The 43,350-nt window shown below is 48.8% G+C and carries 48 protein-coding genes and 1 riboswitch; of the genes, 11 read left to right on the forward strand and 37 right to left on the reverse strand.

From position 1 onward, the window contains the following. The 16 genes from PMI05_RS00560 to PMI05_RS30610 form a co-directional block, all read right to left on the reverse strand. Positions 1 to 1,065: cobalt-precorrin 5A hydrolase (locus PMI05_RS00560; protein ID WP_007715901.1), on the reverse strand; the 1,065-nt coding region annotated here is incomplete at its 3' end. Beyond that, positions 1,065 to 1,844: a precorrin-4 C(11)-methyltransferase gene (gene cobM / locus PMI05_RS00565; RefSeq protein WP_007715902.1), complete on the reverse strand. Its 780-nt coding sequence runs from the start codon at positions 1,842 to 1,844 to the stop codon at positions 1,065 to 1,067. The genes cobM and PMI05_RS00560, both read right to left, overlap by 1 nt. Then, positions 1,844 to 2,554: a precorrin-2 C(20)-methyltransferase gene (gene cobI, locus PMI05_RS00570; protein WP_007715903.1), complete on the reverse strand. Its 711-nt coding sequence runs from the start codon at positions 2,552 to 2,554 to the stop codon at positions 1,844 to 1,846. Before cobI ends, cobM begins: the two co-directional genes overlap by 1 nt. Beyond that, a complete protein-coding gene (locus PMI05_RS00575; protein WP_007715904.1) occupies positions 2,551 to 3,780 on the reverse strand; it encodes a bifunctional cobalt-precorrin-7 (C(5))-methyltransferase/cobalt-precorrin-6B (C(15))-methyltransferase in 1,230 nt (409 codons plus the stop codon). Before PMI05_RS00575 ends, cobI begins: the two co-directional genes overlap by 4 nt. Beyond that, positions 3,743 to 4,879, reverse strand: a complete 1,137-nt coding sequence (locus PMI05_RS00580; RefSeq protein WP_007715905.1) for a cobalt-precorrin-5B (C(1))-methyltransferase — start codon at positions 4,877 to 4,879, stop codon at positions 3,743 to 3,745. Before PMI05_RS00580 ends, PMI05_RS00575 begins: the two co-directional genes overlap by 38 nt. A gap of 4 nt (positions 4,880 to 4,883) precedes the next feature. Beyond that, positions 4,884 to 5,534 (reverse strand): precorrin-8X methylmutase, encoded by a 651-nt coding sequence (locus PMI05_RS00585; RefSeq protein WP_007715906.1) that lies wholly within the window; start codon positions 5,532 to 5,534, stop codon positions 4,884 to 4,886. Between the two features lie 2 nt (positions 5,535 to 5,536). Further along, positions 5,537 to 6,310, reverse strand: a complete 774-nt coding sequence (gene cobK / locus PMI05_RS00590) for a precorrin-6A reductase (RefSeq protein WP_007715907.1) — start codon at positions 6,308 to 6,310, stop codon at positions 5,537 to 5,539. A gap of 12 nt (positions 6,311 to 6,322) precedes the next feature. Beyond that, a complete protein-coding gene (locus tag PMI05_RS00595; protein ID WP_007715908.1) occupies positions 6,323 to 7,264 on the reverse strand; it encodes a sirohydrochlorin chelatase in 942 nt (313 codons plus the stop codon). 36 nt (positions 7,265 to 7,300) lie between these two features. Then, a complete protein-coding gene (gene cobJ / locus PMI05_RS00600; protein ID WP_007715909.1) occupies positions 7,301 to 9,058 on the reverse strand; it encodes a precorrin-3B C(17)-methyltransferase in 1,758 nt (585 codons plus the stop codon). Positions 9,059 to 9,085: 27 nt separating this feature from the next. After that, positions 9,086 to 10,036 (reverse strand): adenosylcobinamide-phosphate synthase CbiB, encoded by a 951-nt coding sequence (gene cbiB / locus PMI05_RS00605; RefSeq protein WP_007715910.1) that lies wholly within the window; start codon positions 10,034 to 10,036, stop codon positions 9,086 to 9,088. Continuing rightward, positions 10,033 to 10,665 (reverse strand): histidine phosphatase family protein, encoded by a 633-nt coding sequence (locus tag PMI05_RS00610; protein ID WP_007715912.1) that lies wholly within the window; start codon positions 10,663 to 10,665, stop codon positions 10,033 to 10,035. The genes cbiB and PMI05_RS00610 overlap by 4 nt, the downstream gene beginning before the upstream one ends. Further along, a complete protein-coding gene (gene cobS, locus PMI05_RS00615) occupies positions 10,662 to 11,402 on the reverse strand; it encodes an adenosylcobinamide-GDP ribazoletransferase (RefSeq protein WP_007715913.1) in 741 nt (246 codons plus the stop codon). Before cobS ends, PMI05_RS00610 begins: the two co-directional genes overlap by 4 nt. Next, positions 11,399 to 11,938, reverse strand: a complete 540-nt coding sequence (gene cobU, locus PMI05_RS00620; protein WP_007715915.1) for a bifunctional adenosylcobinamide kinase/adenosylcobinamide-phosphate guanylyltransferase — start codon at positions 11,936 to 11,938, stop codon at positions 11,399 to 11,401. The genes cobS and cobU overlap by 4 nt, the downstream gene beginning before the upstream one ends. Further along, a complete protein-coding gene (gene cobD, locus PMI05_RS00625) occupies positions 11,935 to 13,050 on the reverse strand; it encodes a threonine-phosphate decarboxylase CobD (RefSeq protein ID WP_007715917.1) in 1,116 nt (371 codons plus the stop codon). Before cobD ends, cobU begins: the two co-directional genes overlap by 4 nt. Next, on the reverse strand, positions 13,047 to 13,595 hold the full coding sequence (gene cobO, locus PMI05_RS00630; protein ID WP_007715919.1) for a cob(I)yrinic acid a,c-diamide adenosyltransferase: 549 nt from the start codon (positions 13,593 to 13,595) through the stop codon (positions 13,047 to 13,049). The genes cobD and cobO overlap by 4 nt, the downstream gene beginning before the upstream one ends. 10 nt (positions 13,596 to 13,605) lie before the next feature. Further along, positions 13,606 to 13,803, reverse strand: coding sequence for a hypothetical protein (locus PMI05_RS30610; protein WP_007715922.1), 198 nt, complete (start codon positions 13,801 to 13,803; stop codon positions 13,606 to 13,608). After that, positions 13,760 to 13,976, reverse strand: a riboswitch (cobalamin riboswitch). (Overlaps the previous gene by 44 nt.) Before the next feature lie 183 nt (positions 13,977 to 14,159). Between PMI05_RS30610 and PMI05_RS00640 the strand changes: the two genes are divergently transcribed. Next, a complete protein-coding gene (locus PMI05_RS00640) occupies positions 14,160 to 14,852 on the forward strand; it encodes a M15 family metallopeptidase (protein WP_007715924.1) in 693 nt (230 codons plus the stop codon). 71 nt (positions 14,853 to 14,923) lie between these two features. Here the strand turns inward: PMI05_RS00640 and PMI05_RS00645 are convergent, their stop codons facing one another. Continuing rightward, on the reverse strand, positions 14,924 to 17,011 hold the full coding sequence (locus tag PMI05_RS00645) for a TerD family protein (protein ID WP_007715929.1): 2,088 nt from the start codon (positions 17,009 to 17,011) through the stop codon (positions 14,924 to 14,926). Between the two features lie 281 nt (positions 17,012 to 17,292). On the opposite strand from PMI05_RS00645, the gene PMI05_RS00650 reads away from it, so the two are divergent. Beyond that, positions 17,293 to 18,177: a hypothetical protein gene (locus tag PMI05_RS00650; protein WP_007715931.1), complete on the forward strand. Its 885-nt coding sequence runs from the start codon at positions 17,293 to 17,295 to the stop codon at positions 18,175 to 18,177. Between the two features lie 77 nt (positions 18,178 to 18,254). Next, positions 18,255 to 18,785, forward strand: coding sequence for a peroxiredoxin (locus tag PMI05_RS00655; RefSeq protein ID WP_007715932.1), 531 nt, complete (start codon positions 18,255 to 18,257; stop codon positions 18,783 to 18,785). Between the two features lie 180 nt (positions 18,786 to 18,965). Here the strand turns inward: PMI05_RS00655 and PMI05_RS00660 are convergent, their stop codons facing one another. Continuing rightward, positions 18,966 to 20,540 carry an FMN-binding glutamate synthase family protein gene (locus PMI05_RS00660; protein WP_007715933.1) on the reverse strand — a complete coding sequence of 525 codons (1,575 nt, stop codon included), beginning with the start codon at positions 20,538 to 20,540 and terminating at the stop codon, positions 18,966 to 18,968. A 73-nt stretch (positions 20,541 to 20,613) separates the two neighbouring features. Then, positions 20,614 to 20,925 carry a hypothetical protein gene (locus tag PMI05_RS00665; protein WP_007715935.1) on the reverse strand — a complete coding sequence of 104 codons (312 nt, stop codon included), beginning with the start codon at positions 20,923 to 20,925 and terminating at the stop codon, positions 20,614 to 20,616. 370 nt (positions 20,926 to 21,295) lie between these two features. Between PMI05_RS00665 and PMI05_RS00670 the strand changes: the two genes are divergently transcribed. From PMI05_RS00670 to PMI05_RS00685, 4 genes are read left to right on the forward strand one after another with little or no spacing between them, the layout of a single operon-like run. Then, positions 21,296 to 22,588, forward strand: a complete 1,293-nt coding sequence (locus tag PMI05_RS00670) for a NosD domain-containing protein (protein WP_039959918.1) — start codon at positions 21,296 to 21,298, stop codon at positions 22,586 to 22,588. After that, positions 22,585 to 23,166: a nitrous oxide reductase accessory protein NosL gene (locus tag PMI05_RS00675; RefSeq protein ID WP_007715937.1), complete on the forward strand. Its 582-nt coding sequence runs from the start codon at positions 22,585 to 22,587 to the stop codon at positions 23,164 to 23,166. The genes PMI05_RS00670 and PMI05_RS00675 overlap by 4 nt, the downstream gene beginning before the upstream one ends. A 17-nt stretch (positions 23,167 to 23,183) precedes the next feature. Then, positions 23,184 to 23,990 (forward strand): ABC transporter permease, encoded by an 807-nt coding sequence (locus PMI05_RS00680; protein ID WP_007715938.1) that lies wholly within the window; start codon positions 23,184 to 23,186, stop codon positions 23,988 to 23,990. Between the two features lie 4 nt (positions 23,991 to 23,994). Next, positions 23,995 to 24,720, forward strand: coding sequence for an ABC transporter ATP-binding protein (locus tag PMI05_RS00685; RefSeq protein ID WP_007715939.1), 726 nt, complete (start codon positions 23,995 to 23,997; stop codon positions 24,718 to 24,720). Between the two features lie 54 nt (positions 24,721 to 24,774). Here PMI05_RS00685 and PMI05_RS00690 read toward each other — a convergent pair whose 3' ends face one another. From PMI05_RS00690 to PMI05_RS00715, 6 genes are all read right to left on the reverse strand, one after another. Beyond that, positions 24,775 to 25,692: a response regulator gene (locus tag PMI05_RS00690; protein ID WP_007715940.1), complete on the reverse strand. Its 918-nt coding sequence runs from the start codon at positions 25,690 to 25,692 to the stop codon at positions 24,775 to 24,777. A gap of 3 nt (positions 25,693 to 25,695) precedes the next feature. Next, on the reverse strand, positions 25,696 to 26,964 hold the full coding sequence (locus PMI05_RS00695; protein ID WP_007715941.1) for a sensor histidine kinase: 1,269 nt from the start codon (positions 26,962 to 26,964) through the stop codon (positions 25,696 to 25,698). A 76-nt stretch (positions 26,965 to 27,040) separates the two neighbouring features. Next, a complete protein-coding gene (locus PMI05_RS00700; RefSeq protein WP_007715942.1) occupies positions 27,041 to 27,691 on the reverse strand; it encodes an amino acid ABC transporter permease in 651 nt (216 codons plus the stop codon). 15 nt (positions 27,692 to 27,706) lie between these two features. Further along, the gene (locus PMI05_RS00705; protein ID WP_007715946.1) at positions 27,707 to 28,360 is read right to left on the reverse strand and encodes an amino acid ABC transporter permease; all 654 of its coding nucleotides are present in this window, start codon (positions 28,358 to 28,360) and stop codon (positions 27,707 to 27,709) included. Positions 28,361 to 28,455: 95 nt separating this feature from the next. Next, positions 28,456 to 29,307, reverse strand: coding sequence for a transporter substrate-binding domain-containing protein (locus PMI05_RS00710; protein ID WP_007715948.1), 852 nt, complete (start codon positions 29,305 to 29,307; stop codon positions 28,456 to 28,458). Positions 29,308 to 29,340: 33 nt separating this feature from the next. Next, positions 29,341 to 30,069 carry an amino acid ABC transporter ATP-binding protein gene (locus PMI05_RS00715; protein WP_007715956.1) on the reverse strand — a complete coding sequence of 243 codons (729 nt, stop codon included), beginning with the start codon at positions 30,067 to 30,069 and terminating at the stop codon, positions 29,341 to 29,343. A 187-nt stretch (positions 30,070 to 30,256) separates the two neighbouring features. On the opposite strand from PMI05_RS00715, the gene PMI05_RS00720 reads away from it, so the two are divergent. Further along, a complete protein-coding gene (locus PMI05_RS00720) occupies positions 30,257 to 30,835 on the forward strand; it encodes a sigma-70 family RNA polymerase sigma factor (RefSeq protein ID WP_007715958.1) in 579 nt (192 codons plus the stop codon). Then, the gene (locus PMI05_RS00725; protein WP_007715965.1) at positions 30,825 to 31,811 is read left to right on the forward strand and encodes a hypothetical protein; all 987 of its coding nucleotides are present in this window, start codon (positions 30,825 to 30,827) and stop codon (positions 31,809 to 31,811) included. Before PMI05_RS00720 ends, PMI05_RS00725 begins: the two co-directional genes overlap by 11 nt. A gap of 78 nt (positions 31,812 to 31,889) precedes the next feature. On the opposite strand, the gene PMI05_RS00730 is transcribed toward PMI05_RS00725, so the two are convergent. Then, positions 31,890 to 32,408, reverse strand: coding sequence for a DUF2179 domain-containing protein (locus PMI05_RS00730; RefSeq protein ID WP_007715966.1), 519 nt, complete (start codon positions 32,406 to 32,408; stop codon positions 31,890 to 31,892). A 255-nt stretch (positions 32,409 to 32,663) separates the two neighbouring features. Between PMI05_RS00730 and PMI05_RS00735 the strand changes: the two genes are divergently transcribed. After that, positions 32,664 to 33,020: a DUF2512 family protein gene (locus PMI05_RS00735; RefSeq protein WP_007715967.1), complete on the forward strand. Its 357-nt coding sequence runs from the start codon at positions 32,664 to 32,666 to the stop codon at positions 33,018 to 33,020. 110 nt (positions 33,021 to 33,130) lie between these two features. Beyond that, entirely contained in the window at positions 33,131 to 33,649 is a 519-nt protein-coding gene (locus PMI05_RS00740; RefSeq protein WP_039959913.1) for a DUF3231 family protein, read from the forward strand. A 64-nt stretch (positions 33,650 to 33,713) separates the two neighbouring features. Here PMI05_RS00740 and PMI05_RS00745 read toward each other — a convergent pair whose 3' ends face one another. The 11 genes from PMI05_RS00745 to PMI05_RS00795 form a co-directional block, all read right to left on the reverse strand. Further along, the gene (locus PMI05_RS00745; protein WP_007715970.1) at positions 33,714 to 34,640 is read right to left on the reverse strand and encodes an ADP-ribosylglycohydrolase family protein; all 927 of its coding nucleotides are present in this window, start codon (positions 34,638 to 34,640) and stop codon (positions 33,714 to 33,716) included. A 36-nt stretch (positions 34,641 to 34,676) separates the two neighbouring features. Further along, positions 34,677 to 34,874: a hypothetical protein gene (locus PMI05_RS00750; protein WP_007715974.1), complete on the reverse strand. Its 198-nt coding sequence runs from the start codon at positions 34,872 to 34,874 to the stop codon at positions 34,677 to 34,679. Between the two features lie 96 nt (positions 34,875 to 34,970). Beyond that, entirely contained in the window at positions 34,971 to 35,261 is a 291-nt protein-coding gene (locus PMI05_RS00755) for a DUF3817 domain-containing protein (protein ID WP_007715976.1), read from the reverse strand. Between the two features lie 96 nt (positions 35,262 to 35,357). Further along, positions 35,358 to 35,885 (reverse strand): PadR family transcriptional regulator, encoded by a 528-nt coding sequence (locus PMI05_RS00760; RefSeq protein ID WP_007715978.1) that lies wholly within the window; start codon positions 35,883 to 35,885, stop codon positions 35,358 to 35,360. A 12-nt stretch (positions 35,886 to 35,897) separates the two neighbouring features. Further along, positions 35,898 to 37,415: an MDR family MFS transporter gene (locus PMI05_RS00765; RefSeq protein ID WP_007715980.1), complete on the reverse strand. Its 1,518-nt coding sequence runs from the start codon at positions 37,413 to 37,415 to the stop codon at positions 35,898 to 35,900. A 111-nt stretch (positions 37,416 to 37,526) separates the two neighbouring features. Further along, entirely contained in the window at positions 37,527 to 38,180 is a 654-nt protein-coding gene (locus PMI05_RS00770; RefSeq protein ID WP_007715982.1) for a hypothetical protein, read from the reverse strand. 155 nt (positions 38,181 to 38,335) lie between these two features. Next, the gene (bla, locus tag PMI05_RS00775; protein ID WP_238543226.1) at positions 38,336 to 39,004 is read right to left on the reverse strand and encodes a subclass B1 metallo-beta-lactamase; all 669 of its coding nucleotides are present in this window, start codon (positions 39,002 to 39,004) and stop codon (positions 38,336 to 38,338) included. A 16-nt stretch (positions 39,005 to 39,020) separates the two neighbouring features. Beyond that, the gene (locus tag PMI05_RS00780) at positions 39,021 to 39,704 is read right to left on the reverse strand and encodes an FHA domain-containing protein (RefSeq protein WP_007715986.1); all 684 of its coding nucleotides are present in this window, start codon (positions 39,702 to 39,704) and stop codon (positions 39,021 to 39,023) included. A 27-nt stretch (positions 39,705 to 39,731) separates the two neighbouring features. Then, positions 39,732 to 40,646, reverse strand: coding sequence for a BBI family class A beta-lactamase (blaBBI, locus tag PMI05_RS00785; RefSeq protein WP_007715988.1), 915 nt, complete (start codon positions 40,644 to 40,646; stop codon positions 39,732 to 39,734). Between the two features lie 235 nt (positions 40,647 to 40,881). Continuing rightward, the gene (gene blaI, locus PMI05_RS00790) at positions 40,882 to 41,280 is read right to left on the reverse strand and encodes a penicillinase repressor BlaI (RefSeq protein WP_007715990.1); all 399 of its coding nucleotides are present in this window, start codon (positions 41,278 to 41,280) and stop codon (positions 40,882 to 40,884) included. Between the two features lie 42 nt (positions 41,281 to 41,322). Next, complete coding sequence (locus PMI05_RS00795) at positions 41,323 to 43,092, reverse strand: BlaR1 family beta-lactam sensor/signal transducer (protein ID WP_007715992.1); 1,770 nt, start codon at positions 43,090 to 43,092, stop codon at positions 41,323 to 41,325. Between the last annotated feature and the right edge of the window lie 258 nt (positions 43,093 to 43,350).

Genomic DNA, 43,350 nt, shown 5'->3' on the forward strand with positions numbered 1-43,350 from the left:
TTCGCCCGCGCCAGCATACAGCTTCGCGGCAGGCTCGCTCACTCCGTACGCTCCAGTGAATTTGAAGACGGTATCAGACGGATCGCTGATTTCTACCTGATTCAACTCTTCCGGCGAATACCAGACGAATGGCCAGCCGTATTTTTCACAAACGGCGATCAATCCCGCTTCATCCTTTTTCAACTCGATGGTGGCCAGTGCTTTTACGCTTTTGATTGAAAATTGCAGTTCATCCAGCGTTTCCTTGATGACTGCCTCGATCTCCTCTACGGAGGTTCCACGGTTGCAGCCCATCCCGAGCACGATTACCTTCGGACGATAAAGGACGCCGTTGTCCAACATCGTTTGTTCCTCCGGTGTGAGCAAGCGGTGAGAAACGACTAGAGCAGCTTGCGGCTGATCGGCTTTTGCCTCAGCGATTGTCGCGTATTCCTTGATGGACGGTGGCATCGGTGTGTCATGCATCCACCAGTCGCGTTCACCGGATTCATTGATGACAGCTACGCGCTCCTCATTTACGACAGAAGCACTGACAGGGGTCAGCTTTTCAGCGGAATCCCACTCCCAACCAAAACGTCTACCGAATAGATCGACCGGGATCGTCTTTTGTACGTCAGATGCTGTCGTGATAATCGGACGAGCATCCATGACTGCCGCTACCTCGCGAGCCAGCTCATTGGCACCGCCCAAATGGCCGGACAGCACACTGATGACATTCTCCCCACGGTCATCGACGACGACGACACCTGGGTCTTTCTTTTTATCTTCGAGCAAAGGTGCGATCATCCGAATAACCGCACCCAGTGAAATAATGATGATTAAACCTTTATAAGCAGGCCAGAGAGCGGGAAACAGCATCCGTACACTGTTCGAAAACAGCTGGATGCCGCGCGCTTCCTCGTCTCCGCGCTCGAACTTGCTCATGTAGTACAGGTCTGTCCCAGGGAATTTCTGTGCCAGATCGCGCGCCATCTCTACTCCGTGCTTCGTGATGGCGACGATCGCATAGTCTCCGCGCTGCTCGATAACAGGGATTTCTCCCTCGATCAGTTCGATGATCTTCATTATTCCTTCACACCTTTTCTGAACCCGTGTGTAAAGGTTTTATCGTACAGCTTGGAACGGTATTGCTCGCTCTTGTCGTGGATGTTTGGGTCCAATGCCCAGCCAGCCAAAATCATCGCGTGCTTGCGAATGCCGTTTTTGCCCATGTCTTCGTCCAAGTTTTTCAACGTCGTGCGGACGATCAATTGATCCGGCCAGCTCGCACGTTGTACGACTGCGACAGGTGTGTCCTCGCTCCAGCCTGCATCGACCAGCTCGCGGACTACTTTTTTCGTCAAAGTCGCGCTAAGGTACAGAGCCAACGTGCAATGATGCTCAGCGAGTGCACGCAGCTTTTCTCTTTCAGGTACTGGTGTGCGACCTTCTGCGCGGGTAAGGATGATCGTCTGTGTCAGATCAGGAATCGTCAGCTCGGCGCCTACTGCTGCCGCTGCCGCAAATACGGAGCTCACACCTGGAACGATTTCTACCTCGATGCCCTTTTCCTTCAACAGTGCGATCTGTTCCATGATCGCGCCATAAATGGAGGGATCACCTGTATGCAGGCGTACGACTGTTTTTCCGCTACGAATCCGGTCTACCAACAGTTCTACCATTTCTTCCAATGCCATACCCGAGCTTTGCAGTACCTCTGCATCGGGATTGCTCATTGCTACCAAATCCTCGTTCACGAGAGAGTCGGTATACATAATGACGTCTGCCTTTTGCAGTAGCTTCAAGCCTTTTACCGTAATCAAATCAGGGTCGCCGGGACCCGCACCCACTATGTACAGTTTCATTACTTTTTCACCACCATCAGTGTAAGATAGCTAAGCTCTGCCCGCTCTAGTTCACGCATATCGGTCCAAACCATTTCCTCGGAGGAAGTGACCTTGGTCGCTACCGCTGCCTTTTCAGCCAGCCCCATTTCTTTCAGCAAACCAATGATCATTGGCAGTACTTTTGCTACCTTCAGGAACACGACGGTATCGTGGTTCTCAAGCGCTTTGCGCATGGCTTCCTTGTCTTCTGTTGCCGGGATGATTCCGATCTGCTCGTCGCCATCCGCCAGTGGCAGATTGAAGCGGGAAGCTGCTCCCAGAAACGAAGAGACGCCTGGTACGGTCACGATTGGCACTTCCGGGTGTTCCTCATGCATGACGCGCATCATGTGGATAAACGTGCTGTAAAACATCGGATCGCCTTCCGTTACAAAAGCGACATCCTTGCCTTCAGACAAACGCTCCCAGACGATCTCCACCGTGTTGTTCCACTCACGCTCCAAAATTTCTTTGTCCCGCGTCATCGGGAATACGAGTCCGAGCATTTCCTTGTCTGGGGACTGCACATACAGCTCCGCGATTTGATGTGCGTAGCTTTTGCTGCCCATTCGTTTTTTCGGGTACGCAATCACTGGCGATTGCTGCAATAGACGAAATGCTTTGACGGTAATCAATTCAGGGTCGCCGGGACCTACTCCCAGTCCGTACAATGTTCCGATCTTAGTCACTTGCTGTCTCCTCCTTGTTCTTCTGCCTGCTTGGCCCAGGCCGTAATGATGTAGATCGGATTCAATGCTTCAAAGCGCGTCAGGGATAAAATCGGCTTGCTGCGCGATAGCTGCGCCAGTGTCACCGATGTCTCGAATCCTTCCTGCGCAAATGCTTGTGTCGCTTCGTACAATGTCTCAATGGTCGCTGCGTTCACCACAATCCGGCCATTCGGGCGCAATCGAGTGCAGCAGATGTTCAACAGCTCGCGCAATTCTCCGCCACTGCCGCCGATAAATACGGCATCCGGGTCTGGGAACTCATCCAAGCCATGTGGGGCACGTGCATTGATCACTGTCAAATCCGTGCGAAACTTCGCCATGTTCTGGCGGCAGTTTTCCAGATCGTCCACGTTCTTCTCTACGCCGTACACTTCACCCTCACGTGCAATTCGTGCCGCTTCGATTGCGACAGAGCCTGTGCAGGTGCCGATGTCCCAAACGATGCTTTTGGCATGCAATTGTAGCTGTGCAATGCTTAAAATGCGCACTTCTTTTTTCGTAATGAGTCCCTTGTCTGGCTTGCGCTGGGAGAACTCTTCATCTGCGATTCCAAACGGCCATACCGGGCTTGGACGGCGTTTTTTCAAAATCACGACATTCAGATCAGAGAAGATACCATCTGCCATTTCCTCAAGGGAATACCAGCCTGTCCGCTCTTCCGCACTGCCTAGATTCTCCGCCACGAACGCATCGTACTCGGTCATGTGGAACGAAAGGAGATAGCGGGCGATCGCTGCTGGCGAGTTTTCCCGATCCGTCAACAGTGCAACCTTTTCTTTCCCATCGATCCGCTGTGCCAGACCTTTTATACTGCGCCCGTGCACGCTAGCAAGTGTCGCATCCTGCCATGCTTCTCCCATTTTGGCAAAAGCGAGCTGGATGGAGCTTAGGTGCGGGTAAATCTCCACGTTTAGCTTTTTTGCAAGCAAGCTGCCGATCCCGTAAAAGAGCGGGTCACCTGACGCCAGAATGACCGTCTTGCGCGTCTCTGTACGCAGTTCCTCCACCATGGCAGTCAGACCGCCCTTCAGTACACGCTTTTCCCCTCTATACTCCGGGAAAAAACTGAGGTGTCGCTCTCCTCCGACCAACAGTTCACTTTCTTCTATCCAAGTCCGGTACAACGGCAGCAGACTCTGCTGTCCATCATCCCCGATTCCAATTACTTTCATCGCCTGTGTCATTGATCGTCACCCTTCCCAACAGGGACCCTTTCATTGTGATGATGATGGTTTCGACCTCGATGCCGCCGCCCACTTCCTTAAGTGCAGCGCGACAGCAGTTTTCGCACATGATCTCGAAAAAGGCGGGCGTGTCCACCATCATATCGCCTACCTGCGAAGCGGTGTTGGCTCCCAAAATTTCGTCAATACGCTCCTGCGAAGCTCCCGCATCTGCCGCCATTTGAGCGAGGAAGCCGAAGTCAACCGGTGCGCTTTTGGAGTGAACCATCATGACGCCCTGCGCTACTTTGGAAAACTTGCCCATCATCCCGACCAAGGTCACTTTTCGCATACCCTTGTTCTTGCACTGTTTGAGGGAAAAGCCGACGAAATCGCCCATTTCCACGAATGCTTCTTCCGACAGCTCTGGATAAGTAGCGACCCCGTAGGATTCACTCTTTCCGCCCGTCGACAGGACAATATGATCGCAGCCGGCTTCCTTCGCGACATTGACCGCTTGCGCCACGCTTGCCTTGTAAGCAGAAGTGGAAAACGGCACCACGATTCCACGCGTCCCCAAAATGGAGATGCCGCCGAGTATGCCGAGTCGTCCATTCAATGTTTTTTTGGCGATTTCCTCGCCCGCGGGCACGGAGATGACGATTTTGATCCCGCGTTGTGTCCCGTACTCATCCAGAACAGCCTGCGCGGTTTCCCTGATCATTTTGCGCGGGACGGGATTGATCGCTGCCTCGCCAATCGGAACGGGCAAACCTGGCTTGGTCACCCGTCCCACACCGAGTCCGCCATCCAAAATAATGCCAGGCTCATCCGACCATTCTACGGTAGAGAGGATAAGGGCACCGTGTGTCGCGTCAGGGTCGTCTCCCCCATCCTTGATCGTGCCTACTGTCGCCCTCTCCAATGAAAATTCACAGCTCTCCATCTGAAAGGTGACGTCCTCGCCGATTGGCAGGCGAATCGTCGCTTGGCTTTGCTCTTCCTGAGTAATCAGCGCGATCAAAGCAGCCTTGGTCGTAGCCGTTGCACATGATCCAGTCGTATATCCGTGGCGGAGGGGCTTTGCCTCTTTTTCGTCCGTTGCTGCTTTGGCTGCCATCTGCTTAGCCCAACCGTTCCGCCATGATCGAAATGGCATTCAATGCTGCTACGGTTACTGGGCTTCCGCCTTTACGTCCCATATTCGTGATGAATGGAATATCGAGCTTCGCCAGCTCTTCCTTGGATTCTGCAGCAGATACGAAGCCAACTGGCATCCCGATCACCAGACCTGGCTTTGCTTCGCCTTCCTTCACCATGCGGATCAGCTCCAGGAGTGCCGTAGGTGCGTTTCCGATGCAAAAGATTCCGCCATCCGCTTCCTTGATCGCTTTGCGCATGGAAATGATCGCACGGGTCGTATTCAGACGCTTCGCCTCTTCCATCACATCGCGGTCAGAGATGTACACCTTCACTTCTCCGCCGAATTTCTCAATGCGGTTTTTGCTGATACCGACTTGCACCATTTGTACATCTGCTACGACGATTTTGCCGCTGCGGATCGCTTCGATGCCTGATTTTACTGCATCCGGGTGGAAAACAAGGCTGCGTCCGAGGTCAAAGTCTGCGGATGCGTGGATGACACGTTGTACTACCGGATATTGTTCTTCTGTAAAAGAATGCTCGCCCAGCTCATCTGTAATGATTTGAAAGCTCAATTCTTCAATCTCTTGCGGTTGTACGGTCATTGGTTTAAATTCCGTTTTGAAATCCATGGTTAGTTTCCTCCAGTCACTTGTTTGAGTTCGCCCAGCACGCTGGCGTAATCCGAAAACTTCGTTCCATAATCGATCTTCGGACGACCGATGACAATTGTTTCGATACCCATTTCCAGTGCCGCTTCCACTTTTTCGTCAAAAGCGCCTACCTTGCCGCTCTCCTTGGTAATCATCAGCGTAACACCATAATGATCGTAGAGCGCTTTGTTCAGCTCCTTGGAAAAAGGACCTTGCATCGCGACGATGTTTTTTTGCTCGACACCGAGCTCTTCGCATTTCTGCATATTGTCAAGACGCGGCAGCATGCGTGCTACCAGCGTCGTGTCCTGCAGGCCCAACAGCCGATCCGTGAACGTTTTCAGCGTCTTGCTTCCTGTCGTCAGCATGATGACGCCACGCTTTTCAGCCGCCAGCTCAGCCGCCTGGACGTAGTCTTCTACTACAATCAGCTTCTCGCTGCCCGGTGAGGAAAGGCTTTCCCGCTCGTAGCGAATGTAGGGGACTCCCGCGCCCTGTGCTCCTGCCATGGCGTTTTTGGAGGCTTCCTCTGCGAAAGGATGACTCGCGTCGACCACGCATTGCACGGCTCTCTCTTGGATCAGCTGCTGAATATCTTCGGCGGTCAGGCGTCCGACCTGGACAGGCACGCCCGCCTCCTCCATACTTTTCGCAGCATTGTCAGTGACGACCGTCGTCAACAGCTCGTAGCCCTTGTCCTTGATTTGCAAAGCCAACTCGCGCGCGTCGCTCGTTCCAGCCAGTACCAGAATCATGCTGTCTCCCTCCTACTTGGTAACGTGGTCGTGCTTGTGATCATGCTTGTGGTCATGATCGTGATCATGGTCGTGGTCGTGGTCATGATGATGATGGTGGTGGTGATGATGATGTCCATCCTCGTCATCGTGGTGGTGATGGTGATGGTCGATGTGCTCCATCGCTGCCAGCCTGTACTGACAGGTATCACAGTTCAGCTTCACTTCACCGTGCAACGCTTCCACCACACGATCCTTGAGCACTTCTTTCAGCAACGGATGGAAGCCAAAATACTCGGCCATTTCGAACTGGGCTTCTGGATATTGCTCGCGGAACTTCTCCAGCTGGTCGCTCATCCGTTTGATCAGCACACCCGTGAACAAGAAGTACGGCAAGAGAACGATGCGCTTCGCACCTAGCTTCAGGCAACGCTCAACGCCCTCGTCGTACAATGGATACGTCACGCCCATGAAGGCAGTCTCTACCCACTTGGCTTTGTATCGCTCCCAGAACAGTCGAGACATTTTGTAAATATCGCTATTGGCATCTGCATCGCTGCTGCCGCGTCCGATTACGAGTACTGCCAGATCATCGTGGTCTTCCCCAGAGGAAAAGCCTGCCCCTTCCATACGTGCGGTCAAAATATTGATGACTTCGTCGTGAATACCGATCGGACGTCCGTAGATGAACTGAACGTGTGGGTGCAGCTCTTTCGCCTCATCGATGGCAGCTGGAATATGAATTTTTGCATGTCCGGCAGAGAACAGGATGATTGGAATCACCGCTACACGGGTCGCTCCCTTAGCCACGCATGTATTCAATCCTTGCAGCATGTCAGGACGGGCAAACTCTAGAAAGCACGTCTCGATAATCGGTACATCCAAGTCCGGTGTAAGCGTCGCTACAAACTGGCGAATCTCTTCATTGCCTTCCGGATCCTTGCTTCCATGACCTACAAATAATACTGCGTCCATTTTATGTCCCCCTCGTTTTTATTCGGTGTTCTTGCATTAATCTCCGCATGCAGCGTTCTCGATTTCAGCTTTTGCTGGCTCGTACCATGCGTAGCCCTCCAGCTCACCTACACGTTGGAAAAACTTGTGGAACCGCTCGTTCGGAAACGCGTCTTTTTTGAATCGGTTCACGATTCGCTCCACGAGTGGAACAATCTCTTCTTTTTCGATGCCTTCTGCTACCGGAATACCAGAGTGTGCATTGCGACCCACCGTTTTTGCTCCCAGGAATAAATCGAACTTTCCTTTGCGGAATACGATCCCGATATCCTCTTGAACCGCGCCATAGCACGCCATCCCGCAGCCGTTGAAGCCGATCTTCAGTTCCTTCGGCATTTCTTTTCCACCCAGCTTTTGGTGCAGCTCGTCGGCATAAGGAATGCTGTCTTTTTTCTCGCCGTCGCAGAAATCACATGCTTTTACCTGCAAAACGTCTCCGATTGGGCTGAGAATCAATCCAAGCTCTCGCAAGCGGCTAGTGATGCTCTCAGGGCTGGCAGTCGGTACGCGCAAAATCATTTGGTGGTGTGGGGTGTATTCGATCTCGCCTTTTTCGCCGGCCACTTCGGCAATCGTCATCATTTGCAGCGGCGTGATTTTTTTATTGGCGACCCCCGGACTTACCGCGCATTCGAAAATCATCTCTGGCGTAAAGGTAGACACCGGACGATTGACTTGGCCTACAGCTGGCTTGGTTTCAATGCCTTTCGCCGTATTGATAGCCGTCAATGCCTCCATGGCCCATGCGAAAGGAGCTTTCGGTGCGGCTGCTTCTGTTACAGGCGGTGCTTCCAGTACTGCCGTGCTTGTTGCTGCACGATTTGCTGGTTCTGTAGCAGTTACGCTGTCCTCCGTAACGGCGATTGGTCTTTCTTCCTTCGGTGTTGCTGGTGCTGCCGGAGCTGACGCAAGGCTCTCCTCAGAGGCCTCAAGCGACCAAGGTTCATTTTCTACACGCAGACGCTGATGTAGCTTCAGTGGCTGCTCATCGGCAGACAGCGTGTATTTGCGCTGGTAGCCGCGCGGCGTAATCATTTTGCCGTCGTATACAAATGTCGATGTATTTCCGATAATCACCGTGGTCAACATGCCGATATCATGCTCTAGCATTTGCGCCAAAGTCGTCACGACAACCGTTTCGCGTTCGCGATAAGCACTTTTCACGATACCGACTGGCGTATCTGGTGAGCGGTACTGCAAAAGAATGCGTTGCGCTTCGACAATCTGGCGGGTACGCCGTCCGCTGCGCGGATTGTACAACGCAATAACAAAGTCAGCCATCCCTGCTGCGTCAATCCGTTTAGCAATCAGTTCCCACGGCGTCAAGTGATCGCTCAGACTGATCGTGCATGCGTCGTGCATGATAGGCGCACCGAGGATTGCCCCACAGGAATTGATCGCCGAGATCCCCGGTACGATTTCGATTGGTACGCCAGTTGCTTCTGTCCAGCCTTTTTCCACCAACACCTCGTATACAAGACCTGCCATCCCGTAAACTCCTGAGTCTCCACTGGAAATGACCGCTACCTTTTTGCCTTCCTCTTCCGCCTGACGCACGGCTTCCCGTGCACGCGTCACTTCTTCTGTCATCCCTGTGCTGACGATTTGCTGATTCGTCAAAAGTCCGCGGATTAAATCTACGTAGGTGGAATAGCCGATAATGACATCGGACTCCTCCAGGGCTTCCCGCGCCCGCTTGGTGATATGCTCAAAACTTCCTGGACCAAACCCGATCACAAACAACTTGCCGCTCATAAGGCCCCTCCCCTTTTCGCTTCCTGTTTATAATAAAATCGATATCATCACGCTAACGAGCAGACATAAGAGCGAAACGAGATACATCAAACGAATCGTCGTGACAATATCACTTGATTGCAATGGTCGCTTCGCATCTCCCATTTTTGCCCGATTCGATGCAACACCTTGGTAATAGTTCAGTCCCCCGAGCTGCACGCCTAATGCGCCAGCGACTCCGGCTTCCGGCAAACCACTGTTTGGACTCGGATGCAAATGCGCATCTCTTCTGATCATTGCCCAGCACTGCTTCCCATCCAATCGCTGCAGCCAGCTTGCGGCAACGAGCAACAAAGCTGTCAAACGGGCGGGTATGTAGTTCAGTACATCGTCAAAGCGGGCAGATGCCCAGCCGAGATTCATATACTGCTCGTTTTTATAGCCAACCATGGAGTCGAGGGTGTTAGCGGCACGGTACGCCATTGCCAACGGCGCTCCCCCAATCGCTGCGTAAATCAGCGGGGAGACGATCGCATCAACAATGTTTTCCGCCACGGTTTCCACTGCTCCTCGACATACTTCCGGTTCATCTAGCCGCTCTGTATCGCGTCCGACTACCATGGACAAGGAGCGTCTCGCCGCTTCCATATCCCCAGCCACGAGATGACGGGCAATCTCCATTCCGGCATCGGCCAAGCCTTTTGACGCAATCGTCGTGGAAATCAACCAGGCACCCAAGATCCAAGCAAGCACCGGATGGATGAACGTGACTCCCCACAAAAGTAGCCAAACGACAGCGTAGCTGCCACCAACGATCACGAGCGGGAACAGGACTCCTGCCAGCTTCAAATGAGACTCCTCTTTGACGAGAAAACGTATAACCCTTTCCAATCGTGTAATCCACCAGCCCATGATGATCACTGGATGTGGCAGGCTCCTGGGGTCTCCTACCACCCGATCAATCAAGTAGGCCGCGCACAGTATCCATACTTCTGTCATGTTGTCCCTCTCTTACTCTTCAGGGGTTGTCGCATCCAACTCTGCCCTTGCGCATCCAAGCATTCCGCTACCAGAGCCTCCCCATGCTTAACGCCATCGACCTGCCAATATCGGTCAGGATTGTTTTCGAGCCACGCAGCCTGGAACCAGCGGATCACGCCGCCATGTGTGACGATGACGACTGGATCGGATGCCTCCTCCTTGTCCTCTCTCTCTAACAAGGACCGTAGCCAACGATCCACGCGCATCCCCAGCTCTTCCAGACTCTCCCCTTGTGGAGGTCGATTTCGAAAAGGATCGTCGTACCACCTCGTGGCCCGCACAGGGTCCGACACCATCAGCTCGTCGTACGTCATCAGCTCCCACTCACCAAAAGACAGCTCTCTCAATGCTGGCTCCGGAATAACCGATAGCCCCAAAGCAGCTGCGAGTGGTTCGGCAGTCTGCATGCATCTGAGCAGGTCGCTCGAGTAAATCGCAGCAGGTCCCCCAATGAACACTGGTAATTCCTTGGCCAAATCACTCGCGTGCAGATGCCCGCTCTCATTCAAAGGAACGTCGCTATGCCCCAAATATCGATGCTCACGATTGCTGTCTGTCTCCCCGTGGCGTATCCAAACTAGCTTCATATCCACCAGCTCCCGACTAACACCAGCAGAACGACCGCTTCACTGCTTTCGATAACAGCCCCGTAGCAGTCTCCATTTAAACCGCCTAGTTTTTTTGCAACCGAGCGTGAAAACAGTAGAGCGAACAATAGCGACAGGAAAATGGCTGTGATGACCTGCAAGCCCCCAAGATACCAACCTGCGGCAAACACGATGATGTAGCTCACGATGATAGAGGAAACGGAAAGCCCAGCACTGATGCCTTTTCCGATCCCTTTGTCTGCCGAAAGATACGGCCAGAGCTTGATCGACAAAAGCACATGTGTCCTCGCTGCCACTGGTGCTACGATCAAAAAGCTGCCCCATCCCGGATGTGAGAGCTCTGCGACTGCACCCGCCTTGATCAGCAACAGCATAATCGCAGCAAGAACGCCCATCGCACCTACGCGGCTGTCCTTCATAATCGCCAGTATTTGCTCTCTCGGTCTGCTGCTGCCAAGACCGTCCGCGAGGTCCATCCACCCATCCATATGAAGACCACCAGTCACGTAGACCCATGCGACCAACGTCAAAATAGCCGTGATCCAAGGACTAAACAACAGCAGGCCTGCCTGATGTACACCCCATAGCAATAAACCGATGACCAAACCAACTGCGGGATACCAGTTGACGCTTTTTCTCCATGCTTCCTCTGAAGGACGAAGCCACGGAACCGGAATACGCGTAAAAAACGAGATCGCGTGTAAAAATGCACTCATCCTTTGATCCTCCACGGTATCCCTGACAAAACCGCGTAGACGGCGTCTGCTTGTCGCGCACTTCTCTGATTGACATCGCCCAGCACATCCGCAAACCATCTGCCCAAACGACTCAAGGCTACCCCGCCCAATCCGACCTCGCTTGTGACAGCAATGACTCTTTGCGGGGAATTCTGAACGAGGAACAGCCATGCCTCTGCCTCCTGCAACAGGGCTTGCGTGTGTGAAGGACTTCTCCATTCCGACTCATCCACGCTCATCAACCGATTACTCACCCAGGTGGACAGACAATCGATCAACACCACATCATACTGCTCACTAAATGCGTGGTAATCGGTTAAGCGCTCTCCTACCTCCACACAGCCCCATTCCAACGGACGACGTGCCTGATGCAGCTCGATTCTCTGCTTCATTTCATCATCCCAGGCCTTGCCTGTCGCCACGTACAGGACTCGACTGCTCAACGTCATCGCAAGCTCTTCCGCGTAGCGGCTTTTTCCTGAACGGACACCGCCTGTTACCAGCACCAAGCTCATCGCTGTTCACTTCCTTCCGCATGTACCTCGCGAAGCGCTGCCAGAAGTCGTTCATTTTCCTCTCGTCCACGCACTGCGATTCTCACATCATGTGCCGTCAAACCGGGATACATCGCACAGTTGCGGATCAGAACGCCTTTTTTGCCGAGCCGTGCCTGCAATTGTTCAGCTGGCAATCCTTCTGGCGATCGCAGCAACAAAAAGTTTGCCTCCCCCGGCCATAACTGCCAGCCCAACTCACTACGGATGCAATCAGTCAAATACGCACGTTCTGCTTTTATGAGCCTGCGCGTCTGTTCCTCGTATGCCTGCTCCTGCAAGCACAGTTCTCCAGCTAAAAGGGCTAGTGCATTCACGCTCCAGCTCACTTGCTTCTGGCGCATCTTCGCAATGACATCTGGATGCGCAATCGCATAACCCAGGCGCAATCCCGGGATCGCGTACATTTTCGTCATCGAACGCATCAAAATCACACGGGGAAAGCGCTCCAGCTGCGTCGCCAATGTATACTGCCGCTCTTCCTCCACAAAATCGAGAAAAGCCTCATCCACGATGAGCCACGTATTGGTCTCATTCGTCCATTCCGCCATTTGGCGCAGCTCATCCGGTTGATACAGGATTCCGGTCGGATTGTTTGGCGACCCGACAAATACGAGATCAGACTGGGTAAAAAGAGTGTGCAGCTCTACAGGATCGGGCTTGTACCCGTTCGCTTCCTTCCCGAAGCAGCCAATGACATGGGCACCATACTGCTCGGAAAGTTGCGCGTATTCCGAAAAGCAAGGATATACCACGCCTACCGTTTGCGGCGAAAGACCGAGTATGGCTAATGCCATTGCCTCCGCTGCACCATTGGCAGGCAGCAACCATTCCTCCGGCACTTGCAGCCGTTTTGCCAATGCATGACGAAACACACGATGTCCAGGGTCTGGGTAATGCGCTACAACAGCTAGCGAAGCCAGTAGCATCTCACGAACGCTTGCTGGCATCCCCAGCGGATTAATATTGGCACTGTAATCCAGAAACTGCTCTGGCTCTCGACCAAAGCGCTGCGCTGCGGTCAGCAAGTCTCCACCATGACCGTACGTTTCTATTACACCTGCGCTTGTCAAAACTCTACCCCCAGCACAGCTGGAATCCCTTCATCGTAGTAATGCTTGATTGGCTTCATCTCTGTCACCAAATCTGCGATGTCCAAAATCTCCTGCTTTGCTGCCCGTCCCGTAATCACGAGGTGGATATGACTTGGCCTGTTTTGAATCGCTTCCAATACATCGGACAATGGCAACACATCGTCAATCGGGAAGCGGTCAATCGCCAATGCATTATTCAGCTCATCCAGAATGACGACATCGTACGCTCCGGAAGATAGCTTTTCGCTGGCAAACGCCCAAGCTTCTTTCAATGCCTGACGATGCTCCTCCGGTGTCTTCGTCCATGTGAAGCCAACGCCCTTTTGCACAATTTCAATGCCCAATTTATCGAAAATAATCTTTTCTCCGTATGTACGCTCCGGCGACTTGATGAATTGAACCATCAGCACCTTTTTTCCGCGCCCTGTCGCCCGCACAGCCAATCCGACTGCTGCCGTCGTTTTTCCTTTGCCGTCTCCTGTGTAAACGAGGGTCAAGCCCCGCTTCTTATCGTTTTTCTCCATCGTGACCACCTCAAAAAGTGACGTATTTAACTCCGCTGTTTCCTCCAAATACTTTCCGAAGCCAACAAAAAAAGCGCTCTGTTTTCCCCAGTACGTAAGGAAAAACAAAGCGCGGATAGCCGAAAGCAACAATCCTCACCTCTTCCTTTGACCCGAAGGAAATCAGTGTAAACATAAAAACAGGCAGGTCTCCTGGCTCGAGGATCATCGCTCTTCTTCTCCTTCCCGCTCCCGGATGGGCAGTGGATGGCATGGTGCCTTGAAGAACAGCTACTCTCTTACAGTGGCGGGACCGCGTTGGCTTTTCACCAAACTTCCCTTTTAACCTTGCTCCTGCGAATCGGTTTCGCAAAAACAAGGACCTGTTTCTCTTCCATATGTATATGTCATTCGTTTCGTTGACAAACACTTGCTTTAATAATAGCAAAAGCTACCGAGGATTCAAGCAAAAGCTGCCGATTCCTTGCAGGTGTCTATTGGCAGAAAATTTAAGATAATCACCATTTACTTACTTGAAAATTTTCGTTACCCTATTGGCAAAACAATCGAAAGTGGTGTGCAGTCATGCTATTTCCTCCGATTCCAAAAATACCAGACATGATCCTGCCCAGCCCACTGCCGATCAATGAATGTGGCGAACCGATGATCCCACTCTCTTCCCTTTGTGAACAAATCACAGTCTATCCAGCCTACTACCACGAGGGCTATGCCGGAACACAGCCAGAAGCCTTTTTGCGAGAAGGGGCAGCACGCAAGCTCGCCACGGCAGCCGCGCAACTGCCTGTTGGCTACAAGCTCGTCGTGTTGGACGGCTGGCGCTCATTCGAGGTACAGGCATCTTTGTATGAACGTTTCCGTGAAGCCTTGCTTTCACAAGGCTGGCAGGAAGGACCCGCGCTCACCGAAGAATTGAGCAAATTCGTCGCTTATCCAACAACAGACCTCTCCAAGCCGTCCCCTCACCTATCCGGTGGCGCAGTCGATCTGACTATCGCAGGACCTGATGGCTGGCTGGAGATGGGGACAGCCTTCGATGATTTCAGTGTAAGGGCTGCAACTCGCCATTATGAAGAACTCGTACAGCCTACACAAAAAGACATCGAGATTCGAGACAATCGCCGACTGCTCTATCATTTGATGACCGCCGCCGGATTCGTCAACTATCCGAAAGAATGGTGGCATTTCGAGTATGGGACGCGTACCTGGGGACAAAAAACGCAGCAGGAGCCGATCTATGGCGGGGTTTTGTCGATGTAAGAAATAACATCCATGAAAAAGACCGTCAGTGCATACTGCCTGACGGTCTTGCTTTTTCCTTTATGAAACAATCATTGCATAAAATCCGCCATGATAATCTCCGTATCAAACGGCGTAATTCCTTCCTCTAAGGAAAATACCGTATCTGCCTCCTCAGCTTGATCAGTCAGCGTCCCTCTCGCCTGTGCATGAAGCATGAACAACTCATGCAGGGTAGGCTTCACCAACGAGGTGAGCGCTCTTCCCATCAGCTCCACCCCTCCGGCATTGGACTCCACATTGTTGGCAAACCACGGATCGGAATTCAGGGCGATATCCGTCCAAATCACTTTTCTTTCCACGAGATCAAGAATGACCGGGATACAAATCCGCGTGTTTGCGGCGAGGTCAATCTTGTCCTGTACCGTCTGCGGCTCGAAAATTCCCCCTGTCTGTGGCGCCGAACGAATCATCCAGCCAGCGAAGCATTCAGGCAAATCGCAATAAGGCTGACTCGTAAACGAATACAGGTTCATGACGACATATCGACCGCCATAGCGGATGACAGAATCCATGTCGATGTCGATGAATTCGCACGCGCCTTTGGGAGCCTCCACAATATCCCCGCTATGGCACGCTTGATACTTGTCGGAACGCAGATTGGTATAGGAAATATGCTCCATGTATTTCCAGTCTTCATTATAGAGCACGGCAGACAAATCGATATCCACTCTGCCTGTAGGGACATCGTTAACGATCCCTTCCCTCCACCACAGGAAAAAGCGAATCGTTCCTCCATCCGGGATCGTTAGCCGGGAGCCGCGTGCAATCGTGCGTAGTGCTTTGCTGGCTGATCGCATCGAAAACGGAACGAGATGCTCCTGCAGCCGCGGGTCGATATAGACGTTACCCAGCGACGGCAATTTGCCAAAACGGTTTAACAAGGATGTCCGGCAAATATCCGCTGCCTTCTGTCTGATGTCCTCTTGCAGCCCTGGCACTCGGTTTTCGATTGCCTGTACTTTTGCCACTTGCCCTTTCGGAAAAAAGGTTCGCCATTCCCCGTAGCTATCTCGTTTGTCGAAGTGATTCATGACTTGCAAAAGAACTGGAGTCGATACACCATCCGCAATTTTCTCGAAGGCAGAAAGGACTGGACTCCCCTGCTCCGTCAAACGCAACAAATGATCCAGACGACGGGCAAATTCCCCTGGACGCTGTTCAAGCAGCTTGATCGCCGTATTCACATCCGCACGGACCAGCGCCTGCTCTACTTGGCTATTGAACGTCTCGATCTTGTGATTGTTGCGCAAAATATCGAATGCTTCTGCCGCTTTCGGATAGCGATCCTTATATTCAAACGGATGCAAGATTTCCCCGAGACGAATCCATCTGTTTTTGTAACGATTCATGTCTTCTACGATATTCGAGCTGGCTTCCAGCAGGCGAAGGAGCAGTCTCCTCTCTCCGCGTTTGAACTTGCGAAATTTTGCAGGCTCTGCCAAGCTCACATCCCCGTCAGACAGCGCCACAGCCAGACGTAATACATCTGTCGCGGTCTTGCAATACTGGGCAAAAAAAGTAGCAGGAAGCTTGTCATACTTGAGCAGCAGGCTAGCAGCGATCGCCACGTTTTCCTTTTGAGGAATCTCGGCTGGCAGAGCTTCTGCGATGCCTTCATAGGCCTGAATCAAGCCCTCCAAGTCTTCCCTGTCAGTAGCTGACAATGAGCTATTGGCGCGCAGCAAGTTCATTCCAACCTGCAGCAGCTCTTCATCTGTGCCCAAATGAATCAGCTTCAGGCGAGATTCTCTTAGCAAAGGCAAACGTTTTTTCACTTCGTGCACAGGAAGGTCCAATGTCAAATAATGAATGATCGCATTTACAAACAGCTCACCCTCGCTAGCCTCCATGACTTGCTTAGGAAAATTCGGATACATCGGCTTGTACTGGCGGGATGCCCCGATCTTTTCCTTGAGTACAGCTACCACGTCCGAATAGAGCGCGAAAAACTCTCCTTCCGACAGCGTCCGGATTCTTTCTAGTAAATCCAGTGAAAAGGTATAGCCCAAGCTCTCAATATTGCGCAAAGCCGCAGCTAAATAAGAGGTAGGCAGTTCATGCTGCCCCTGATGTACGATGATTTGATTTTTTCGGCGAAGGTAGATTTGATTTTTCATTGGCATCACGAAAAAAATCAGGAAAGCAGTACCCCTAATGGTGAACCAAACCTTTAGCTCAGAAGGAAGGTGTACGATAGCCTGATTTTTTATTCCTTTTTGTAATTTTTAACCATCTTACTTCAATTTTTCCTGATGGTAAAGCTTCCCTCCAGGAACGAGACATAAATCCGTCCCCGGACCTAACTCGATTTCATTCCGCTGCCCGTTATTCCGCATTCTTCATCCCTGTAAAGTGAGTAGCAGAGTACCAAAACTTTACTGGAGGGAGAACTCGATTCATGAATCAATCTGTTATGAAAAGTCATTCAGCACCCCCTTTCTTTCAAGGGGAGAAATGGTTAGTGTACACCGGCTTGCTTGGCTTCTTACTCGCTGCTATATGCGCAATCTGGGTCATGCTGTACGGGGGACCCGTCGCTCCTAATGGCGATGTCTCGAAAGCGTTTTCCTTTAATGCCGCACTCGGAATATTTTTATTGACGACAGCCGCAATCATTCCGTTATCTGCCTTGGGTACACGAAGTAGAGCTTTCTTTCGCTGGTCTTATATCTTGCTTGCTTTCTATTCTTACGGAGCAGAAACCGTACAAAACTTCCGCGGTGTGGACCCGAGGTTCGTCAAAAATGGTACACCCTTCGACGTCGCAGTTGGTTCCATTTTTACTTTTGTGGCTCTTCTCCTGGTCCTCTTTTATGTATTCATTGCCATTCAGTTTTTCCGCAGAAAAGCTTATTCACTACACCCAGAGCTGGCCGTTGGCATCCGCTATGCAATGATTGCGATTATGCTATCGTTTGCGGCAGGCCTCTGGATTTCATTCAATGCTGGTCGAGTGGTCGGGCAGCACGGGAATATCATTTGGCTCCATGGTATTGGCTTTCATGCTCTGCAAGCAGTACCTTTAGTCGCTTGGTTAGCGGAACGTAAAAAGCATGTATCCACTGCTCGTACTGGATTTATCCATCTCACAGGCATCGCCTACTTGCTCGGTTTAGCTGCAATCGGCTGGCAAACCTATCTCGGTCGTGCTGTTTTGGAAATGTCCGCATTTCCGATTATCGCCGCCTGTTGTTTCTTGGTTTCCTTTATTCCAATCGTTTTCTTCCTTCTCCAAAAGAACGATGCAAAAAAGCTCCACTACACTTCTGATATTCAGAACTAATTGATTCTCCTTATCATTCGTGATACTTTGTTACCAGTACCTGACATACGGTATCAGAAACGAGGAGATCGAGATCTATGACAGCACGTATTGGACTTCCTGCACCTGATTTTACGATGGACACCGTGACATTTGACAACGGATTTCCCCTGCCAAAGAGCTTGGTAGACTATCGTGGAAAATGGCTTCTTTTGTTCTTTTATCCGTTTGACTTTTCGAAAGTATGCCCGACCGAAATTCTCAGCCTCAATCGCCGGATCAAGGAGTTCACAGATTTGAATGTCGAGGTGCTTGGCATTAGCGGCGACAGCATACATACACACAAAGCATGGATGAGAGCGAGTGAAGGCATCGGTCCACTCTCGTTCCCGCTCGCGTCCGATTACAGCAAAGAAGCGACCCTTGCATACGGTGTGCTGGACGAAGCAACCAAAGCTCCGCTGCGCGGCAGCTTCATCATCGATCCCGAAGGCATCCTGCAATACGCAGTCATCTCCAACTCCAAGGTGGGCAGAAGCGTAGATGAAACGCTCCGTGTGATCGAAGCTCTGCAATCAGGCGGATTGTGCCCAATGGACTGGAAGCCAGGGCAAAACACGATATCTTAATCGATAGACATAAACAAAGGCCGCATGATCGCTTGCACAGGATCACACGGCCTTTTTCATTTTTTAATAGGCATAAAAAAATCAGGAAAGCAGTACCCCTAATATCGGATTGGGTTAGAAGGAAGGTGTACTATAGCCTGATTCATTCACCATACCATTATTTATCTCTTTTGTAAATGATTATCTAGACACGACCGGGTACGGAAACAAGTCAACCACACGCATGGTCTCCCCGCTTTCGTTGGTAAACACGACATGCTCTCTCCGAAGCTCGGTCGGACTCTCCAAGCCACATGCTGCCGCCAGCGAGAACAAGCCTTCCCTCAACTGCAAAATATAGTTCATGACACGCCACTGTTTTTCTGCCGGAACCAATGCCTCCTGGTACTTGGAATCCGTCGTAGTGACCCCTGTTGGACATTTGCCCGTATGGCATTGCATCGCCATGATGCAGCCAGTTGCAATCATGAAGCCACGCGCGGAGTTGACGCAATCCGCTCCCAATGCCATGGCGATCGCTACTTTGTCAGGGGTAACGAGCTTGCCGGAAGCAAAGATCCTGATGCGGTCCCGTACGCCGAATTTCCTCATCGTATCATCAAGAATGATGAGGGCGGCGAAAAGCGGCAAGCCCATGCCATCTGCCATTGCCTTGAACATTGCGCCTGAACCGCCCTCAGAGCCATCTACCGTGATGAAATCCGGGTAAATGGACAGCTCCAGCATTTTCTCAAAAAAATGCTCCAACCGCTTTGGATCGCCGACGACGATTTTCACTCCCACCGGCTTACCTCCCGCCTCCTGCAAACTACCGATGAAACGCAAGGCTTCATCCGGATTGGTGAGGAATTCGAAGCGGTTCGGTGAATTGACCGTTTGTCCCACAGGTACCAGCCTTGCTGCCGCGACTTTTTCCGTGACCTTGGAGCCCTCGAGATGACCTCCGCGTATTTTGGCCCCTTGATGAAATTTCAGTTCGAACGCTTTGATGTTCGGGATGCTTGCCTTTTTCTTGAATTCTTCGAGCGAAAATTTGCCCTTGTCATCACGGAAACCAAACATCCCCGGCCCGATTTGGGAAATAATATCTACGCCTGTTGAGAGGTGAACTTCTGCAACGCCACCCTCTCCTGTATTGATCCAAGAGCCGCCTGCCATACGTGCCCCATACCCAGTGGACATGATATAGTTTTCCCCCACTGCTCCAAAGGAGGTAGCTGAAGCGCCGAACATCCCTTTCATCCGCCATGGCTGCCTTCTGTTTTCGCCCACGATAATGACATCCTCGTCATGCAGCATCCACGGCTTAACCTCTTGTTCCTCGATAAACTTCTCTCTTCTTGTAAACAGTCCCTCATGGGTAATCTCATACTTTTTGCCAGGGACGACTTTCTCGTTATCTACCCGCAGCTCACTCGTCAGCCTCGGAAACATCGCGTTGGACAAATAGAAGCCGGGCTTCTCGTAATCGCGTTTTCCACCAAACGAAATCAGGTCGGTCCGGTATTTGGCCGCATAAACCATACCGACAAAGTCAGAACGGGAGAACGGTTTCCCTTCTGTATCCGATTCAAACCAATACTGGCGAAACTCAGGCCCGAGCTTTTCCAGCAAATAACGCATCCACCCCAAAAAAGGATGGGAACGAATAATGGAGTGCTTCGGTTGTTTAGACAGGGCGTACATATAACCAAAAAATAAAATGGGTGGCAGAAGAAGGATGAAGATAATGACACATAACAGAGTAGGTACCACTTGTGCTTACCCTCCCCAAACACAATATTCTAGTAAATCATGTCAAGGATAGGATGCAACAAGTTCTCTGTTTTTAATCGTATTTCTCATCATCCTCCCGTATTTGCCCATCTACGATTAATTCCAGCTCTGTTTCAAAATTCAACATGATCTCTACAGGCAGCTGTTCTGCAACCTCTGCCATGTCCGGAAGAAGCAGCGCATCCTCTAGCGTATCAGGCTTCGTCTCCAGTTGATTGTACCACTCGCGGATTTGCTCCATCATGCGGTAAAACGAAGCCTCAAACTGATTCGCATCGTCCTCCGCGTCGTCCTCGTGGCTCTTTTTCATCCGATCCCAATATTCCAGCGTCGTGCGCAGTGCTTTCTCTATGTTTGTATCCATTTATTGTCTCTCCTTTTCGTCTCTTCCTTCTCTCCCATTTAGTATGACCGTATTGATTGCACAATGCCATCTCAGGTGTAAGCCTCTCGCACCCTTCCATTTTTTTAAAATCGTTGCGTTTTTTGACACGTTTTATAGCCCGGTTGAGTCATACGAAAATGAAAAGAGGCTGTTATCCTAAATGTAGCTAGCAGCCGATTATCCGGCAATAAACCAGAGAGCTCTCTAGTGGAATAGGGGAGGATGCACCCTGTCATTACGATGGAACAATCGAAAATTATCTTTCCCGCTACTTTTCGTCTCCGTCATTTGTATCGTTGCTCTACAGTTGCCTATCACAGCCAAGGCAACGCCTGCAGATTCTGACTCCTTGCAGGCGATGATTGATCAAGCACGCCCTAACGATACCGTTACCATCCCGTATGGTTTGTACAAAGGTCCTATCCGCATTACCAAGCCGATTCAATTGGTAGCCAATGATCCAGTGAAGATCATCAATCCGACCGAAGAAGAGGCAACGCTCACGATTGAAAGCGACAATGTGAGCGTGCAAGGAATCCATATCGTGGATAAGCGAATCAACAGTGACGTAGCCGCTCTTGTCATCCGTGGCGATCAAAACTTCCTGGAGAATGTCATCGTTGAAACGAAAGGGATCGGTATTCAATTACGGCAAGCAGACTACAACACGCTGCACAACGTTCAAGTCATTGGAAAAATCAAAGGCGATGGCAGCCCCACGACCAGTTCTGGACATAATCACGGGGCACAGCCCGAAGTAAAGCCAAAGCAAACGGAAAAAGCGAGACGAGGAAACGGAATCGACCTGCGTGAATCGCATCATAACCGGTTCATTAAAAATCAGGTGACGAATGTCGAAGATGGCTTTTACGTCGAAAATAGCGATCGAAACCATCTGGAACAAAATCTGGTGACGCAATCGCGGTACGGCTACCACTTCATGGGCACCTCTGATACAACGGTCATCAACAACATTGGAATGGAAAATGTGACCGGCTCCCAGCTTATGGAGTCGCGCAAACTGACGGTTACCGGGAATCAATTTTTGAAACAGCAAAAAAATCCTGGTTCGCAAGGAATTCTTCTCATTACCGTACAGGATACGCTGGTTGCAAACAACACGATTGAGGGGAACCGCGTTGGACTGTATTTAGAGCAATCATCCGGCATTACGGTCAAAAACAATTTACTCAGTCTCAACTTTATCGGCATGCAGTTTTTGGCCTCTTCTGACAACGTATTAACCGATAATCAATTTGTCTCCAACGTCATCCAAGCGCAAGCCCAGGATAGTCAGAACAACAACTTAAACAAAAACTACTGGGACAATCTGCAAGGACTCGATGTGAACGGGGATTCCCGCAGTGATTTGCCGTACGAGATGAATCCTTTTTACCTGGGTTTGACCGACGCGGTTCCTGCCTACCAGCTGTTTTTCCAAGCCCCGGGATTCGTGTTTCTGGAAGGTTTGTTTACAAGTGGCGCAGGCTCAGCAATCAAGGACGCATCTCCTTTAATGCAACCCTCGGACACCGTGCTTATGGAATCTGGGAAAACGGGCGGTTGGGGTGCAGGGATTCTTGGACTTATCTTGTTAATAGGAAGTTGTTCGATCATTTATATAGGAGTGAGAAAATCATGAACAAAATGACAAAATGGTGCACATCAATCGGAGCAATTATCGGCATTAGCCTGCTTATGGTCGGCTGCGGAAGCGAAGAGCCGAAACCTGTAGATATCGCAGAAGGCGTAGACAAATGCGACCTTTGCAAAATGCATGTCCCTAACGATCATAATGCTACTGAAATCGTCTTAAAAGATGGAAAAGCACTGAAGTTCGATGATCTCGGCTGCATGAACAACTGGACGAAAGAAAATGGAACCGATAAAGTGGCTGTACAATTTGTCCGCGATTACTACACAGCAGAATGGACAAAAGCAGAGCAAGCGACCTACGCTTACGACAAAGACTTCAAAACACCAATGACATATGGCATCTATTCCTTCAAAGAGAAGTCTGCTGCAGACAGCTTCGTTCAGGAACAAAAGAAAGGCATTGTCATGAGTGCAGAAGAGTTGAAAAATCATAGCTGGGAAAATGGCATGAGCAAGCACATGAACAAAGACGGTCAGTCTTCCGAAGGGCAACATAATGGCGGTCACGAAAGCAAACCAGCTGATCACGGAAGCAACAGTACTACCCCAACCACACATAACTAACAGAGGGAGTGGAGTCTTTGCACATCAATCTGATTGCCAAACGAGAAGTGAAGGTAGGCTTCCGCAATCCATGGTCCTACTCGTTCATGGCTCTGTTCTCCCTGTTTAGTTTGGGACTCTTGATCATCCAATCGCAGTCCTACATGAAGGGTTATACGTATACGACAGGTACCATGCTGAATCTGATTTTGTATTTGCTGCCACTGATGACGATGCTTCTCTCCTCTTTTTCCTTGACGGCGGAAAAAGAAGAGGGAAGCTGGCAGCTCCTCTCTACCTACGCCATGACAACCTCCTCCTTCTTGTTGGGAAAATACTTGGGACAAGCACTTGTATTAGTTGCGATTGTCGCCTTCGGGTATGGGTTGTCTGGTGTAGCTGGCATGCTGTTAGGAAAAAGCTTTGCATTTTCGACGCTCTTGTTTTTGCTTGCCTTTTCCATTTGTCTCATTCTGTTATTTTTAGGTCTAGCCATGCTGATTGGCGCCATCAGTAAAAACCGTTGGCAGGCTTTGACAATGGGAGTCAGCGTCTGGTTCTTCTATATTCTTGCATGGCCTACTTTGCTCATCTCTGTGCTCAGCTTCGTCCCTTATACTTGGATCAAGCCTCTGCTTCAGCTCGCAACATTTCTCAACCCAGCGGAGTTTGTACGAATCTTTTCCGTTGCCAGATTAGGCGGTGGCTCGATCTTTGGACCTGAATACTACAAATGGGTGTACTGGGCTGATTCTCCACTTGGTGATCTCATTTTTGTCGCACTCAGTCTGCTCTGGATCAGTGCGACCTTGTTCATAGCCATCCGGGTATGGGAAAGAAGGTAATGCGATGAATATGTTAGGACTTACCATCGATCAGGTCGCCAAGGAAATCAATGGAAAAACAATTGTCCATCCATTCAGTATGAACATTGCACCCGGTCAGGTCGTCGCCTTATGCGGCGGTAACGGTGCAGGGAAAAGTACGATCTTGCGGATGCTGGTCGGTATTCTCCCTCCTTCTTCGGGAACCATTCAGCTAAACGGGTTAAACTGGAACGATAATCGCGTAGAGTATCTTCAAGAAATAGGTTATATGCCGGATCACTTTACGTTTTCTGCCGGACTTACTGCGAAAGAAACGCTCGAATTTTACGCTTCCCTGCGCAATCGCACCGCAGAAGAGGCGGATCGACTGCTGAAAATGGTGGGACTGCATGAAGTCAGAAACAAACGGGTGTCTCAGTTCTCCAAAGGTATGCAGCAGCGCCTCTTGTTTGCCCAAGCGATATTGGCAAAGCCTGCACTCGTCGTCCTCGATGAACCGACCAACGGACTCGATCCGTATTGGATGGATGCCTTTGTCGATCTCGTGCGGGAAGTAAAGCTCGCGGGTCAATCCGTTCTCTTTACGACACACCAGTTGCAGGTGGCAGATGCTGTGGCGGATCGAGCGATTTTCTTGATGAACGGGAAAATCGTGCGTGATGGGTCGATACAGGAGTACCAGCAACAGTATGGGGCAATTGGTTTGTACGGTGCCTTTTCCGAGCTTGTTCATCAGGCAAAGGTCTGAATAAAAAGACGCGGGAGACTAGATCGTTTTGATCGGCTCCCGCGTTTTTGCTATTTATAGCGACTTTGCTTCCATATAAAAGACAGATAAAAACTTTTTCACGCTAATCCGGCACTTCGTCGTTTTTTCGCCCGCCTCCAGCTCTTGCATCCGTTGGCGAATTTCTTGAAAGTCAAACAGTCGTGGTGCAAAGTGTTCAAAGGTCGGGTTGGCATAATCGGTCAACCCCAAGGAGGAAAGATGCGTAAAAGCTTGCAGGACCATCCGGCGAATCCGTTGTTCCATGGCACGCACCTCTTTGGTAATTCCATGCTCATCCAGGCTGGCATGCACCTTCAGTAGAATTTGTGTATACAGTTCCTTGAGCTGCAATTCGTGCAGCTTGTCTCCCTGTCTCTCATCCTGTACGAGCCATTCCATGATCAATAGCAGATCGGGAGCCCCGGCTTCACTCGCGATCCCTAGCTGCAAAAGCAGTTTTCTCGCTTTTTGTGCCAGAATATCCTGATCGGACGATTGACTTTTCAAGCCGCTGGTATGCGGTTCTTTGGCTTTGACATCCAAGATTTGCAATGATTTGCGGATGGTTTGCAGAGATGCTTCCAGCGACAAGTAATCCGATACCCGCTTCAGCACAGCCATGACTTCCAGGCGGTTGATCGGTTTTTGAATAAAGGTATCAATCCCCTGCAAATAAGCCTCCCCGATCATTTCCTTGTTTTCCACCTGTGACACCATGATGAAGCGACCCGCGAAGCCATCTGCCTGCAACTTTTTGATCGTTTGGATGCCATCGAGCCCCGGCATTAACAAGTCGATCAAAATAACATCGACCCCATACAGTTGATCAATCGATACGTGACTGCCGTCGCTGGCTTGCCCTACAATTTCGCCCAACCCGCTGTCTTGAATAATCCGTTCGAGCATGCGGCGCACTACAGCATCGTCTTCAATTAAAAAGAAACGTATCATTGCTTACACTCCCTCCTTTCCGAGCAATTGATCGGTCGGAATTTGTACTTCTAAGTGCGTCATTTGCTTCTGATCAGGTAAAATACGCAAGCTTCCTTGCAGGCTTTGAACAATTCCGCGGGCATGCGTCAGTCCAATTCCGGTAGATGCATTTCCCTGCTCATCGTATTTGGTCGTATACCCTGGCTGAAACACCCATTCCTGCTCTTCTAGCGGGATTCCCGGACCACTGTCAAGTACACTGAACACCAGATGACGATGAATCAGCTTCACATTCAGCTCAATCCGTCCGGACGTGGGAATCGCCTCTACCGCATTGGCTACCAGGTTGTTTAGCACGGAGAGCAGCGCATAGATTTGGCTGGTCGACAGGTTGATGTTACAGCTCCACTCTATTCGAATATCTTTTCCCAACATCTCTGCGTATTTCTGATTCGCGCGTGCAACCAACTCACACAGCTCTTTGATCGGCAGCTGTGGTGCTAGTCCCTCCTGATTAATCAGCTTGGAAATGCCCGCCAGCATCCGTTGCGAATCTTTTTTCACCTCATGTACATTCTCGGCAATCGACAAGGCCGTCGGGGATTCCGCATGATCCGAGGTGAGCAGACGCCTGTAGAGCTGGTAGCTCTCTCGCGTGATTTCCTCCAGATGCGTCATCGATTTGCGCAAGTAAAAGGCTTCTTCATACAGCTCCGTATTGATCATCCGCAGACGCTCCAACTCCTGTTGACGCACCTCTCCCACTGCCCGTAACTGCCTGATTGAAAAACTGTTGTACAAGCCGACAGCAAAAAAGCTGCGCAGGACCCCAAAAAAGAGAAGCATCAAAAAGCTTTGCCAAGTGATCGGCGGAAAATCAGTGAAATACTGCCGTACTTGGATCTCGACCACATTGGAGACGAAATCAATGGATGCACCTATCAGCCCCAGCCATAGAGGAAATTCGCGATAGCTCCGCGCACGGAGTAAATAAAACAGGACGGTAAAGCTGAAATAGTAAAAAGCGGAGGGAAGATGTGCAGCCACACTCTCCATGTACGGACGGTACGCAAAAAAGACATCCATTCCGACGCGAAATCCGAAGATAAACGTCCCTGTAAAAAATCCCGTCAACAATACAGGTACAGACGAAAACCACAACAACCCGAAAAAGAAAGCAGCGATGCCCAAGGAAAAACGAAAAGACCCTCCTACGGGGTTTACCTTCATCTCACCAAAAAAAGCAGTTGCCAGCATGATAATAAACAGGATCAAAAGGCGTTCTCGCATAGCTGCTCCTTTCGTACGGAAAAAGATCTCCTATTCTTATTTTACTAAGAATCGGAGATCTGCAAAGATAGAACGATTAAGCGTGCTTGTTTTCCAGTCGCTTGGAGACGACTGACAGCGCGTAGTTGACGACAAAGTACATCACTGCCACCATCAGGAAGGTCGGGATGACGTAGTTAACATTGCGTCCGTTGATGATTTGCGCATGGTTCATCAGCTCTGGCAATGCGATTACGACAGCCAGTGACGTATCCTTCAAGAGCGAAATGAATTGGCTCACAATCGGCGGAACCATTCTTCTGAGAGCCTGTGGCAGGACAACATTCCACAGTGTCTGGACATAATTCAGACCAGAAGAACGTGCAGCTTCAATCTGTCCTTTTTCGACCGAATTTAAACCGCTTCGTACGATTTCCGACAACATTGCTGCTTCGAAAATAACCAACGCCAGAACTGCGGCCCAAAACTTGTCCAGCTTGATTCCCACTTCCGGGAGAGCAAAATACGTAAAGAAAATAATTAACAAGAGCGGCAAATTGCGAATCAGCTCTACGATTGTCCCGAGAACGTGTGAGACTCCGGGAATTTTTGCGTAACGCAAAACCCCTACGATAATCGCAATAGTAAAGCTGAAGACAATTGACAAGAAAGCGACCTGCAAGGTGACCCAAAAGCCTTCGAGCAGGAAGGTCAAATGACTGGGCGCATAAGCTCCGGTAAAGTCCATGATGTCCCCTCCTTCTTAGCGGCTTCCAGCCAAGCGTCGCTCCAAATAACTGACGAACGCGCTCAACGGAAGGGTCAGAATCAGATAGAAAACAGCTACAAAGATGTACACATCAAAGGTAACAAATGTATCAGCGGAAATCAGATCTCCAAAATACATCAGGTCCAGACCTGCAATCACGCCTAATACCGAGGAGTTTTTTACAAGATTGATAAACTGGTTGCCCATTGGCGGGATCACGACCTTGATCGCTTGCGGCAAAATGATATAGCGCATCGTTTGTCCGTACGTCAACCCCGAGGAACGAGCGGCTTCTGTCTGTCCTTTTGGAATCGCCAGAATGCCTGCGCGGATCGTCTCCGCGATAAATGCTGCCGTATACACTGTCAAGCCGAGCGTACCTGCAATAAAAGGCTCCAGTACGATACCAATTGCCGGCAAGCCCACAAAAAAGAGGAAAACGACGAGAATCAACGGGATATTACGCACAAACTCGATATAAGCAGTAGCGATCCACTTGAGTGGTCCAATCGGAGAAATCCGAAAGATCGCAAAGAGCGTCCCTAGCGCAAAGCTCCCGACGAGAGCAAGCAGGCTCGCCTGCAAGGTGTTCCAAAAGCCTTCGAGATACATATCCATGTGATCAAACAAGATAGAAAAATCGATCATCTCTTATGCGATCCTCCTTGTGTGCAAAATTCTGTTAGGAATATAAGGGAATGAGCGGCAGAGTAAACCGCTCATTCTTATGGAGTCGAACCGCATTATTTTTTAGGTTTTGTTCCGATCCATTTTTCATAAATCTTGTCGTATTCACCGTTTTCTTTCATTTCTTTCAGCACATCGTTCACGGTTTTCACGAATTCAGCATCACCCTTGCTGATTGCAATACCGTATGGCTCTTCAGTGAAGGTCTCTTCTGTTACACGGTAATTCGGATCTTGCTTCGCCATGCCGTACAAAAGAGCGTTATCAGTTGTCAGCGCGTCACCTTGACCAGCTTTGAGTGCTGTGAAGGCTTCCGCGTAGTTTTCAAATTCAAGTACTTCTACATCAGGAGCACTCGCTCTGATGTTTTTCGCAGAAGTAGAACCTTTTGCGGTCACGATCTTCATGCCTTTTTGTAAGTCTTTCAGACCGTTGATTGAGGTGTCCTTTTTCACCAAGAAAGATTGACCTGCCAGGAAGTATACGTCAGAGAAGTCTACTTCTTTTTTGCGGTCTTCTGTAATGGTCATCGTTGCGATGATCGCGTCAATTTCTCCGTTTTTCAGCATCGGGATACGCGTTTTGGAGGTTACTTCCTTCAGCTCAATTTTGTTTTCGTCCCCGAGCACTTTCTTCGCAATTGCCTTCGCAATATCGATATCGAAGCCTTCTACATTTCCGGTTGCCGGGTCTTTCAAGCCGAACAGGTTCAGGTCGTACTTAACTCCGACTACGAATTTGTCTCTTTCTTTGATTTTTGCCAATGTGCCTGTACCCGCTGCAGCTGGTGTACCTTTTGCGCCGCCTTCTGTTGTACTACCCCCACCACAGCCTGCCAACGCAGTTGCGCTCAGCATCAGAACGAGACCCATCCCTGCTACTTTTTTCCAAAGCTTGTTTGCTTTCATCTGAATACCCCTTTTCTCTATCGTTTTATTTTTTTAGTGATTCAAAATCCGACTCAAGAACAAACGTGCACGCTCTTCACGCGGACTTGCGAAAAACTCCTCTGGTGTAGAATCTTCAAGAATCGTTCCCTGATCCATAAACACGATGCGATCTGCCACTTCGCGGGCAAAGCCCATTTCGTGCGTCACGACCACCATCGTCATGCCTTCCTTCGCCAGCTTCTTCATGACGTCGAGAACTTCGCCGATCGTCTCGGGGTCAAGAGCAGAGGTAGGTTCGTCAAACAACATGATTTTTGGTCGCATGGCCAGTCCGCGTGCGATCGCTACGCGTTGCTGTTGACCGCCAGATAGTTGCGTTGGGAACATTTCTGCCTTTTCCGGAATCCCTACCTTTTCCAAATAGTAGAGAGCGGTTTCTTCGGCTTCCTTCTGCGATACGCCCAGTACCTTGGTTGGTGCCAGCGTAATGTTTTGCAATACGGTCTTGTGCGGGTATAGATTGAAGTGCTGGAACACCATGCCGATGTCCCGACGCAGCTTGTTGATATCGGTGTTTTTATCGTTCACTTTTACCCCGTCTACCACTAGTTCTCCGCTTGTAACCGTTTCCAATCTGTTGATGCAGCGAACCATCGTGCTTTTACCCGATCCTGACGGGCCAATGACCACGACGACTTCTCCCTGGTTGATGTGCAGGTTGATGTTCTTGAGGACATGAAAGCTTCCGTAATGTTTATTTACTTGATGAAAACTGATCAACCTTAAATCCCCCTTGCTCTATGTCTTATTTTGTATACTAATGTCGAACTACTCAAAACTACTGAAAAAGACAAAGAAAAGTTTTTCTGTTTAAAATTTTCTAATAAAACACAATAAAAAAACGAAGTGAACCTACCAGGCAAATGGGAGCCAATATATCATGTAAGACCTGAATGGAGGCCGGCCTATGAAAGAGGAAGATGTGAAACCTTGGCTCATCCGGATGCGCCAAGGAGAGGAAGAAGCTTTTCAAGAAGTCTATCGAGCAACTCGCACGTACGTCTACAACCTGATCTATTTTCTGGCGCCGCACAAACAGGATGTAGACGACATGATGAGTGAAGTGTACGTGGAGTTGATTCGAAGCATCGACAGGTACGATGTGGAGCAGCCCTTTATCCCATGGTTCAACGGATTGATTGTACGACAGGTTCGCAACTGGAATCGAAGCATTTGGCGAAGATTCCGCCTGCTGGAGCGGGTAAAGGAAAAAGGCTACGAAGCACCTGTTGCAGGGATGGAGGATAAGCTGGGGGCGATCAGTGATGAGCTGGAGGTCATTCCCGCCGTAGAGAAATTATCCTTCAAGCTCAAGGAAATCGTCGTACTGCGTTATTATCAAAACTGTTCCTTGGAGGAAATTGCCGCGATTCTCCAAATCCCTCTCGGAACGGTGAAATCGAGACATCACTTGGCGATGAAAAAGTTGAGAGAGCATTTTGAGCATCGAATTAATCGTGAGGAGGCATCTTTTCATGTTCATTGAGGAAAAGTTGAGAAAAGAGTATACACAGGTTGCAGGGAAGCTCCAGATTGATCCTTCACTGGACAGCAAAATCGAACGAATAGCCAAAAATGAGTTGGCTGGCAAATGGCGTTTGCACAAAGGGATTCGCTTTCGTCCAAAGCTGGTACATGTTGCAGCAGCGTTCACCCTGCTTACTGGTTTTGGTTATGTGACACACAGCTTGTTGTACAAAATTGATGAAGGCTCTGTCCGTATGGAAGTTCAAGCCCATAAGGATTTTACATTGACGCAAATCACCCCTGAGGAAATACGACTGGAATTGGCAAACGTAGAGAACAAACTGGCAACAGGCGAGACCGCCCTCGTCTATTTCGCAGCGCTGGAAAAAGAGAAACACCCTCTCTTTCAACAAAACCCCATGATCGGCATAGGAAAGCCGGATGTCGTGAAAGATTGGAAGGCATGGACTGCCGTCCTCAGTGAAGAAGCTTCTCTCTCACATGCCTTGCCACACGAGCTTCCTGACAGCTTTTCATTCCTTGAGGGTAAACAAGGTACCCCCTATGGTGTCATGATGGGTCAAGAAGGACAGCAGTGGCTGCATGAGCTTCAAGAAGAAAGCAAGGAAACAGGAAAAAATGTCGTATGGAAAGTCGTTCCACAAGCAACTTCTCCAATCGAGGCGTATACGAGCCTGTATGAGAACGAGCAAAAAGAACGCATCTTTGTCACGGTAGAGAAATTCCCGAAAGAACAGCTAGATGTACAATTGAGCACGCCAGAAACAACGAAATACGACGCAGTAACTGTCAGCGGAAAAAAAGCGCATTACACGAAAAACGACCAGTTTTTGTTTAGCGAATCCGGTCAGTATCAAGAGCTGTCCTGGTTGGATCAAGATGGAGAGCAACCGATTATGTATCGTGTAGCTACTGATTCGCCAACAGTTTCCAAAGAAATGCTAATCCAGACAGCAAAAGCAAGCCAGCAGTAACAATGCGAAAAGCCAGCCCTCTCTTGCTTTGTATCTGCAAAAGAGGACTGGCTGCTTTTTTGTTTTCGTCACAAGGGATTATCCCCGCAGGCGGTTCACCCAGAAGCCGCCCTTCAAATGTTTCGGCTCAAAAGAGATCACGAATGCTTTTGGCGCAATCTCATGAATGAGGTTCCACAGTTTTTTCTCGTTGCTGCGCTTCGTCAACACTTGCATCATGAGACGATGTCCGTCGCGCCCCTCTGCTACCCAGGAAGTAACACCAAAGCCGTGTTCACGCAGCTTCACAGGAACCTCCAAGTCAACGGAATCCACAACGACTTGCAGCGTGACATAGCCCAAGGCCAAATACTCCTCGATCTTGCTGCCGATGAATACACCCATTCCCCAACCGATACAGTAGGCTGCGAGATTGATCGGATTGTCCAGGTTGTCGAGAACAATCTCCAACCCTTTCAAATACACGAATACTTCCACCATCGCCAATAGGGATGCCAACACCCGATAGCCCTTGATTACCATCAGCAGTCGCAGCGTAAAAAACGAAACGTACAAAATGTTGATCCCGATGATGATCAAAACAAACGCCAAGCCCATTACTCTCCTACCCCCACCCAGACCGGGTACCATGATGATTTTGCAATCGTGATAATCATATAATTGAAGGTATTTTTATAAAAGCGGTAAAATTCGGCTATCAAAGAATTTTTCCCTATAAATTCACCTCCCTTTCTATTCCGTATAAACCTTGTTGTTTTGTAAAACAGTAAACATCGAGATCACTTATTTTTACATAGGAAAGCTGGCTGAAAATCTTCTTTGTTTCAGACTGTAAGTAGAGGAGAGTAAAAAATGACTCGATTTTTAATCAAGACTGCTGTTAACGGCATTATTGTTGTCACTTGTTTATGGTGGTTTGCAAATGCATCCTGGACTTCCGCTATTTTAACGGCACTCGGTTTGACCGTCATCGCCTATCTGATTGGCGATCAATTGATATTACGAGCTACCAATAATGTTACGGCCACGATCGCAGATGCAGTGATCGCTGCTATTTACTTATGGGCAGTTGCCAGATGGCTGAATTGGCCACTAAGTTTTGGCGAGTTAATGATTACGGTTGCCCTTTTAGGCGTGGCAGAACTTGCGTACCATCGCTTTTTGGGAATATACGACAATAATCGTATCAAGAAAGAACCTGGAAATTAATTCACGGGATATATCCCGTCCCCCTCGTTAACCATATCTTTGGGTTACATCACAAAGTTAGGAGAACCCGAATGGATATCAAAACTCTACTGAGTACTGGGAGGACGTTAATGGGTATTTTATCAGGCAATCCTCAGAATGAACCGATGCATTATGGTGAGGTTTTTGGAGTATGGATGTATCTTGCAACGACAAAGGGATTGATTGCTGCTTATCAAACAGCGCTCAACCATACTGGGGATCATGATCTGAAAAGCTTCCTCGAAGACATTACGCGAAGCATGAAACAAGAAGTGGAACAACTGGATGAATTGCTTAAAGTAAATGGGATTGGATTGCCTCCTACACCGCCGGATCGTCCTATAGCTAATTTGGAGAGCATTCCTGCCGGTGCTCGTATCAACGACCCTGAAATCGCTACCGGTATTTCAAGAGACATTGCAGCCGGTATGGTTACTTGCAGTCAAATAATGGCTCAATCCATTCGAGAAGATATCGGAATGCTTTTTGGTCAGTACCATGTTGCAAAAGCCCAATTTGGCCTCAGATTGCTCCGCATTTTAAAAGAAAAAGGCTGGTTAGTTCCGCCGCCACTTCATATACAAGTGCCAGAACTTGTCCATGCCTAAACTTGAGGATAAGCACTGCCTGATTGGTAGTGCTTATCGTTTTTCACTATTTTCATTTTGTCGGTTAGTGGGTAGCGTGCTCGTACAATTTCCGCACGAACTCCTCCATCAATTCCCGCTTGGCCAACAGCCCAAGCATCTGTTGAGGCAAGCCTTCTACTCCGTAATAAGCACCTGCCAATTGACCGTAGACAGCTCCCGTCGTATCCGCATCATCACCGAGGTTTACCGCTAGGAAAAGGCCTTCTTCAAAAGAACTACTGGAATAAAAAGCCCAAAGCGCCGCTTCAAGCGAATCGACGACATATCCCGATCCTTTGATCTCTTTTCTAGTTTTCTCTTTGTAGGAGCCATTCGCGACACAGGCGATATCAGGATCAAGCGGTTGCTTTTCCCATAGATCAGCTACAGGAGAGAACGAATCAGCAAGCAACTCCTCTTTAGAAATACCCTGTAGAGCCCCCAGCAGCAATGCCCCGAAAAAACGACAGCCGTCTACTGCCTTTGCCGTCGCGTGAGTGGTTCGAGAACTTTGTGCACAATATTCAATAGCGAGCGCCGGTTGATTGGCATAATAGAGCGGGACAGGCGCTAGCCTCATAATCGAGCCATTCCCTGCCGACATCGGATGATCCGATCCGCTGAACGGATTTTTCGTCTGTTCAAAGCGCCACAGCGCTTCTTTGGTGATGTTCCCGATATCGAAGCAATGATCCTTGCAGCTCATATACCCCGTTCGAAACCAGGCTACGTATCGGTTCATCTGATCAACTGGATCAAATCCATTTTTCGTAATCAAGCTCTCAGCCAGGCACAGCGCCATCGATGTATCATCCGTCCATTCTCCTGGCTTTAAATCGAAAGGCCCTCCCCCGACCATTTCTGTAAGCGGCTCGAAAGTACCCGGTTTTCGAAATTCTAAAGTAGTGCCGAGTGCATCTCCAACGGCCAACCCTAGCAAACTTCCAGCATAGCGGTCACGCAGTTCCACACGTATCCACACCTTTTTCGGAATTATCAGTTCACATCAAACAAAGCATCTGGCAATCACATTTTGACCGACATATTGCTCGTTCAATTCATCCGTCGCTACCTTTTCTTCTGTGCTCGCAAGCGTGATAATCTGCGGCAAAACCAGCTTGTAACGGTCCTCCATCACGGTTTCAAGAAAGTACTGTTCCTCTTCGTCCCACAAAAGAATTCCTGCTAAAATTCTGGTCTCCACACAGATCCCCTCCATTTTTTTCTCTTTTGAATATGTACGAAAGACGGGTACAATGACCCGCCTTCAAGTGCCTTACGTAATTTGTAATGTGTATACTTACTGCTCTTTTTTCAGGCGTGCATCCAGAACAAAGTTGCCGAATGGCAGTAATGAAGCGATAAATGCCCCGATCACTTTCAAGAAGGACCACTTATTGGTCATTGTAACATGTGCCAACGCCAAAATATACAAGACAAAAAACAATCCATGAAGCGATCCAGCAATTTTTACTGCGGCTGGATAATCCCAAAAATACTTAAGCGGCATAGCAATCCCGAGAAGTACCAAATACGAGATACCTTCGATCAGGCCGATGAGACGGAAACGTCCGAGGGCAGAATTCATCATGTGCGGGTACCATCCTTGACTTTGAAATTATTACTATTATAAACGAAAAACTATCATAATGATGAAAATAGTCCAATGTTCATAATATATACAAAATCAACGGCCCCAAGCTTCTTCTCGGATGCGTTCCATCCAGCGCATCTCTGCGTGCAAATGCTCAATGGCACCGATCAGAATCGTTCGTGCTCCCCAGCTAAGCCTCTCTCTTCTTTCCTCCTGGATCGATTCCAATAATCCAGCTAACCGTCTTACCTCCTGAATGTTACCTTCAAGCGCCTCATCCATTTTCTGTGGATCACCGTACGAAGCAAAAGTAAGAGCCGCGTAGATCGGATTGGTCAGCTGCATTGGTTTTTGCAGTTCTTCCAAGAGAAGCTGTTGGAATTGCTCTTCCCCTTTTTGCGTGATCCCATACATCGTCTTATCTGGGCGGCTAGTCTCACGAATGACTTCTTTGACCTCAATCATCCCGCTCTTTTCCAGTTGGTCGAAGGCATAGTAGAGGGAGCCTTTGGCGTATTTCATGTAGCAATCCATTCCCCTGGCCTTCACCTGCTGCTGAACCTCGTAGGGATGCTTATCCCCTTCCATGAGCAATCCCAGAACAAGCAATTTTAGACTCATGACGATTCTCCTCTACCCGCGTTCCGGTTTCGGTGCCGAAGGCGATTTCCCCAGCGCCCGATCATTTCCCATCAGTAAAATGCACACGAGAGCAAGAACAGCAGGAATGAGCGCCCACATAAACGTATTCGCAATCGAAGAAGCGAGAATATCGATCATTTGATCCAAAACAGGAGCCGGAATGGATTCGCGCGCTTCTGGTGTCAAAATCGCTCGCGGGTCTGTAATGGCATTCGTCATCCCTTGACCCCCGAAGGCTGAGAACATGCCGTTTTCAAACGAATTACGTTGCAAGATACCAAACACGGTGATTCCCAATGTCATCCCCAATGAACGGGAAAAAGAGTTCGTCGAACTGGCCGATCCTCTTTGACGCATATCAAAGCCATGAATCGCAGAAATTCCCAAGGTGGAGAAAGAGAAGCCCACACCAAACCCGGCAATCACCATATAAAGCGTAACGATCGAACGAGGAATATCAGGCGTCAGTGTACTCAATAGGAAAATACCTGGTATGAAAAAGACTGCGGACAGAAGCATAATATTACGGAAGCTGGTCTTCGTCGTCAAAAATCCGCCTAGCTGGCTACCAGCAACTGAGCCGAGCATCATCGGTGTCAACAGCAATCCGGCATTCGTCGCTGATCCACCATATACCCCTTGGATAAAAATCGGCAGGTACACCGTAGCGATAATGAAAGCAGCTCCATACAACAGTGCAATCGCATTTGTCGCGGCAAATAACCGCTTCTTGAACATGGAGAACGAAATAATCGGATCAGATGCCCGCTTCTCGACAAATAGAAAAATCACAAACAACAAGAAAAAGGAAGAAAGCAATCCAATAATCTGCATCGAATCCCACGCGTATTGATTGCCGCCCAGCTCCAACGCAAACATCAGACTCACTACAGCACCGACCAGCGTAATCGCTCCCCACCAGTCAATGCTCTGCTTGCGGTATTCCAGAGACTCCTTGTAATACATCGAGATCAACCAGAGGGACACAGCACCAATCGGTACATTGATGTAAAAGATCCAATGCCAGCTGACATATTCTGTAATATACGCACCCAGCAAAGGTCCAAATACGCTGGACGTACCGAATACAGCTCCGAAAAGTCCCGTCATCTTTCCACGCTTCTCCGGCGGGAATACGTCAAAAATAATCGTGAAGGCAATCGGCATCAGCGCTCCGCCGCCAATCCCTTGAATCGCCCGATAAATACTCAACTCAACGATGCTGTTTGCCGTCCCGCATAAAATGGACCCTAACAAAAATACGATGAGACCAAATATGTAAAAACGTTTTCGCCCATACATATCCGAGAGTTTACCGAAGATCGGCATCCCCGCCATCGTAGCGACCATGTACGCTGATGTCACCCAAACAAACTTATCCATGCCGCCCATCTCACCAACAATCGTAGCCATCGCCGTCGCAACAATGGTATTGTCCATGGAAGCCATCAGGAGACCAAGCAGCAGCCCCGCTACTACCCTATTCACTTTACTTTCTCTTGCAATCATTGCTTCACCCTCCTGAGTGGTCAAATCAAAGTACTATACGTTATTATATTCAAATTTGACTACTTATCGAAAAAAACTGCTCCTTTTCGCGGAGCAATTTTTCGTAATCTATTATCGCCCGAACGGTGACGCGCTGAATGGCGATGGCTGCTGGGCTTGATTGCCCTTCCCCATTTTATACGCTGCTTCTGACATCGGCTCCACTGTCGGCTTAATCTCTCCGGTGAATGGATTCTTATCATAGGGCATGTTAAATGTCCGTGTCCCGTCGCTCTTACGCAGCAAAGAACCATCCGACAGCCTCACCCAACTACTTCCTGGTCCTCCCTCGTCTACGACGTAGAGGCCGTTATCGTCCCAGGCCGGATATGTTGGCACCTTATTTACCGGAGGACGTGCCGTCTGTTTCTTGACTGATTTTGTCGCGGTTTTCGTCTTTTGTGTTTTCTTCTTCGGTGTGTTCGTTTTAGCAACTGCTACCGCTTTTGCTTTTGGTTTGACTTCGCTTTGTTTCTGCGCTGACGCTTGTACAGGTACTGACACTGCCACAGGCTTTTCAACCGGATAGGCCGAAACATTTGCGTTGCGCGGACCTTGATTGGCCAAATCCATAGCAGGCATTGCAGTACCTGCTTTTTGCGAGACAGATGCTGTTTTTGTATCGGTTCGTCCATCTGTTTTTACTGCGTGAATCAGTGTCGGCCACAAATAGGCGTTAAAGCCTAGTAAAGCGACCATCAAGGAAATACCTACGATTTTTTTCATAATAAGGACTCCTATGACTGAATGATTATGGTAATAGAGCAATGACTTCTGGCCTATATCAAAAGTTTAGACGATTGGAAGAAAAAAGAAAACACCTTACATAAACAAACTCCTTCTCATGTAGGTCTTGAGAAGGAGTTTGTTTTGAAGGAGATTCATTTCAAGGCAGCTTCTTGCTTCTGAGAATGTTGTTTGATTAGCTCAATGGTGTGATCAAGCAAGTTTTTGCCTCCCGTTTTTCCGTGTCCAGGTACAACGGTTTCGACCTGTGGATATTTTTTGATTACCTTCTGAACGGAGTCATCCCATTGTTCTACATTGGCATCTGAAAGATTCCCGAGGTCCTTAGCATCTAATGATTTGACGAAGCATCCACCGAATAATATTTTGGATTGGGGAAGCCAAACGGTAATGTTATCACTCGAATGCCCTTCCCCAGGATAATAGGCTTCTAAGATGGTGTCGCCTACCTTTATAACTGGCTTTTCATCAAGTGTCGGATTGGGCGAAGGATATCCATATTCTTTCGCTAATTTTGCCGTCAAACGTGTACTGCGTACATCTATTTTTTGATGGAGTAACGCACGGATACCTGAAATGCTGTCATCATGTGCATGTGTAATCAGCGCCAGAACAACGTCTTTCTTCCAATGCTTCTTAATCATCTGTAATAGCTCTTCCGTTTTTTGGGTGTCCCCCCATGTTGTATCAATCAGGACGACTCCTTTGGACGTAGAAACGATTAAGCCATTGTGGTAGGTTGTGCCATTCCATTCATTATAGGATGTATGTAACCATACTTTGTCATTTAATTTTGTTAACACAATGCTTTTCCCTGTTTTAAACATCTAAGCGATATCCATATCGCGGAATCGTCGTGATTTGCTGCCCGAAGCGCCGAAGCTTTTTCCTTAATCGATAGACGAGCGCATTGACTTCCACTCGTCCGACATCCGGGACATTACCCTCATGCAGCATTCGCTCTGGCCAGACTGTCAGCATAATTTCTTCAAAACTAACGGCCTGGTTCGCCTTTTGGTAGAGAAGCTTCAGCAAATCCATATCTTTTCCGGTCAAATGCAGTCTAGTCCCGTCGAGACGAACTTCTCTTCTCTCCAGATGAAACTCCAAACCTGGCAAAAGCGAATCGCTCTTTGGCTGCGTGAGAGGGAGCTCCACCGTATCATCCAGTCTATTGACCTCTCGTAAAAAGACGAGCTCTGCTATCCCTTTTGACAAGCTTATTTGATCGCCGTGACGAAGAATGTGAAACGAATAATGAAGGGGCGTCCCGTTTACCTCTGTGCCATGCTTGCTTTCCAGATCGATAATCTTGTAATCGTTCCCGATCCTTTGAAAGGCTGCATGCATTCTCGAAATGTACGGACTATTAAATGTAATGTCCAGTTGAAAGCTTGTCCCCTTCCGCCCAATTGTACAGCGATCCTTGGTGAGATATTTGCGCGTGGCAAATTGGTTGAGGTCCCCTTTTTTTACGAGTAAGTATGCACCGTTGTCGATCATCTGGTGATCACCTCGCTTGTTGATCTATTACGGTTTTGTAGCCGTCAGTGCGTCAACAGCAACCTTGGTAGCTTCAGCAATGAGCGCATCATCATAAGTGGCGTCCTGTTTATCTCTGCTAGACAGCACTGCAATGACAATGGGCTTTTTATTCGATGGCCATATGATACCTATATCGTTTCGCGTTCCGTAGCTTGCGGCTCCCGTCTTATCTCCGACCTTCCAGTCTTTGGGGACGCCCGCCCGAATCAGCTTGTCTCCCGTCGTGTTGCCTTGCAGCCACTCGATAAGAATCGTCTGCTTCTCCGCCGACAGTGCATCCCCTACCGTATAGGCTCGTAGGCTCGTTGCAAGTGCTTTCGGTGTGCTTGTATCGCGAATATCTTCTGGTTTAGCCTCATTCAATTCCGTCTCATAGCGCTCGGATGTCGTAACACTATCACCAATCTGTCTCAGAGCTGATTCAAAGCCTTTAGGTCCACCCAATTCTTTGAACAACAGATTTCCCGCCGTGTTGTCACTATAGCGAACCGCGGCGTCTGCAACCTCGCGAAGAGTCATCCCGGTCGCTACGTGTTTTTCTGTGATGGGTGAATAAGTAACGAGATCGTCCTTGGTGTAAGTGATGACTTTGTCTAGCTCTTCCAACGGTTTCTGATGCAAGACTGCACCTGCGGCTAAAGCCTTGTACGTAGAGGCAAAAGCGAATCGTTCATCTTCGCGATAAGCAACTGCCAAATCTGTTTCGGTATCGATCGCATATACGCCGAGCCTCGCATCAAACTTCTTTTCCAGCGCAGCGAACTTTAGATCCATTGCAGATGCTGGCGTTTCCGTTTTTACGACAGGTGCTTCTGGAGAAGAGCAACCAGTGAGCGTGAGAAGCGTGAGAAAAATCGTTTTCACTGTGAATCCGATCATTTTAGAATGGTGAACTCTCATAGACGACAAACCTCTTTCTAGGAAGATAACAACTATAGCTTACATCAGTAATATCGTATTACGTTTGTAATCACCTGATTTCACGATAATATTACACGCGTAATCCACCAGTGTCAATCTCCTTTTTCCTGCAAGGATAAGCACTACATCCATCCTTTCTTGAAAAAAAGACGCCCTTTCAAGAAAACTGGATAACCGTAAATGGTTTTTCCAAGTCAGCTTGAAAGGGCGTGCTTTATTTTTTAGGATGATCAGTCGATGCTTGTTTCGCATCCAATATGGAACGCAGCTCCTGAATCTCCTCGTCCGATAAGGATTCCTTCTGGATGAACTGAACCAGCATCGATTTTAGAGCTCCGCTATAAATCCGCTCCAGAAAGGACTGTGCCTCGGCGTGCTGGCATTCATTTTGCGAGTACAACGGATAAAACGTATAGACTCTTTGGTTTTGATTGACTCCAACAGCATTTTTTTGAACCAAACGATTCAAAAGAGTACGTACTGTTTTTGGGTTCCAATCCGTTTGACCTTCCAAGGAGGAAATTATTTCGTTGGCCGTCAGCGGTGACCTTCCCCATAGCACATTCATCACTCGCCATTCCGCTTCTGAAATACTTGGCATGGATGTAGACATGAAGTCTCCCCCTTTCGATAATCATGACTGAAAGAACAAAGGCTAGTAGAGACCTTTCGCTTTCAAAATAGACAAGGTGATTTCTGCTGCTGCAGGTCCATTCGCGTCATCTTCGTTTTGTATATTTGTAGCAAAGAAGTAGGTGCCTTCCTCGTTCTCTACATATCCGACGAACCAACCGTTCACATCTTTTTGATTGACGCTGCCTGTACCTGTTTTCCCGGAAAGAAACGAACCCGCCTTTTCCGATAACCGGATGGAGTCTTTCACCGTCTGGATATTGTTTTCTTGAAAGCCAAACTGGTTCGTATAGAACGCTTTTAATAATTGTACCTGCTCCACCGGAGAAATCTTCAAGGAAGATTCTATCCAATATTCGCCGATTCCACCAGATGTATTGTAATTCCCGTAGTTCAATTGTTCCAGAAAAGCTTGCAACGTATCCGGAGAGATGCTCTTATCCACCTCTTTAAAATACCAGGTCGTGGAGTTTCGCATCGCTGTAAATAGATCTTGATCCCGGTTCCACTGCTCATATGGATAGTGGATTCTATCCCATTTTAACAGAGTATCTTCGCTCGAAATCACATTGGCCTCCAAACCAAACAAGGAGAGAAAAATCTTGTAGGTGGAGTTCGGTGAAACTCGTTGTGTACTTGCTGCCTCGTTGTAAATCCGATACTGATCGGCTTTCAAATCATATAAGACAAAACTACCTTCAAAGCCACGGAAATAGTTGTCTAAATCCTCGTAAATCGTTCGATCATGTTGAAAATGATAGCGGCTGCGATCATCGGCTAATGCGGAACCAACAAGAACCTGACTGACAACCAAGACGCCCATCATGAAAAAAATGGCTGTACTTTTCAACTGCAACAGCTTTGATTCAGCCTTGTGGGAAGCGATTTTCTCGATTCGTTTTTTAACGGCCTTCTTGGAACCGTTTAACTGACTCGCCAAAACGACATTTTCGATTCGACTTTCTTTATCCAAAAACTTAATGATGGTATGACCATATTCCAGATAATTTCGCTTGTCTAAAAAGTTCAATACAGCTACATCACAAGCAATTTCACGGTCCACTCTCATTTCCCGAAAAGCCAGCCAAACCAATGGATGGAACCAATACAAAAGCTGATACACGACAGTCACATAGTTCATGACGATATCATGGTTTTTTTGGTGCATGAGTTCATGCAAAAAGATATACTTCATTTCATTGATCGACAGCCATTCATCAAAATGACTGGGAAGAACAACATACGTCGTAAAAACGCCAAACGTCATCGGAGATTTGACGTGCTTGGATTCTGCTAACACGATGTTCCGATTTATTTTTACATCCTTCTTGCATTGTTCAAATATATCGATGATTTCTTGATTGGTGATTACAGAAGCTGTTCGCTTGATCTGCTGGATTTTTAACCAGGCTGATAACGTGATCGAAGCACAAACGATCATGCCGACTACCCATATGCTGACGAGAATCGTAGGAAAGGAGTCAGGTGTATAGCGATTTACCGACAACGTTAAATCCTGTACCCAATTCACATTTTCAAACACAGGAGCTTGCGCAGCGAGCGTCGAGCTGCCGGCTGCATTACGCTGATTCATGCCTGAGACAAATAGATTTCCAAAATCAAAAAAGTAATTCGGAATAAAGACTGGCGTCAAAGCGACCAGCAAGAGAAACCACAAATTGTACTGCCATCTAGCCGACAGCTGGGTGCGAAATAGTTTTCGAATCAAGAAAATTAGCGCGATCGTGCAGGAAGAAACGATCAAGCTAATCACCATATAATTGACGAACATGCTACCTGTCTCCCTCCCTTCTTACATAGGGCCATCTAGATAAAAATAGAATCCGCATCAACTCTCCAGAGCAACAGGAACGCTCTTCAACCTGACAGGATTCTTCTCTTCGCTGAGCACAATTAGTTTCATTATGTCAAAAACGAGTTCACGATACAAGCTATCGCCGATTGGAAGAAAAAAGAAAACACCTTCTCGAAAATTGGTCAAGACCCCGTTTAGTGGACATTAAGAAAAACACCTAGGCTGTAAGCTGGC

The sequence above is a fragment of the Brevibacillus sp. BC25 genome, assembly GCF_000282075.1.
Taxonomy (GTDB): domain Bacteria; phylum Bacillota; class Bacilli; order Brevibacillales; family Brevibacillaceae; genus Brevibacillus.

Coding starts and splice junctions, on each gene's coding strand:
- PMI05_RS00740 (WP_039959913.1), top strand. CDS start 33,131: ATGGGTATTTTATCAGGCAATCCTCAGAATGAACCGATGCATTATGGT.
- PMI05_RS00640 (WP_007715924.1), top strand. CDS start 14,160: ATGCTATTTCCTCCGATTCCAAAAATACCAGACATGATCCTGCCCAGC.
- PMI05_RS30610 (WP_007715922.1), bottom strand. CDS start 13,803: ATGATCCTCGAGCCAGGAGACCTGCCTGTTTTTATGTTTACACTGATT.
- PMI05_RS00720 (WP_007715958.1), top strand. CDS start 30,257: ATGAAAGAGGAAGATGTGAAACCTTGGCTCATCCGGATGCGCCAAGGA.
- PMI05_RS00595 (WP_007715908.1), bottom strand. CDS start 7,264: ATGGACGCAGTATTATTTGTAGGTCATGGAAGCAAGGATCCGGAAGGC.
- PMI05_RS00610 (WP_007715912.1), bottom strand. CDS start 10,665: ATGAAGCTAGTTTGGATACGCCACGGGGAGACAGACAGCAATCGTGAG.
- PMI05_RS00755 (WP_007715976.1), bottom strand. CDS start 35,261: ATGATGAATTCTGCCCTCGGACGTTTCCGTCTCATCGGCCTGATCGAA.
- cobJ (WP_007715909.1), bottom strand. CDS start 9,058: ATGAGCGGCAAGTTGTTTGTGATCGGGTTTGGTCCAGGAAGTTTTGAG.
- PMI05_RS00690 (WP_007715940.1), bottom strand. CDS start 25,692: ATGATACGTTTCTTTTTAATTGAAGACGATGCTGTAGTGCGCCGCATG.
- PMI05_RS00665 (WP_007715935.1), bottom strand. CDS start 20,925: ATGGATACAAACATAGAGAAAGCACTGCGCACGACGCTGGAATATTGG.
- PMI05_RS00650 (WP_007715931.1), top strand. CDS start 17,293: ATGAATCAATCTGTTATGAAAAGTCATTCAGCACCCCCTTTCTTTCAA.
- blaI (WP_007715990.1), bottom strand. CDS start 41,280: ATGTCTACATCCATGCCAAGTATTTCAGAAGCGGAATGGCGAGTGATG.
- PMI05_RS00705 (WP_007715946.1), bottom strand. CDS start 28,360: ATGATCGATTTTTCTATCTTGTTTGATCACATGGATATGTATCTCGAA.
- PMI05_RS00585 (WP_007715906.1), bottom strand. CDS start 5,534: ATGGATTTCAAAACGGAATTTAAACCAATGACCGTACAACCGCAAGAG.
- cobM (WP_007715902.1), bottom strand. CDS start 1,844: ATGAAACTGTACATAGTGGGTGCGGGTCCCGGCGACCCTGATTTGATT.
- PMI05_RS00765 (WP_007715980.1), bottom strand. CDS start 37,415: ATGATTGCAAGAGAAAGTAAAGTGAATAGGGTAGTAGCGGGGCTGCTG.
- PMI05_RS00770 (WP_007715982.1), bottom strand. CDS start 38,180: ATGAAAAAAATCGTAGGTATTTCCTTGATGGTCGCTTTACTAGGCTTT.
- cobU (WP_007715915.1), bottom strand. CDS start 11,938: ATGAGCTTGGTGCTGGTAACAGGCGGTGTCCGTTCAGGAAAAAGCCGC.
- cobS (WP_007715913.1), bottom strand. CDS start 11,402: ATGAGTGCATTTTTACACGCGATCTCGTTTTTTACGCGTATTCCGGTT.
- blaBBI (WP_007715988.1), bottom strand. CDS start 40,646: ATGAGAGTTCACCATTCTAAAATGATCGGATTCACAGTGAAAACGATT.
- PMI05_RS00795 (WP_007715992.1), bottom strand. CDS start 43,092: ATGTTCGTCAATTATATGGTGATTAGCTTGATCGTTTCTTCCTGCACG.
- PMI05_RS00675 (WP_007715937.1), top strand. CDS start 22,585: ATGAACAAAATGACAAAATGGTGCACATCAATCGGAGCAATTATCGGC.
- PMI05_RS00695 (WP_007715941.1), bottom strand. CDS start 26,964: ATGCGAGAACGCCTTTTGATCCTGTTTATTATCATGCTGGCAACTGCT.
- PMI05_RS00575 (WP_007715904.1), bottom strand. CDS start 3,780: ATGACACAGGCGATGAAAGTAATTGGAATCGGGGATGATGGACAGCAG.
- PMI05_RS00730 (WP_007715966.1), bottom strand. CDS start 32,408: ATGGGCTTGGCGTTTGTTTTGATCATCATCGGGATCAACATTTTGTAC.
- PMI05_RS00780 (WP_007715986.1), bottom strand. CDS start 39,704: ATGATCGACAACGGTGCATACTTACTCGTAAAAAAAGGGGACCTCAAC.
- PMI05_RS00710 (WP_007715948.1), bottom strand. CDS start 29,307: ATGAAAGCAAACAAGCTTTGGAAAAAAGTAGCAGGGATGGGTCTCGTT.
- PMI05_RS00685 (WP_007715939.1), top strand. CDS start 23,995: ATGAATATGTTAGGACTTACCATCGATCAGGTCGCCAAGGAAATCAAT.
- cobO (WP_007715919.1), bottom strand. CDS start 13,595: ATGGAGAAAAACGATAAGAAGCGGGGCTTGACCCTCGTTTACACAGGA.
- PMI05_RS00735 (WP_007715967.1), top strand. CDS start 32,664: ATGACTCGATTTTTAATCAAGACTGCTGTTAACGGCATTATTGTTGTC.
- PMI05_RS00700 (WP_007715942.1), bottom strand. CDS start 27,691: ATGGACTTTACCGGAGCTTATGCGCCCAGTCATTTGACCTTCCTGCTC.
- PMI05_RS00580 (WP_007715905.1), bottom strand. CDS start 4,879: ATGGCAGCCAAAGCAGCAACGGACGAAAAAGAGGCAAAGCCCCTCCGC.
- PMI05_RS00760 (WP_007715978.1), bottom strand. CDS start 35,885: ATGAGTCTAAAATTGCTTGTTCTGGGATTGCTCATGGAAGGGGATAAG.
- cbiB (WP_007715910.1), bottom strand. CDS start 10,036: ATGACAGAAGTATGGATACTGTGCGCGGCCTACTTGATTGATCGGGTG.
- PMI05_RS00655 (WP_007715932.1), top strand. CDS start 18,255: ATGACAGCACGTATTGGACTTCCTGCACCTGATTTTACGATGGACACC.
- cobK (WP_007715907.1), bottom strand. CDS start 6,310: ATGATTCTGGTACTGGCTGGAACGAGCGACGCGCGCGAGTTGGCTTTG.
- PMI05_RS00725 (WP_007715965.1), top strand. CDS start 30,825: ATGTTCATTGAGGAAAAGTTGAGAAAAGAGTATACACAGGTTGCAGGG.
- PMI05_RS00645 (WP_007715929.1), bottom strand. CDS start 17,011: ATGAAAAATCAAATCTACCTTCGCCGAAAAAATCAAATCATCGTACAT.